45 protein-coding genes (2 of these 45 cut by a window edge) are annotated in these 57,671 nt (G+C 41.6%); 14 read left to right on the top strand and 31 right to left on the bottom strand.

Features of this window, described 5'->3' with window-relative positions; all coding sequences use genetic code 11:
- The 15 genes from AAGA18_04620 to rpmH all read right to left on the bottom strand — a co-directional run.
- Positions 1–2,396, bottom strand: partial view of a hypothetical protein gene (locus AAGA18_04620; protein ID MEM9444618.1) — the 5' portion only. The gene continues 184 nt to the left of window position 1, outside the view; only the first 2,396 of its 2,580 coding nucleotides appear in the window; the start codon lies at positions 2,394–2,396; its stop codon lies off the left edge, out of view.
- A gap of 6 nt (positions 2,397–2,402) precedes the next feature.
- Positions 2,403–4,583 carry a VWA domain-containing protein gene (locus tag AAGA18_04615; GenBank protein ID MEM9444617.1) on the bottom strand — a complete coding sequence of 727 codons (2,181 nt, stop codon included), beginning with the start codon at positions 4,581–4,583 and terminating at the stop codon, positions 2,403–2,405.
- Positions 4,580–5,617, bottom strand: a complete 1,038-nt coding sequence (locus tag AAGA18_04610; protein MEM9444616.1) for a VWA domain-containing protein — start codon at positions 5,615–5,617, stop codon at positions 4,580–4,582. The genes AAGA18_04615 and AAGA18_04610 overlap by 4 nt, the downstream gene beginning before the upstream one ends.
- Positions 5,614–6,417 (bottom strand): hypothetical protein, encoded by an 804-nt coding sequence (locus AAGA18_04605; protein MEM9444615.1) that lies wholly within the window; start codon positions 6,415–6,417, stop codon positions 5,614–5,616. Before AAGA18_04605 ends, AAGA18_04610 begins: the two co-directional genes overlap by 4 nt.
- Positions 6,418–6,420: 3 nt before the next feature.
- Positions 6,421–7,323, bottom strand: a complete 903-nt coding sequence (locus AAGA18_04600) for a DUF58 domain-containing protein (protein MEM9444614.1) — start codon at positions 7,321–7,323, stop codon at positions 6,421–6,423.
- Positions 7,323–8,297 carry a MoxR family ATPase gene (locus AAGA18_04595; protein MEM9444613.1) on the bottom strand — a complete coding sequence of 325 codons (975 nt, stop codon included), beginning with the start codon at positions 8,295–8,297 and terminating at the stop codon, positions 7,323–7,325. The genes AAGA18_04600 and AAGA18_04595 overlap by 1 nt, the downstream gene beginning before the upstream one ends.
- 113 nt (positions 8,298–8,410) lie before the next feature.
- Positions 8,411–9,505: a galactokinase gene (gene galK / locus AAGA18_04590; protein ID MEM9444612.1), complete on the bottom strand. Its 1,095-nt coding sequence runs from the start codon at positions 9,503–9,505 to the stop codon at positions 8,411–8,413.
- A 39-nt stretch (positions 9,506–9,544) separates the two neighbouring features.
- Entirely contained in the window at positions 9,545–10,678 is a 1,134-nt protein-coding gene (locus AAGA18_04585) for a serine hydrolase domain-containing protein (GenBank protein MEM9444611.1), read from the bottom strand.
- A 17-nt stretch (positions 10,679–10,695) separates the two neighbouring features.
- Positions 10,696–11,496 (bottom strand): L,D-transpeptidase family protein, encoded by an 801-nt coding sequence (locus AAGA18_04580; protein ID MEM9444610.1) that lies wholly within the window; start codon positions 11,494–11,496, stop codon positions 10,696–10,698.
- A complete protein-coding gene (locus tag AAGA18_04575) occupies positions 11,489–12,175 on the bottom strand; it encodes a hypothetical protein (protein ID MEM9444609.1) in 687 nt (228 codons plus the stop codon). Before AAGA18_04575 ends, AAGA18_04580 begins: the two co-directional genes overlap by 8 nt.
- Positions 12,176–12,215: 40 nt before the next feature.
- Positions 12,216–12,620 carry a hypothetical protein gene (locus AAGA18_04570; protein MEM9444608.1) on the bottom strand — a complete coding sequence of 135 codons (405 nt, stop codon included), beginning with the start codon at positions 12,618–12,620 and terminating at the stop codon, positions 12,216–12,218.
- A gap of 488 nt (positions 12,621–13,108) precedes the next feature.
- Positions 13,109–13,564 (bottom strand): R3H domain-containing nucleic acid-binding protein, encoded by a 456-nt coding sequence (locus AAGA18_04565; protein ID MEM9444607.1) that lies wholly within the window; start codon positions 13,562–13,564, stop codon positions 13,109–13,111.
- Between the two features lie 50 nt (positions 13,565–13,614).
- Entirely contained in the window at positions 13,615–15,483 is a 1,869-nt protein-coding gene (locus AAGA18_04560) for a YidC/Oxa1 family insertase periplasmic-domain containing protein (protein MEM9444606.1), read from the bottom strand.
- Between the two features lie 162 nt (positions 15,484–15,645).
- A complete protein-coding gene (rnpA, locus tag AAGA18_04555) occupies positions 15,646–15,999 on the bottom strand; it encodes a ribonuclease P protein component (GenBank protein ID MEM9444605.1) in 354 nt (117 codons plus the stop codon).
- A gap of 3 nt (positions 16,000–16,002) precedes the next feature.
- The gene (gene rpmH / locus AAGA18_04550; protein ID MEM9444604.1) at positions 16,003–16,182 is read right to left on the bottom strand and encodes a 50S ribosomal protein L34; all 180 of its coding nucleotides are present in this window, start codon (positions 16,180–16,182) and stop codon (positions 16,003–16,005) included.
- A 245-nt stretch (positions 16,183–16,427) separates the two neighbouring features.
- On the opposite strand from rpmH, the gene AAGA18_04545 reads away from it, so the two are divergent.
- Both AAGA18_04545 and AAGA18_04540 read left to right on the top strand, forming a co-directional pair.
- Positions 16,428–17,849: a Gfo/Idh/MocA family oxidoreductase gene (locus AAGA18_04545; protein ID MEM9444603.1), complete on the top strand. Its 1,422-nt coding sequence runs from the start codon at positions 16,428–16,430 to the stop codon at positions 17,847–17,849.
- 43 nt (positions 17,850–17,892) lie between these two features.
- Positions 17,893–19,266 (top strand): Gfo/Idh/MocA family oxidoreductase, encoded by a 1,374-nt coding sequence (locus AAGA18_04540; protein ID MEM9444602.1) that lies wholly within the window; start codon positions 17,893–17,895, stop codon positions 19,264–19,266.
- Positions 19,267–19,291: 25 nt separating this feature from the next.
- On the opposite strand, the gene AAGA18_04535 is transcribed toward AAGA18_04540, so the two are convergent.
- Complete coding sequence (locus AAGA18_04535) at positions 19,292–20,533, bottom strand: hypothetical protein (protein MEM9444601.1); 1,242 nt, start codon at positions 20,531–20,533, stop codon at positions 19,292–19,294.
- Between the two features lie 487 nt (positions 20,534–21,020).
- Here AAGA18_04535 and AAGA18_04530 point away from each other — a divergent pair, with 487 nt between their 5' ends.
- Both AAGA18_04530 and AAGA18_04525 read left to right on the top strand, forming a co-directional pair.
- Positions 21,021–22,160: a ribonucleotide-diphosphate reductase subunit beta gene (locus tag AAGA18_04530; protein ID MEM9444600.1), complete on the top strand. Its 1,140-nt coding sequence runs from the start codon at positions 21,021–21,023 to the stop codon at positions 22,158–22,160.
- Between the two features lie 67 nt (positions 22,161–22,227).
- Positions 22,228–25,080, top strand: a complete 2,853-nt coding sequence (locus AAGA18_04525; protein MEM9444599.1) for a ribonucleoside-diphosphate reductase subunit alpha — start codon at positions 22,228–22,230, stop codon at positions 25,078–25,080.
- A 71-nt stretch (positions 25,081–25,151) separates the two neighbouring features.
- On the opposite strand, the gene AAGA18_04520 is transcribed toward AAGA18_04525, so the two are convergent.
- From AAGA18_04520 to AAGA18_04510, 3 genes are all read right to left on the bottom strand, one after another.
- Positions 25,152–26,882, bottom strand: a complete 1,731-nt coding sequence (locus AAGA18_04520; GenBank protein MEM9444598.1) for a sodium:solute symporter family protein — start codon at positions 26,880–26,882, stop codon at positions 25,152–25,154.
- Positions 26,883–26,934: 52 nt separating this feature from the next.
- On the bottom strand, positions 26,935–27,216 hold the full coding sequence (locus AAGA18_04515; protein MEM9444597.1) for a DUF4212 domain-containing protein: 282 nt from the start codon (positions 27,214–27,216) through the stop codon (positions 26,935–26,937).
- Between the two features lie 109 nt (positions 27,217–27,325).
- Entirely contained in the window at positions 27,326–27,487 is a 162-nt protein-coding gene (locus AAGA18_04510) for a hypothetical protein (GenBank protein MEM9444596.1), read from the bottom strand.
- Between the two features lie 629 nt (positions 27,488–28,116).
- Between AAGA18_04510 and AAGA18_04505 the strand changes: the two genes are divergently transcribed.
- Complete coding sequence (locus AAGA18_04505; GenBank protein MEM9444595.1) at positions 28,117–28,899, top strand: DNRLRE domain-containing protein; 783 nt, start codon at positions 28,117–28,119, stop codon at positions 28,897–28,899.
- 285 nt (positions 28,900–29,184) lie between these two features.
- Here AAGA18_04505 and AAGA18_04500 read toward each other — a convergent pair whose 3' ends face one another.
- The 3 genes from AAGA18_04500 to AAGA18_04490 all read right to left on the bottom strand — a co-directional run bounded on the left by AAGA18_04500 (position 29,185) and on the right by AAGA18_04490 (position 34,044).
- Entirely contained in the window at positions 29,185–30,657 is a 1,473-nt protein-coding gene (locus tag AAGA18_04500) for a sulfatase (protein MEM9444594.1), read from the bottom strand.
- A gap of 284 nt (positions 30,658–30,941) precedes the next feature.
- A complete protein-coding gene (locus AAGA18_04495) occupies positions 30,942–32,117 on the bottom strand; it encodes a P-II family nitrogen regulator (protein ID MEM9444593.1) in 1,176 nt (391 codons plus the stop codon).
- Positions 32,101–34,044 carry a DUF1538 family protein gene (locus AAGA18_04490; protein MEM9444592.1) on the bottom strand — a complete coding sequence of 648 codons (1,944 nt, stop codon included), beginning with the start codon at positions 34,042–34,044 and terminating at the stop codon, positions 32,101–32,103. Before AAGA18_04490 ends, AAGA18_04495 begins: the two co-directional genes overlap by 17 nt.
- Before the next feature lie 291 nt (positions 34,045–34,335).
- Here AAGA18_04490 and AAGA18_04485 point away from each other — a divergent pair, with 291 nt between their 5' ends.
- Both AAGA18_04485 and AAGA18_04480 read left to right on the top strand, forming a co-directional pair.
- The gene (locus tag AAGA18_04485; protein MEM9444591.1) at positions 34,336–35,055 is read left to right on the top strand and encodes a hypothetical protein; all 720 of its coding nucleotides are present in this window, start codon (positions 34,336–34,338) and stop codon (positions 35,053–35,055) included.
- 94 nt (positions 35,056–35,149) lie between these two features.
- Complete coding sequence (locus AAGA18_04480) at positions 35,150–36,142, top strand: acetylxylan esterase (protein MEM9444590.1); 993 nt, start codon at positions 35,150–35,152, stop codon at positions 36,140–36,142.
- A 198-nt stretch (positions 36,143–36,340) separates the two neighbouring features.
- Here the strand turns inward: AAGA18_04480 and alaS are convergent, their stop codons facing one another.
- From alaS to AAGA18_04465, 3 genes are all read right to left on the bottom strand, one after another.
- Positions 36,341–39,115 (bottom strand): alanine--tRNA ligase, encoded by a 2,775-nt coding sequence (gene alaS / locus AAGA18_04475; GenBank protein MEM9444589.1) that lies wholly within the window; start codon positions 39,113–39,115, stop codon positions 36,341–36,343.
- 220 nt (positions 39,116–39,335) lie between these two features.
- The gene (locus AAGA18_04470) at positions 39,336–39,578 is read right to left on the bottom strand and encodes a hypothetical protein (protein MEM9444588.1); all 243 of its coding nucleotides are present in this window, start codon (positions 39,576–39,578) and stop codon (positions 39,336–39,338) included.
- Between the two features lie 147 nt (positions 39,579–39,725).
- Positions 39,726–41,501 carry an ABC transporter ATP-binding protein gene (locus AAGA18_04465; protein MEM9444587.1) on the bottom strand — a complete coding sequence of 592 codons (1,776 nt, stop codon included), beginning with the start codon at positions 41,499–41,501 and terminating at the stop codon, positions 39,726–39,728.
- Positions 41,502–41,581: 80 nt separating this feature from the next.
- Between AAGA18_04465 and AAGA18_04460 the strand changes: the two genes are divergently transcribed.
- From AAGA18_04460 to AAGA18_04450, 3 genes are read left to right on the top strand one after another with little or no spacing between them, the layout of a single operon-like run.
- The gene (locus AAGA18_04460) at positions 41,582–44,215 is read left to right on the top strand and encodes a glucosidase (protein ID MEM9444586.1); all 2,634 of its coding nucleotides are present in this window, start codon (positions 41,582–41,584) and stop codon (positions 44,213–44,215) included.
- A gap of 57 nt (positions 44,216–44,272) precedes the next feature.
- Entirely contained in the window at positions 44,273–44,947 is a 675-nt protein-coding gene (locus AAGA18_04455) for an ABC transporter ATP-binding protein (GenBank protein MEM9444585.1), read from the top strand.
- Positions 44,948–44,975: 28 nt separating this feature from the next.
- Positions 44,976–47,585 (top strand): FtsX-like permease family protein, encoded by a 2,610-nt coding sequence (locus AAGA18_04450; protein ID MEM9444584.1) that lies wholly within the window; start codon positions 44,976–44,978, stop codon positions 47,583–47,585.
- Between the two features lie 27 nt (positions 47,586–47,612).
- Here AAGA18_04450 and AAGA18_04445 read toward each other — a convergent pair whose 3' ends face one another.
- Together AAGA18_04445 and AAGA18_04440 are read right to left on the bottom strand one after the other, a co-directional pair.
- A complete protein-coding gene (locus tag AAGA18_04445) occupies positions 47,613–47,954 on the bottom strand; it encodes a hypothetical protein (protein ID MEM9444583.1) in 342 nt (113 codons plus the stop codon).
- A 364-nt stretch (positions 47,955–48,318) separates the two neighbouring features.
- A complete protein-coding gene (locus AAGA18_04440; protein MEM9444582.1) occupies positions 48,319–48,897 on the bottom strand; it encodes a hypothetical protein in 579 nt (192 codons plus the stop codon).
- 203 nt (positions 48,898–49,100) lie between these two features.
- Here AAGA18_04440 and AAGA18_04435 point away from each other — a divergent pair, with 203 nt between their 5' ends.
- From AAGA18_04435 to AAGA18_04420, 4 genes are all read left to right on the top strand, one after another.
- The gene (locus tag AAGA18_04435) at positions 49,101–50,081 is read left to right on the top strand and encodes a GDP-mannose 4,6-dehydratase (protein MEM9444581.1); all 981 of its coding nucleotides are present in this window, start codon (positions 49,101–49,103) and stop codon (positions 50,079–50,081) included.
- A 27-nt stretch (positions 50,082–50,108) separates the two neighbouring features.
- On the top strand, positions 50,109–51,104 hold the full coding sequence (gene gmd, locus AAGA18_04430; GenBank protein ID MEM9444580.1) for a GDP-mannose 4,6-dehydratase: 996 nt from the start codon (positions 50,109–50,111) through the stop codon (positions 51,102–51,104).
- Positions 51,105–51,304: 200 nt separating this feature from the next.
- The gene (locus tag AAGA18_04425; GenBank protein MEM9444579.1) at positions 51,305–51,979 is read left to right on the top strand and encodes a hypothetical protein; all 675 of its coding nucleotides are present in this window, start codon (positions 51,305–51,307) and stop codon (positions 51,977–51,979) included.
- Positions 51,976–52,683: an SDR family oxidoreductase gene (locus AAGA18_04420; protein MEM9444578.1), complete on the top strand. Its 708-nt coding sequence runs from the start codon at positions 51,976–51,978 to the stop codon at positions 52,681–52,683. Before AAGA18_04425 ends, AAGA18_04420 begins: the two co-directional genes overlap by 4 nt.
- Before the next feature lie 13 nt (positions 52,684–52,696).
- Here AAGA18_04420 and AAGA18_04415 read toward each other — a convergent pair whose 3' ends face one another.
- The 4 genes from AAGA18_04415 to AAGA18_04400 all read right to left on the bottom strand — a co-directional run.
- Positions 52,697–53,773: a hypothetical protein gene (locus tag AAGA18_04415; protein ID MEM9444577.1), complete on the bottom strand. Its 1,077-nt coding sequence runs from the start codon at positions 53,771–53,773 to the stop codon at positions 52,697–52,699.
- Positions 53,774–54,279: 506 nt separating this feature from the next.
- Positions 54,280–55,047: an OmpA family protein gene (locus tag AAGA18_04410; protein MEM9444576.1), complete on the bottom strand. Its 768-nt coding sequence runs from the start codon at positions 55,045–55,047 to the stop codon at positions 54,280–54,282.
- A 451-nt stretch (positions 55,048–55,498) separates the two neighbouring features.
- Complete coding sequence (gene ccsA / locus AAGA18_04405; protein MEM9444575.1) at positions 55,499–57,154, bottom strand: cytochrome c biogenesis protein CcsA; 1,656 nt, start codon at positions 57,152–57,154, stop codon at positions 55,499–55,501.
- Between the two features lie 5 nt (positions 57,155–57,159).
- Positions 57,160–57,671, bottom strand: partial view of a cytochrome c biogenesis protein ResB gene (locus tag AAGA18_04400; protein MEM9444574.1) — the 3' portion only. Its footprint extends 1,333 nt past the window's final position; only the last 512 of its 1,845 coding nucleotides appear in the window; its start codon lies off the right edge, out of view; its stop codon occupies positions 57,160–57,162.

Raw genomic sequence — 57,671 nt, 5'->3', positions numbered from 1 at the left:
ACTCCACTTTGTTCATGATTCCACGATGTCCAAAGGAGAGAGGCACCTAGCGTAATGGAAACTAAAACCAAACAAATAAGACTGGCCTGAAAAATTCTTGAACGGTAGCGCAACCATATAAGTGCTAAGAGCCATAAACAAGTCCAGCATAATAACAAAACGACTTTCCTCCACTCTTGAGGACTCCTATGCCAACCCATTAGCCATTTACCAAAAATCTCTTTAGAAGAGGCTTGGAAACTGTCTTCATTTAGAGACCTTATCATCTGGATATTATCCTTAAGCTTTTGGTCAAATGGCCTGTAGCGCTGAGCCCGCAAATAAGAAGCTAAAGCACGTCCTGGTTCTTTTGCTTTAAACCAAGCATTGCCCGCATTATACCAGGCCTTAGAAGAGATATAACTGGCTTGAGCAAACTCCTCATAAGCCAGAGCAGCCGTTGCAAAATACTCTTCTGCTCTGAATGAGGATTTCTCCATTTCTTCTAAGCCTAGGGCAAAGTATCGCTCAGCCTTTTGCCAGGATTCATCAGTAGATTGAGCTTCAGCTCGCGACTGCAATAATCCCATTCCAAGCAAACAGATTAATAACACTTGTATTCCTTCATACAAAGCAGAGGCTAGACCTTTTATCTTTCCAATCTCTCGAGTATTGCTCGGCCTGACAACCGCTTCTTTAGCATAGACCTCTCTATCAGCATCAGAGAGAATAGATCCAACTTCACGACAAATATCATCATCGAACCCTTTGTCTCTAAGCAACCTATGGGCGTCGCCTACAGTAAAGCCATTTGCATTTCTGGCAAATAAGCCTGAGAGATATTTTCGAAGCCCTTGGCCTAAAACCCTGTGAGATAAGTCGTCCCTTCTTACTAAATCTAGAAACGACTCATATGCCAATCTTCTCCTAGCGTATATAGGATCTTTGGCTCGTAGGTAGCTCTCTCTCACAAATGGATAACAAGCAAGAAAACAGAGCGGACCCCAAAGTGCCAGAATCCAAAACCATCTATTTAACATTTCCACCATAAAACTGAATATCTGATCCCAAGTGTTGATTGCATAGTTGAACCAAATACCTTTGTCGTTTGACTCAACTGTTGATTTTAATGCATCTAATGATTTGATGTCAAAGTAACGCTCTCCATCATTAGGTAGTACTTCCATATCGATTGGGTTCGATTGAATCATCTTAAAAGCACCAGATACTGAATCTAAGACCTGAAACTCTAAAGAAGGGAACTGTTGAATATCAGCCCTCAAGGGTCGAAGCGTGTATTTAAACTCACGTCCGTTGATCATCCATTTCTCTGAAAACTCTTCGGCGATATGAAATGCATATTTTAAACCTCTCTGCTTCTTGAGGTCGGGCAGTCGGATGAGCTCTGAGCAGGTATCTGCTTTTACTCGAATAAATAGATTCATCAGGCCACCAACTTCTACACTCTGTGGCAGCACCTTTAAGTCGAAATCAACCGGTGCGACTAAGCCCGAGTAACTCTCTCTTTTACCATCTTCAGGCAAGGCCAAAACCTCAATATCAAAGGAGTTGGATCTAGTGTATACTTTTTCGTAGTAATCATCTCTTTCCGGCTGCGTAAAAAGACTATTATTAAAATAGGCGGCGTAATTACCTATTTGGTGCTTTGTTTCGAATAAATGAACACAAGATAAGACAGACTCCTCTATCTTATGGATCCCTTCCCTCTCAAATTGTAAGTACAATGAAAAACTGGCCTGACCTACTATAGAGTTTTGTGTGGGCATCGCTTCGCCGATTTCAGTTCTCCGTTGGGCTATGATACGTTGTCCCCCTATTGGCAAGCCTATAGACAGTTCGTTATCAAGCTCTACTACCCGTGGAACCACTATCTTCACATGATCCTGATGGAAAAAAGAAGGATTCCAATCAAATCCGCGAAGTGCATTTACTTCATACAAGCACTCCCATATTACCTCAACATGTACAGGTTCTCCAACATACACTCGGTTTTTATCGGGATTGATCCTCACAGCCATCTTATCCGTGCGGTAGGGCTGGGAGACTCGCACCTGCTTACCGGGAACTGTTACCATATTACCATCCACATTGAACTTTAAAGCAGCAGTCTTGAGCAACCCCGCCCTCTTGGGAACTACGCTGATATAGGCTGCATATGAGCCCCGCTTGTCTTCATTTAGAGGAAAAAACATGCGATCGATTATGGTAAAATCGCTCATTGATTCAGGGGAAACTAAGATAGGCTCTTTCTCAGCTTCTAGATAAACAACCAGCTCTGCCACTTTACCCTTGAATAGCGATCGATCTACAAGCTGCATTTCAAGGCTGAACAATGACGCCGTGAAGAACATAAATACTGAAAGAAATGAAATGTGAAGGCTGACCGCTTTACTCATAAAGACTTACCAATCTTTTTCAACCTTACCCAGACTTGATTTGGTACGTTCCTCTTCTCTAAACTGTTGATTCTCGAGTTCTTGAGCCATGATTTCCTCCGCTGAAAAATTTGGCGCAGGCATAGTTTGAAGTTCAGTAAAACTTTGCATCGGACCTTCGCTCCTAGAGGACAAACTAGATGCATCACCACTTTCAGACTCATCCCACTCTTCAAAGTCCTCGGCCTCTTCCCAATCATCACTATATTGATCTGAAAATCCCCCATCCTGTTGAGGGAAAAGCGTAAGAATTTTATTCATAAGCCTTACCGCATCTTCCTGACGCTGGGTTGCAGGCCACCATGTGTTAAATTCATTAAGAAATTGAACTGCCCTTTTTTGACTTTCTAGTGCTTTGTTCATTAATGCGATAGGCTCATTCAGAATACTTTCAAAAGACTCAGATGGTAGTGCATAGGTGATAGCTTTCATTTTTTTATCTAATTCCAGAAATCGAATGTGCATATCTACCCCTCTTTCGTGCAAAGCTTCTTGCTTTAGAACATAGGCCTCAACTTGGCCTGTTGTAGGGACTGATTCAATGAGTCTTTGTTTCATTTCTTTAGGAATTTTGCGTTGTCTGCGCTGCTTCAATTTACCTTTCTCAATCACTTCCGTTTGAAAATTCTTTTGGTCGTCTTTCAGTTGTCTGAGAAGTTCAATTATCTGCTGTAACTCCTGGTCAGCCTCCTCCTCTTCAGATTTTTTTTCTTCAATTTTATTATAAATGTTTTGTCTAAGTCGGTCTAACTCTTGCAATTGCATACCGGGCCGGGCGTAATCAGGCCTTAAACGAGCAGCCTGTAAAAGATATTGTTCTGCCTTATTACATTTAATCAGTGCCGTTTCTAGAAGTTCCTCTTTTGATTGATCAACAATTTCTTTGATTTCCCTCTTAGTCGTAAGCGCTAAGTTCAGAGCGATTACAGCTTGCGGCTTTGAAGAGGTCATCTCAGAATGGTTCGCTAGTTCATTCCACAGCATTTGAGCCTCCTCATACTTGCCTTCTGCCGTCAACTTCATTGCCCGTTCAAACAGTAGCGAAGGAGAATTATTATCATCTGCGAAACAACTCTGACTTACAACTAAGAGCGCAACAAGAAGCGTTCTTCTTTTCACGAGCTTCTGCTTTAGCAACAGCCATTTTTGATCACCTTGTCCCACAAAAAAGAGAAACTCAACCCATAGCAGTAAGATCAAAGAAACGATGATAAAGAAAAATGCTGCTTCTTGATAAACAATATCAAAATTACTTCCTATCCCGCCATCACGCTTCTTGTCTTTCGCAAAATCAAGATACATATCACCCAAATGGAATGGGGAGGTCTTTACTGAAACATACTTACTTCCCTTGGATAGCCTTTCCAACTCCAGTAAACCCCTTTCTTGCAATTGAGTGAGAACAGGTCTTCCCTGATGTTCTAAGAAGCTTTCATTACCTTCATCATCGATAATGGGGATTTTAGATCCAACTGATGGATCACCTAAACCTACTATGAGCAGTGAGTCATTTGTTTGATTAAATACCTCGGCAACCTTTTTCATTTCAGGACCATGGTCTTCGCCATCTGTTAAAAGAATTAAATCTTGATAACTGGCACGACTTACATCAAAAACCTGGCTTACTACTTTTTCCACAGCAGATAAGAGGAGTGTTCCACCAAAATCTACTGATCTAGGCTGCGCTTGTTCCAACATGTATTTCAAAAACTCATAGTCACTTGTTAGAGGGCACAATATAGAACTACTCCCTGCATAAATCACTAATCCTACACGATCATTGGAAAAAGAACCTAAACAATCTCGCACCGCCTGCTTAGCAACTTCTAACCTTGAAGGGTAGCAGTCTTCTGCCAGCATACTTCGAGAAACATCTAATAAAAACACAACATCCCTACCAGATTTTTGAATAGACTTTTTCTCGGGGGCATATCCAGGTCTAGCGAGGGCTATAATCATGAAAACCAAAGCCCAAAGCAATATTCTATGACGATGCCTTCGCCGACGCTGATCGATACTTATCGAGCTCTCCAGGGCCCTTATTGTCTTAAGATTCAAAGCTTCTGCTCGTTTCATTTGCATACGAATAAAAGGCAGAAGACCTAATAGCAGAAGCATCCAAGGCCATTGAAAAGCAATCCAACTCATGGCGCCACCCTTAACCAAGTCGATTCCAGCAGCAACATACTAAGTAAAGATATGACCCCTAGCGATAGAGGAATCCAAAACAAATCTGAAGGCGCTATATATTCTTGGATGCGAATCTTTGTTCGCTCTAACTCATCGATTTCTTCATAGACGGATAAAAGAGATTCATAGTCAGAAGCTTTCCTGAAAACTCCACCAGTAGAACTGGCAATATGTTCTAACACCTGGTCAGCCGCTGATGGTGGAATTTTCTTTCCATTCTCATCCGTTAACAATTGGTCTCCTAAGCTAATCACGTAAACCCGACAATTCCATTTTTGAGCAAAAGCTGACGCTTCCTGAGGTAAATACTTGCCAGAATTATTTTCCCCATCTGTCAAAAGAACAACTACTCTACTTTCAATATCAGGAGCTGATTTTGATCCATCCCCTTGCTCTACTTGCAGTTCCGAAAGCTTTTCTAACCTGGCACATGCTAATGTTAAAGCATCTCCATATGCGGTTCCGTCCTCATTAGGACGATTTTGCACTTCCAAGCGTTGTACGATGTCTACCAAGGCTTGATGCCCAAGGGTAAGAGGACTACGTGTATCGGCATAGCGAGCAAAGGTTATCAAACCAATAAGATCTTGCTGCCTACCTGATAAGTTCTGACCGTCCCCCATAATAAAACGCTCTACCATTTCTTTAGCTACTTCCATACGGCTCTCTCGTGTCCCATTCGGTAGATCAATAGCCATATCCATACTACTTGAAATATCTACAAGAATTTTTATCGCGATACCCTTAGTGTTCTTTTTTGACTGAGTAAATAGAGCTTGCGGTCTAGATAGAGCAAAAACCAAAAAAACCAAAGTTGTCCACCAAAGAACTTTTAACACCCATAAATAATTAGCTCGACCTTTTGAGAGTTTCTGCCAGGCGCTAATCGCTGGCACAGAAAGAGCATCGGTATGAACAATACGCTTATCAAACGCTTTCCAGGCAAAATATCCTATAAGCACTAGTAAGACTAGGGGATACAACAAAATCATGAAACTGTCTTTCCTGAATTTTTCAGCAAATGACTTAATTGTTTACCATCAAGTGAACTCACTTCATGATTAGAATATAGTATTTTTTGAAATAAGCTTCTACCCTGTTGATCATATTTTTCCCCGTAAAGCAGGAAGAATTTCTCTATTTCCTTAACGGGCCATTCACCCATGTGCATGGCCTCTAGGATTTTATTTTGAAGTGACATGCGCGAATCGGAGAACGACTCAGGTAGCACTTGCTTATTCAACTGCTTACATTGATAGAAGATCCATAGGAAACCTGCTATTATCAAAAAGGCACAACTCATAATAAACCAATAGGAAATGTCCGTATTTTGACTTTCCATGAAACTCGGGTCCCATGCTTCTAGTCGATCATTAGATTCAGATAGTTGAAAAGATCCAATCTCTAGTCCCGGAAATTTGAGCCTATTTTCATAAGTCCTACCTTGTAGAGTAAGCTTGGACTGAATGCTGGAAAAATCAATGAAGCCGGGTTTTATTGCTTGAAGTATCCACGTATGCCCTGCCTTATATCCAATATTTATAGAGTAATCCACAGGATGTTGTTCTTCACCTAGTAGCAAAATCCCATCTACATCCTCCCATGCAAATTCTAGCTGAGGGTATGTCTCAGCTACTATCTTCACTTCAAGATGAAAGACCTTGCCTGGCAGAATTTTATCTGGAGTCACCTTAAACTCAATTTGCGAAACATCAGCCATGAGCCCTTCTGAAAGAACTTTTGCTGAGGTAGAATTTAAGAGCAATAAAATGAGAAAAGACAAACGAAACATTGACTAACCTCCTGTCTCATCAGCTAATCTTCTTAATCTTGATTTAAAGAAGTCACTTAACACACTAACACAATCAGCACCTGCCAAACATTCAAAAAAATCTGCACGACATTCCAGCATCAAATCTCTTAGATCACTTAGTCTCCTCTTTGCTAATTCTTGAACACCTGACTGATCTGTTGCACCAAAATCTACCACTCTCATCTTTCTGCTTTCAGAATCAATCATTCTGACTAAGCCAGACGTTGAGCTAGTCACTTCATTCGGCCTTGAAATACAGCCTGCTATAACATCGTGACGATAAGCCAACGCTTTGAGTTCTTCTTCATAATTCATCACAAAAAAATCTGACAAAACAACTGCTAACGATCTCTTATTTGCCAAATGGGCAAAGGATCTTAAAGCTGCGTTAAAATTTGTTTGCTCACCACCTTCTTGTGCTTCACCCTCCTTAATTAAGACGTCCATCAGTGACATGACATGCTGCCTCCCTTTACTAGGAGGAATAATGCGCTTCACTTCATTAGAAAATAGTATCAACCCGATTCGATCATTATTTTTCACTGCAGCCATTGCTAATAAAAAACTCAACTCTACCAATGTCCACCACCTACTGATTTCACCAGGACGATAACCACACTTCATGGAAGACGAAGCATCCACTAATAAATAAAAAATCTGTTCACGTTCTTCGATGTAACGCTTGATATGAGGTACGCCTGTGCGTGCTGTAACTTTCCAATCAATACTGCGAACATCATCTCCAGGGATATACTCCCGAACATCTTCAAACTCAATTCCCCGCCCTTTAAAAACACTTCGATATTCTCCAGCTAGGAAATGTTCAACTGCATAGCGACACCTAGTATCTAAATCACATAATTGGCTATCTATGCTGGGCAACATCAATTTTGAACTGGAACTTTTGCCAGTATCTCATCAATTAGATCATCTGAATTTAGTCCTTCAGCCTCTGCTCGGTACGAGATTGCTAAGCGGTGTCTCAAGATATCATGAGCGACATCCTTCACATCTTGAGGTACAACATAATCACGCTTTTCAAGTAATGCTGTTCCTCTAGCTGCTAATGAAAAATAGATAGTCGCTCTGGGTGACGCACCAAATCGAATATACGAATTAATATCTTCTAATCCATATTTCTGAGGTTCGCGAGTTGCATCGACTAGGCGTAGGATATATCTTTCCACTTTTTCATCAATATAGAGCTGGTCGATTAAAGCTCGAATCTCAAGTATTTCTTCTAATGTTATGACCGATTCTGAGCTAAGATTTGGGGCAGACTTGGCCATACGCCTCATAATCTCATGCTCATCTTCCATTGTGGGGTATCCAACCTTAAGCTTAAATAAGAAGCGGTCCACTTGTGCTTCAGGAAGAGAATAAGTACCTTCTTGCTCGATTGGGTTTTGTGTAGCCAGAACAAGAAATGGGTGTGGCAGAGCAAAGCTCTCTTTGCCAAGGGTAACCTGTTTCTCCTGCATAGCTTCCAGTAATGCACTCTGAACCTTCGCAGGGGCTCGGTTAATCTCATCAGCTAAGACTATATTTGCAAAAACAGGGCCTTTCTCAGGACTAAACGTATGGTTGGAGGGATCATAAAGTAGCGTTCCCGTTAGGTCACTAGGCAACAGATCAGGAGTAAATTGAATACGGCTGAATGAAGCCGTTAAAGTATGCGCCATGGTATTCACGGTAAGCGTCTTGGCAACCCCTGGCACTCCTTCTATCAGCACATGCCCATTGCATAGTAGACTGAGCAAGAGACGCTCGATCAATTCTTGTTGGCCGACAACAATTTTCCCTATTTCAGATCGAACTTTCTCTAAACTGCCACACGCTTTCTCAATATCAGTCTGCACTCAAAACCCTCTATCACTCACACTATGTCATGTCTCCAACTATGAAAATTAGAGACTAAGGTCTTATTTATGACGATGCAAAATAAAACCTTTGTCATTCCTTTTTGGAGCATCTAGATATTTAAAGCGCCAGCAACTGGATTCACTTCGATGATTTTTGGTGGCCTACCGAATTTTTTAGAGAAGAAGCTAGTGAGGTCATTTTGGTAAAAATCTTTTTTACTTCTCTCGAGCAAATGAACCACCGCACCACCAAAACCTCCACCGGTTAATCGAGCACCCAGGCACGCTTTATGTCTGCTTGCAAAATCAACAAGTTCATCGAGTTCACGACAACTGTTTTCAAAATTATTCTTTGAGCTTTCATGAGACTCGAACATTAGCTGACCGAGTCGCTCCATAGCACCTTCTTGTAGCGCCTGACATGCTTTTTGCACACGTTCATTTTCAGTTACAACATGGAGAGCTCTCTTATGCTCTTCTAGACTCAAGTCAAATTTTCGATCATCTAGATGATCAACCTGAACTTCTCTTAAATAGGCAACGTCCAGTTTCTTAGCAGCACTTTCACATACTTCTCTTCTATTAGAGTACTCTCCGTCCACCAATTGATGTCTCGTTTCAGAATCAACAACAAGAAAACAGAAAGCCTTGCTAAATGGAAGATTTTCATAGCCTAAAGATTGCAAGTCAATTTTGTTAACACTTCCTCTCTGGCTTATAAGAACAGAAATTTGATCCATCAACCCACAAGATACTCCCGCAAATTGATTTTCCGCCCATTGACACATTTTAGCCATCTCAAGTGGTTCTTGGTCAAGGCTATGATATTGCTTACAGGTTAAGAGTGATGCCACCTCTAGTGCCGCACTGCTACTCAAGCCAAATCCTAGGGGAATGGAACTTTCGATTTCCATATCCATACCCAAAATCTCGACCTCCCTTTCCTTCAACGCCGCTAGCACTCCCACCACATAATTGACCCAGTGCTGTTCCTTCTGTGGGACGAGGTTATTAAGGCTACCCTGCCAAGTTTCTTCTAAGTTTAGCGAGCGCAGGCGTAGGATATGATCTTCTCTCAAACGACTGCGCATTATCGTATACCGATCAACTGCCATAGAGATAACTAATCCCTGATTGTAATCGGTATGATTACCTAATAACTCAACTCGGCCTGGAACTTTCACCTCTAGCCAAGTTGTGCTCATTTCCATCTCTTGATTAGAACAAGATCGTATCGCAACATACTAAATGGAGTAGGCTGCTAAGCCATCTTCTTGAACCAGCTCTAAATCCTTATAAATAGCTTCTATGAGTGTTCTTGCCCTTTTTTGATGAACTGCATCACCAGCCATACCATTAAACAGAAATACACCTGTCAGATCAAAATCCGGATCCGCAAAGCCCAAAGAAGATTCAGCACCTCCATGTCCAAAAGTTCTCCCCGAAGCATAAGCACCAAACCCGTAGGCCACATCGAGCTCGCCATAATGAATGGATTGCCTTATAAAACCTAAACCCATATCAATCTTATAACGAAAAGTATGATCTATCATACCTATACGATGAGCTGCTGTAATAGCCTCAACTGTTGTTGGCTCTAATATTCTTGCATCTCCTAATCTACCTCCCTGTATCAACATATCATAAAACAATCTTAATTCACGGGCAGGTCCCCTTCCATGACTGCCGGGCTTGGGCAACGAAATTTCCCAGCTCCTTTCTAGCTTATCATGTGGTTCACACTTGCCATTGGCAGTTACATGCATCACAGCCATCTGATCACCGTATCTATTAATCTGTTCTTCTGGCACCCCGATCCAGCAATTTTTCATTCCCAAAGGTTTAAAGATTTCCTCTCGAACGTATTGTTGGTAGGGGCGTCCATCTAGACGATGAACAATCTCTCCAAGAGCCATCCAACTGCCCGAGGTATGATAACCTGCTTTTCTGCCTGATTGCCAGCGAGGCTCTTTAGGTGCAGCAGCCACTTGCTCCAACGCTTCCTTCATATTTGGGCAATGGATCGCTTGATCTGCTAGACGAAACCCCCCGGTATGCGTGAGCAACTGCCGTATGGTAATGGATTCTTTTCCATTCTGTCCGAATTCTGGCCAATATTTTGCTACTTCATCATCCAAAGAAAACAAATCCCTTTCCCAAAGTTGTGCCATAGCGACGGCTCCTATAGGCTTACTGCTAGACATCCATAAACAAAGGCTATCATGAACCATCGGGACTCCCTTATTGGCCTCACCGAAGCTGAAATTTGCCTCGATCCTTTCGCTACTCTTACCGACGGCCACACTGAGCTGTGCACCAATGTGATGGCCTTCTTCAATGCCTTGCCTAATCAGTTCTTGAGATATTTTCAGTTCCATGATTTTTGAAATAGCCTTTAAGGAAGCTTCCACTTATTCTGATACTTTCTATAAGCCTCTCTAGGCAACAAGACATAAAGAGGATTTTTAGTCGGATCAACCCATGCAATCAATTTTTTCAAGTTCTTTTCTGACATAGTAGTGCACCCGTACGTATTCTTTCCACCTTCATCCCTCCATATATGAAAAAAGATAGCACTGCCCGCTCCCGGGATAGCATAAGGAGCTGGGTTATGTTTGATAAAAAGTTTTAAACTGTGCACCGAATCATTCATACGCATCTGCTGCTTTCGTTCCCATTCGGTTTCAGGGCCACGCCCCTCTAAAGTTAAGTGCTGGTTATAATAAGGTGATTCGGAATCCTCTACCCATAGATCGCTTTCCGTTACTTGATGATATTTGAGACTATCATTTTTCTGAATTTCCTTGGCATAGCCATAGGCATCACCAATTTCAAACACCCCAGCAGGCGCCTTAACATCCCCTTCCTTTTTTCTCCCTTCCTCAGATGGCAAAGGATTTAGGCCGATACCCCAAGCCAACCCTCTATTGGCCAGCCTCACCATGAACCTCTTATCTTGATTATCCAGAGTAATTTGTTTCCACACTCCATCATCCTTTCTCTCCCAACGTTGAAGGAACCCGTAAGTGGACTTCCAATGATCTGGAATCACTACAATGAGCTGCTTACTCGTCTCTGGGATCGTAAAAGAATCTGTTTGTCTAGCCTCACAAGGATCGCTCAGGTTTAGCAAAAAAAAATAAAAGAACCCTTGTGATAAATATCGCAAATACCCTAAGGCGGTTTTGTCAATCATCCTCGCCTCGAAAGCGTTTCATTCGTTCTTGAGACCCTTTACGCAGCTTATAGTCCTTCCAAAAAGCAGGACCAATCACCACAAAGTAACCAAGCATTGCTCCCAAAATAAATGGTGTCTTGGCAGGAATCTGGACACACTCCATAAATAAAAATCCAGCTGTTAAGATTGAGATCCATTTCGCGTAAATTGGAAACGGTATAAATAACAGTCGAAGCTCATACCTAGGATATAAAGTTCCGAAGGCGATCAATAGGGAATTGAATATCCACTGAGAATCAATAAGAAATGGAATTGCTGGACCTAACGCAAATATAGCGATGATAACCCCTAAGACAGAGAGAATTATATAGACATTCAATTTAAAGGCGCCCCATGTTTCTTCCAAGGCGCCCCCTATGAACCAAAAAAACATCATCATAACAAAGAAGAAAAAAGTACCTACTCCCAAGCTCGCATTTGGGCTCACTACGAATAGAAATGTGATTGCTCGCCAAAATTGCCCCGCTAAGAAAAACTCTGGAAGCAAGAGCAGGTCCCCTACAAAACTCTGCGTTGAATCACTCCCGATCAAAAAAAAAGTTAGAATATTGAATAGAATTAGAACCTTGGTGAGATGGGGGACAGCCCAGCCGCCAAAACGTCTTTCTAAAGCATCCAACCATCTAGGAGGTTCCATAGGAAAATCTATCTAACTTTCAAAGATTCGCTAAAAAATCTTATGGCTCGTCAGTGATCTTAGACCAATCATGGTCTGTTGTCACTGCATAGACTTGAAACTCAGATTGATACCGTATCAAGACGGAACGAACCACAGCAGAATCATCTGCATAACCATACTCAGCTGTTGTATCTGGTATCAAATCCATCATACGGTGCGCATAGATCATAGCAAAAGCAGCCTCAGCAATGGCAAAATAAGGCAAATCCTTCACCTGACCCTCTGCAAAATCCTCTACGGCATCAGCCAAAAACTCTAATTGATCCACCAAATGTGGAAATTTTGGAGCATTGATCTGCGTAAATTCTGCCTTGAGCAAAGGCAACTCTCTCATGATGTTATCTAATATCTTCGGGGTGATCTTCATCGCGTTGCGATGGACAAAATTTGCTATCTCAGCCATTCATTAAACCTGTCCCGAATTTGATAATCTGACAAGCCGATTATTCACATCATGTTGTGAATCATATCATTGGGTCGGTTCACCATTTGCTTGCAAGAATCTCAAGCAGTTAGACTCGGTTGATGAGAATTTTTCAAATCATTCGGGTTAAAAAAGCCTATAAATCAAGATCAGCTAGCCGTAACCTCAGCGGATCATGAGGACACCTCGGATATTAGGTAAAGTCGCACTTCCACTAAAAGTTGCTACTTTCCTCAACAAAAACTTTGAAAGGATTAAAGCTTCGAGTCTTCCTGGAATAGATACTCTCCTTTGCTGTTTCGATTCTGAATCCTTAGCCCAATCATTAGGTATAGAGTGTTTCGAAAGATAAAAAATGAAGAGCATTAGAAATATGAATCGCATCGTCTGAGCGAAGGTCCTACATGCTAACAAAGGCGAAGCTATCAAGCATGCGAAGCACCAATCCAAATAGAGTGGGAAGATGGCTAACTGGCTTTCTTAATAACCACCTTCTTGAGGCGAGATTTTTCGTCCACACTCTGAGTCTTGATTTCAGGATCATCTATGAAAAAGTTATGAACAATGCGGCGATCAAAGGAATTCATCGGGTCTAATTCATAAGGATCACCTGTTTCTTTGACCTGATTAGCTGCAGCACGTAATTTAACAAACAACGGCTCATACTGATGTGCTTTATAATTCTCGACATCAATGGTGACTTTCGGAGCTTCATCTTCACTAGTTGTGAGTAATCGGTTCAACAAAAACTGTAAGTCATCCAATGTCTTACCATTGCGTCCAATCAGACGGCCCGGGTCGCGTGTAAGAATATGCAAAGTAGGTCCTTGGAGACGATCTTCCTCCCGCACCTCAAATACGAAACCAAGGTGTCCGAGCATCATCTCTAATGCCTCTTTAGGGCTATATTCAAAGGACTTCATTTTTTCTTAATTTAACCCGAATCATGCAGCAATCTACTGTATAAACGGATTTAACGCTTTTTGCGTTTCTGCGTCCTAGGTCCACGAGCTTTTTTTGCAGGCGCCCCCATACCAGGACCCGCTTTAGCTTGCAAAGCCTCACGCACTTTCTTTTTCTCTTCCGCTTTCGCCTTTAGCTCCTCAGGAGTAGGCATTGGTATCTTTAAGTTAAAATACATCTGAACTATTCCAAGCAAGTTTTGGACCGTCCAATATAAAGAAAGTGCCGAAGCAAAATTATAACAGAAAATCAGAAAAATAATGGGCATGAATTTGAAAATATGTTGTGCCGGGTTGTCGACTCCTTGTGGTTTGGGAGTCATTTGAAAACTCAAAAACATGCTAGCTGCCATCAAAATAGGCAATGGATTAATGGGAAAGTCTCCTAAAATAGGGAGAGGCAAATAGGCGATTGTATCAGGCTTCGATAGGTCGCTAACCCACCAGATCCATCCCTCATGCCGCAACTCAATCGCTCTCAAGAGCATCCAATAAAAGCCTATGAATATAGGCATTTGCAAAAGTATAGGCAGACAACCACCCACAGGATTGACGCCATAATCCTTGTACAACTTCATCATCTCCTGTTGTAGTTTGTCGGGCTTGTCTTTGAATTTTTCTTGCATCTCCTTCATGATTGGAGCAACCACTTGCATTTTTTTCATGCTCAAGTTGGCTTTGGTCTGCGGATACCAGAGAACCAGCTTGATAATGATCGTCATAATCACAATAGCCCACCCATAGTTACCTACAACTTTGTAGATGGCATTCATGAATAACAAAAGAGGACGGCTCACAAAACCGAAGTAACCATGCTCCATCACTTCTTTTTTATTCAAGTCCGTCATCACCTCATCATAAGTCGGGCCAGCAAAGAGAACCATACGTTGCTCAAGAGACTCCGAAGGCTTTACCTTTAGGCCACCAAATTGCACTGTCGCACGGATGCCATCGGGAATTTTTTCATTCTTAGAACGCAGATGAGGAAGCTCTACTTGAGTTCCTCTTAGATTCGTAACCTGACCTCCTTCAGAAAAATCCACGACCAAAGAAAAAAACTGGCTTTTTGTGACAGACCAAAGAAGCGGCCTATCCGCTGGGCTGGTAATTACCGTTTTACCATGAGAGATCGTAATACCTAATGGCTTGAACCCATCAAAGGCAGTTATTTTATCTATGTTAAATTCTTCAGAGGAATCCTTCCACCCCACACTCAGATGTGTCCTCTCGTCAGCACGACCATAAATAGGCTCCGCGACTCCAGTATCCATCCGTCCTGGGCCAAGCACCAAAAGTTCCCCACTATCGTTGACAATTTTCTGGTCTACATTAACCAAATACTCATTTTCGGGATCTAAAGTGAATGTGCGAACTATGTATCCACCTTTGTGGAGCTTGCGTTTGAAGACAACTTCAGAAGAGTTAGCCTTAATTACTTCGTAGGGAACGACCGTATATCCGTCTGTCCAGTCAATGCCTTGTAGATTTAAAACCGGCACCTTATTAATTCCGTGAAGAATGATTGGGTCCCCTTCCTCATCTTCTACGTAATGCTCTTTTAACTCTATCTTGTCTATGCCTCCGCCCAAAGTCGTCAGAACGACCCGGAGCTGAGTATTCTCTAAGACAAACTCTCTCGCACTGCTCAGATCACCTTGGATCAGCATTTCACTGGAAGCAGTTAAAGTAGGAACTTCACCCTCTGAGATTGTGTCATCAGCTACGACACCCTCTGATTCCGCCTTACTAACTTCTTTAGTCTCGACTTCCTCTCTGACGGGTCGAGGCTCTGGTGTAGGATAAAGCCTATCCATCAGCGGCTGCCAAGCCAACAAAAGCACGACGCATATCGTCACTACTATCCAAGCTGTTCTATCCATTCACTTACTTTCTTAATCAATCCATTCTCCTGCCGCTTCCTTAAAGCGGGATTAACAAAAGGTAGAATTGTAGCTAAGCCAACTACTTTGAAAACAATAAAGAATGAATTAAGCCTATTTAGCTTTTACAGCGGCTCTGAACTCAACAATACTTGCCTAAAATTAGAAAAAGTTGGCTTTGCGATAAACCCCTTCCACCTCATCTTTGAGCTGCCAGTAACTGGCTTCTGCAGACTCCTTCCGAGCAATCCAGACCGACCATAACCCCTCAGGCAAAAACTGCTGTAGATTTCTGTAGATCTCTTTTAATCTTCGGCGGATTCTATTGCGGACCACCGCCGCACCGCATGACTTAGGAACGATAAAAGCCACCATTCGAGAAATATCTGTCTGGTCTTGATGCTCCAGGTAGTTGCATGCGACCAGACGACTATTAATTCTCTTACCATTCCGACGCACTCGATCGAAATCTCGACGTTTTCTCAAGATCTGACGACGCCTTAAGGATCTCTTCAAGAATCAGGCGTGTTGTTGAACGTGACGCTTAAATTTCAAATCCGTGCGTTTAGGCGTCAAACGGACACGCCCTTTAGCACGACGACGCTTTAGAATAGCTCGCCCACTCTTTGTGCGAGTTCTCGCTAAAAAGCCAAATTGTTTTTTACGTGTTCTTTTAGACGGGCGATACGTCGGTTTCATACCAAAATTCCTTGTTAAATCTTCCCTTCGTTAATCCTGAAGGGCTTACAAGCTATCAACCTCTTTTTTTTAGTCAACCCCTTAATGATTGGGTTTCTATTAATCTTACATCACAGATATGCAGAAGGCGTGGAGCATTTTTAGAAGCCCTGCCAAAGTAATCCAATCCCGTTTAGCCAAAATCTAAAATCACCTAACTGCGTCTTATAAGGTATTGTTAACCCACACTACGCAGGAGATCTATTATGAATAACACCCCTCAATCAGACCCTAAAAAGCCCATAACCAGACGCACATTCGTATCTACCGCCTCTGCACTAGGCACTGGAATAGTTCTTTCATCCACTCCCGCTAAATCTTTAACCAGGCCGATCAAAAAGGATGAGTTAAATATTGCGATCGTCGGTTTCGGCTCCCAAGGGAAGGTGCTTGTTGATTCAATTTACAAGATAGGACCAAGCGTCCGAATTAAAGCCGTCTGCGACATCTGGCCATACAAAATAAAAAAATGGTTGAGTAAGATGCGAGGAAAGAAGGTTCAAATTGGGGAATTTAACACTTACCAAGATTTTCATAAGATGCTTGATCACGAAAGAGATCTAGACTGTGTGATTATCGCTAGCCCTGACTTTGTTCATGCCGAACATACTAATGCAGCACTAAGGGCAGGTTGTCATGTTTACTGTGAAAAACTCATGTCCAATACTGTGGAAGGTGCACGCAGTATGGTTCAAACTCAGCGGGAGACAGGTAAACTCTTACAAATTGGGCATCAGAGAAGAAGTAACCCGAGATATCAATTCATTAAGGATACACTTATTGATCAGGTATCCCTGTGTGGACAGATTACCGCCGTGAATGGCCAATGGAATAGAGCTGTTACTGCTGATATCAAGTCTAGCCCTGGAATTGCTTTAGATGAGACAACTCTCAATCGATACGGCTACAGGAATATGCATGAGTTCGAGAATTGGCGTTGGTATAAACGTTATGGTGGCGGCCCTCTCTCGGACTTAGGAGCTCACCAGATTGATATCTACAATTGGTTTCTTGGTAATAATCCAAAGTCAGTAATAGCCGAGGGAGGCGTAGATTTTTATCCAGGTCACGAATGGTATGACAACGTCATGGTGGTTTACCGTTTTGACACAAACCAAGGGACAACTCGCGCCTTTTACCAGGTCCAAACCACCACCAGTGCTGGCGGAGGATACTACGAATATTTTATGGGAACAGAAGGAGCTATTCGCGTCTCCGAAAATCACAAATATTCCAGAATTTTTCAAGAAGCCCTGGCTAGCACAGAAGAGGGTGCAAACCAAAACCCCTGGATCAAATGGCAAAAACAAGGGCTTATTGTTAGGAATGATGGAACAAAATCTTGGGAAAAACCTAAAAGCCTCCAACAACTAACAAGCTCCTCCACTGCAAAAGTTGATTCTCGAGAAACAGCACCTCTTGTGGAATGGAACATACCCATCACCCTAGGAAATAAGAGCATCCACCAGTGCCATTTGGAAAATTTCTTTGATGCTGTTCGGGGTGAAGCCACGCTCAATTGCCCGGCAGATGTTGCTTTTGCCTCTACCGTTACGGTTCTAGCTGCTAATGAAGCGGTGGCCGCTGAGAAGAAACTTTATTTTAGCCCACAAGACTTCATTGCATAGTCTTATGAGTCTGTCAGGATAGTTTCTCAGGTTATTATTTTAAATGGATAAAGGGCAACAGAAGAAACCAGAGCACCCATTGACAAGGCGCCGCTTTATCTACTCATCAGCCGCAGCAGGAACAGGACTAGCCATTTCTTCCACTCCACTCAACAGCTTGGCCTCATCCACTAAGCTAGATGACTTGAACATCGCCCTTATAGGCTTTGGGGCTCAAGGTAGAATGCTCTTTGAAGCGATTCGAAAAATGCCTGCTGGCGTTCGATTTAAAGCTATCTGTGACATTTGGCCCTATAAAAGAAAGTCTGCTAGACAGCAGCTCAAGTGGTATGGCTTTGATTCCAATATTTACGTAGATTATCAAGAGATGCTGGCAAATGAGAAGGATCTCGATTGCGTCATTGTCGCCACTCCAGATTTTGCTCATGCCGAACAAAGCAATGCTGCCATGCAGGCGGGTTGTCACGTCTATTGTGAAAAGACAATGGCAAATACAATCGAGCAAGCCCGAAGTATGATCAAGACTCAGCGTGAAACAGGAAGGCTTCTCCAGATTGGTCTTCAAAGACGTAGTAACCCAAGATATATCTACACCAAAAGCAAGTTAATTGATGAGCTTGCTATTTGTGGAAAAATTACCGCCATCAATGGACAATGGAACCGATCCATGAGTCACGACATTGGGGCTTCACCTAAAATTTCCATCAGCAAAAAAACCCTTAACCAATTCGGCTACGAAAATATGTATGAATTTCTTAACTGGCGGTGGTTCAAGCGTTACAGTGGTGGACTCATTTCTGATTTAGGCGCGCACCAAATAGATATCTTCAATTGGTTCCTCAATGCTAAGCCGAAATCGATTCAAGCAAGCGGCCTATCCAATAACCCTTCTCATGAATGGCCTGATAGCGTCACGGCCATTCTTCAGTATGAAACCCCTTACTCAAAGCTCCAAGCTATTTACCAAGCGCATTCAACTACTAATAATGGCGGAGGGTACTTCGAACACTTTATGGGAACTAAGGGGAGCATCAAAATATCTGAAAACCCACGCTACTCTGAACTCACTCCCAACATCATGCCTCAGCCTAAAAAGAAAGAGGGCTACATTGAAATTAAGCATCTACCTTTCTGGCAAAACCAGCCAGGTTTGCAAGCCACCCTTAGAGAACTAAATCCACCTTTAGAATATGCTTTGCCAACAAACCAAAACTTATCCAGCCCTTTTGAAATGCCTCATCCCAATACTCTTTACCAAAAGCATCTTGAAAATTTTTTTAATGCTGTCAGAGGTAAGACCCCACTTCATTGCCCTGCTGAAGTGGCTTTCCCGACTACTGTGATTATTTCGAAAGTCCATGAAGCCATCGCCTCAAAAAAGGAGATGCTTCTTCGATCTAGTGATTTTAAGATCTAACTTGAAGCTAAAGACAAGCGATTCGTTAGTAAGTATACTTGATTCCCATAGTGACGATGTGCCTTTGATATTCTCTGGCGGGGGTATTGCTGACTTCACTCTCAGACCATTGATACTCGTATCCTAGGAATAGCTTCCAATGCGCATCGAAGCTATAGTTGAACTCTAGACTAGGTCTGTATACCCTGTCCCATCGTTTACCTGGATTGAAATCGTTTTCGTAGATTGTAAAATAAAACCCTGCGCTAAGTGCTTCTAATGGTAAACCACATACATTCTCACCAAAATCATGTTCCCAGCCCAAAGTATACTTTACATCTTCAAATATACCCCTGCCAGCCGATCCTGGCATAATAAACCGGCGCCATTGCACGGAAAACCTATCAAACCTACTTGGCATGAGGACCAATGAACCTTTCATAAAAGTATGGACGCCGAAACCATCCGAGGTTTGGAAAATACCCTCTTCATAATCTCTCAAATCAGGGCCTATTTCTAACTTGAGTTTGAGCCACGAGTAAGGGTGACCTTCGAAACCCATGAGTACACGATGATATTGGTTAGAGTAGTTGATCGTCTCTCCAAAGTTTTCACGGTTCTCCTGATCTTGCGATCCATAACGATAACCAAGATATGCCTCAAGGTTTACCTGGTCCCATTGGTAACCTAGATCCAAGCCACCATTCAGATCATTTCGATCATAAAAATTCTGATAACCCGGCTCATTACTTCGCCTATGCATAAAGTCATATATTTTCCCTTCGTAAACCGCTCTCATAAAAAACGCATCCACGTTATACCTCGCTTGAAACAAATGCTGAGTGAAAAGATTTTGACGCCGATTGCGAATCTCATAGCCCCCTACCGCAGGAGGCCCTCCTTGGCCATTCCAAGTCTGAGAGCTACGCGAACCATCTGTGTAAAAAAGTTTAAAATCTCCATTCAACTGCCACTGGCCCAACTCTTGGTGAAAATGAAGGAACCCCTTATGTCTTTGATAATTCTCGCGCGGGATATCCGAATAAAAAGTGATATCTGGTGCATATTTGAGCTCCCAGTGATTGACCTCCTTCTCATGCCGCAAGCCTACGACTGGCAAAAGACTTGTAACCCAAGATTGTCGATTAGCCAGTCTGGTCTCTGGATACCAGTAAACATTGCTATCAAACCGCTGTTGCACTCCTAAACCCAAAATAGGCTCTAATGAATGGTTTGCTTTCTCTTCAGACTGACAGCTATCTCCCCCACTTGTGAAAAAAATCAGCACTATGTTACAGACAGGAAACGAAATTATCCTCATCACATTCACCACACCAATCTATCTTAAGCTAATTTCAAATCAATTTATTAATTAGATTATCTAATATCTAATGAGGTATTTTCATCACTTTTATAGTTTCCATAGTGGAATAGGAAGTAATCCAAAGATCACATAAAAATTTTACAAAAAAAAAGAGTTCTGATTGACACACAATTGCCAAGTGCGCTATATCTTGTGGAGTTCTTTGAAAGGGTATACTATATATAGTGCTGTTAAAAAAAAGGATTCTCCTAAAAAACTTTTCTAACTTCCTGATAATCAATGGGGTAGGCAAGAGTCCCGAGACTACCGTTTTTTTTAGCACCAGGCCTCAAACACTAGATGTAGTATCTCTTAGCAAAGAAAGCCTACCATATGAAGTGAATTGTATTAGCAATTTGTATGATTCGGGTTAGGGTCAAATAGAAAATTGAAGGGAGTACAAAAAGGATATATGAGTTACACAGCAGTTTTAGACCAAGAAGAGATCCTAGAGAAGGAAGACAACCGTTATATTTATTATCAATTTCGCGGCAAAAGTTTCAAGTTAGACAAAGAGAAGGCACGTGAACGCAAAGAAGCTAAAAAAGTTATCAACGGACTGAGAACTGCAGAGTTAAACATCATGCCTCTCAAGTACCAGGAGGCTTACCGCATCTATAAACAAATGAAAGCTAACCACTGGGAACCTGATGTCATCGATATGACAAAAGATTGTAACCTCTGGAACTCCGACGAACTTTCCGATAAGGAACGCTGGATCATCGAAATGGGGGTTGGTTATTTTTCCGCTGCTGAGGGCATTGTTGGCGATTCTGTTCTTCATGTTATTGAAGACAATCTAACCGCAGCCGAGCTAAAACATGCCTCCATGCGCTGGATCGCCGAAGAATCTATCCACATGGATTCATTGCTTCATATTATCGGTTCTTTAAACATTGACCAAGACGAAGTCACGGCAAAATTTAATGACATCCCCTCTATCCGTAAAAAGAATGACTTCATCACTCGTCACATGCCTGAATTGAAGATGGGAGTTGATTTAACCTCAGTTGAAGGAAAGCAAAAATTTGCTAAAGCCCTGTTTGGAATCTCTCAGGTAATGGAAGGCACTCAATTTTACGCCTTATTTGCCATGATTCTGTCACTGCATCGTCAAAATAAGATGACCGGCATAGGCCAAATGTTTCAATACACACTAAGAGATGAATCCAATCATATAGCGCTAGGTCGTTATATTTTAGAACAACTCATCCAAGAAAACCAGGACATGTGGACCGAAGAATTCCAGCAGGAACTTATTGACTTCATGCGTGAAGGTGTACATCTAGAGAAGGAGTTTGTAACGGATTGTCTTCCTGAAAACTGCGTAGGCATGACTCAAAAAGAGTTTCTTGATTATGTAGACTTTAATGCTGACCGGCGTTTAGCAAGCCTAGGGCTCTCAACACTTTCTAATGTTAAAGAGAACCCTTTTCAATGGCTGGATGAAGTTATTTTCCTCAAGAAAGAAAAGAACTTTTTTGAGACCCGTGTAACTGAGTATCAAACTTCTGGTTCTGTGAAAAATGCCAAAGAAGATGATCTCATTTAACCCTTGAAGTCAACCAACTATCACAAAAGACTGCTAAGAGCCAAACTAAGAAAGCAAAACCAACCATATGCCTACAGAAGTCCTCGAACAAGCTACTGAGACACAAACACAGGCCCATCCTACAGGTCTACCTAAAGTCATCCGTCGTGATGATCCTCACTCAACGAACGAGAAACCTAGAGTGGTACCGTGGTTGGGACATAAGATTGCCAACGCCGTTCAAGCTGCTTGTAAAGAAATGGGTGTTGACCCCTCTGTAGGCGAAAAAACTCGCATCGCCATCGAGAGCCGCATGCTCGATGAGTGCCCCTTATTTATTCATATCGAGCAGCTTCAAGATATTGTAGAAGAGACTCTACTCGATATGGGTGAGGGTAAAGTTGCTATTTGCTACGCGAAATACAGAGCACGCCGCGCAGCATTAAGAGAACAACGCTTCACTGAACCTGAGTTAGATGCAGATCAACTTGAGCTAACATCAGCGGACATACTTAAAGACATCCGCCTTAGAGTTTCTTTTGCCGTTATCAATTTAGACTTGGGAGATGCCACAGAAAATTCTCTTATTGCCAGATTACTCCGCAGTGTTACGCCAGACCTTAACGCAGAAGAAAGACGCAACACCGTAATCTTAAATGCTAAAGGTCTACTCGAATTAGATGCAGACTACCGCTACTTTGCAGCCCGTATCTTACTAACCTTTATCTATGAAGAGACTCTACCATGGACTATTAAAGATGGCATTGACAAACTAAAGCCAGCTCATCAAGAAGCCTTTAAAGCCTACATACCAAAAGGTATTGAGCTCAAACGACTAGATCCTAGGCTTTCCGAGTTTAATCTCGACCCGCTAGCAGAAGCACTTGATCCATACTCTGACCTCCAATTTGACTTTTTGGGTATCCAGACGCTATATGATCGTTATCTGATTCACCATAAACCTAACAACTCCTCTAGCCAAAAAGTGCGACTTGAAGCACCTCAAATTTTCTGGATGAGAGTAGCAATGGGCTTAGCACTTCTAGAAGAGAGCAGAGAGAACCAAGCTAAGGAGTTCTACAACGTCTATAAATCTCGGCGTGCCTGTTCCTCAACACCAACCTTATTTAACTCTGGATCTCTTCGCCCCCAATTAAGCTCTTGCTATCTACTATACTCAGGAGATTCCATTGAAGAAATCACCGAGACCTGGGTTCGCTTCTCTCTACTTTCAAAATGGGCCGGTGGCTTAGGATGCTCCTGGTCTGCAGTTCGAGGCACAGGTTCTCACATTGCGGGAACAAATGGTGAGTCCTCCGGAGTCATTCCTTTCCTCAAAGTATCTAACGATATTGCTCTAGCTGTTAACCAAGGAGGCAAACGTCCAGGTGCACTTTGTTCTTACTTAGAAACTTGGCATAATGACATAGATGATTTCCTTGACCTAAGAAAAGAAACTGGAGACGACCGTCGTCGTACTCACAACATGAATACTGCAAACTGGATTCCAGACTTATTCATGAAGAGACTCAAGGATATTGCCGACGGCAAACTCCCTAAGGATACTGAGTGGACGCTTTTCCGTGCTTCCGAAACGACTGACCTTCATGAGCTTTCTGGCATTGCCTTCGAAAAGCGCTATGAAGAATATGAAGCCATGGGTGATAGAGGAGAAATTTTCTCAAAGAAAGTTCGCGTCTTAGCTCTTTGGAAGAAAATGATCGAGGCACTCTTCGAAACTGGCCATCCCTGGATGACTTTCAAAGACCCTTGTAACCTGCGTTCACCTCAAGACCATGCAGGCGTTATCCATAGTTCAAACCTCTGCACTGAAATTACTCTGAACACTTCTAGGGATGAAGTTGCTGTTTGTAATTTGGCATCTGTCAATATAGCAGATCATCTAAAGCAAGATGGTTCCATCGATGATAAAAAACTGAAAGAAACTGTTACCGTTCTGATGCGGATGCTAGATAATGTCATCGACATCAACTACTACCCCACGGAAGCTGCAGCTAATGCGAACCTACGTCACAGGCCTGTTGGCATGGGAGTGATGGGACTTCAAGAAGCTTTCTACATAAAAGGTATACCATTTGATTCTCCCGAAGCTGTCTTATTCAATGATGAAATAATGGAGAAAATTGCCTATCATGCCTATTGGGCTTCTTCAGATTTAGCGGAAGAACGGGGCTGTTACTCTTCATTCAAAGGCTCCAAATGGGATCGTGGCATATTACCTCTTGATTCATTAGATATCTTAGAAAAAGAACGCGGTGTCGATATCATGGTGGATCGTAAGCAGCGTTTAGACTGGGATGCTCTACGCGACAAGATTGCTAATCAGGGCATGCGCAATTCCAACTGCTTAGCCATTGCTCCTACAGCAACCATTGCCAACATCCTTGGCACAACACCTTGTATTGAACCTGTCTTCAAACATCTTTTCACAAAGTCCAACCTATCTGGAGACTTTGTCTATACCAATGGTTATCTTGTAAAGGAACTTCGCAAGCGAGGTTTATGGGACCAAGAGATGCGTGAAGATCTTAAGTACTTTGATGGCTCTGTCTCTTCTATCGAACGAGTCCCAGAGGAAGTTAAAAAACTCTTTCCTACTGCTTTCGAAATTGAACCTACCTGGGTGTTACAAGCAGCAGCTGTTCGCCAAAAATGGATTGACCAATCACAGTCAGTCAATCTCTTTTTAGGTGATAATGATGCTCGTAAAGCCTCCTTCATGTACCGTGAAGCATGGGAGCGTGGACTCAAAACTACCTATTACCTCCGCACCTTCAACCAAAGTGGCTATGATAACGCAACACGCGATCGCAAGAAAAAGGAGTTAGAAGAAGCTGAAAAGAAGGTTGCTGCAGGTGAGATGCAAGCATGCTCACTTGAAGCCATGCGCAATGGCGAGAGTTGCGAGTCCTGCCAATAGCACCTTCAATATTTCAAGGGTTTTGTATAAGGGGTCAGCAGAGGCTTGGTCTTAGACCAGGCCTCTGTTTTTTATGATACACGTGTCGTTGGAATGCGTATCGATTCAACTAAATTCTGCACTTGCTCAGGAGGTGCAGGTGTTAAGTGACAGACCACAATTGATACAACAAAATTCAACAACATCCCCAAAGTTCCAATCCCCTCTGGAGAAACACCAAACCACCAGTTCTCCGCCGTATTAGCCTCAGGGTTAATAAATTTAAAATAGATGATGTAGCCTGCCGTGAAAAAAATACCTAAGACCATTCCGAAAATAGCACCCTCTCGATTCATTCTTTTATAAAAAATCCCCAGAACAATGACTGGAAAGAACGAAGCTGCCGCTAACCCAAAGGCAAAAGCAACTACTTCGGCCACAAAACCTGGAGGATTCAACCCACAATATCCTGCTACACATACAGCAAACCCAGCACCAAACCTGGCGGTGAGTAGTTCTCCTTTCTCAGAAATATTCGGCACCAACGTTTTTTTAACTAAGTCACGAGCTATGGAAGTAGCAATGACCAACAATAAGCCAGCAGCCGTAGACAATGCGGCAGCCAAGCCACCCGCTGCCACAAGGCCAACTACCCAAGGAGGCAATTGGGCGATTTCAGGATTAGCTAACACCATGATATCCTTATGAATCGTTAATTCGTTTCCCTGCCAACCTTTTGCTTCTGCATTAGCCAGGAATTCCATATCTTTACTCTTATCGTTGTAATACTGTATACGTCCATCTCCATTTTTATCTTCGAATTTAATAAGCTCGGTATTCTCCCAAGATTTGAACCAGCTGGGCACTTGGCTATACTCAAGTTGATTGATACTAGTTAATAGGTTTGTCCTAGCAAAAGCTGCTACAGCTGGAGCTGTTGTATATAAAACAGCTATAAAGAGCAAAGCCCACCCTGCGGATATACGGGCCTTACTGACACTCGGCACCGTGTAGAAACGTATGATAATGTGTGGTAATCCTGCAGTGCCTACCATCAAAGCCATCGTAATAAAAAAGGTATCTATAGTAGATTTAACTCCACCCGTATAAGCTTCAAAGCCTAATTCCTTGTTTAGGATATCTAGCTTATCTAGAAGATAAACTCCAGGGTCAGCTTTTATTTCGGAACCAAAACCAAGTTGCGGAATAACATGCCCCGTCATTAAGATAGAAATAAAAATCGCCGGAACCAAATAGGCAAAGATAAGAACACAATACTGCGCTACTTGTGTATAAGTAATACCTTTCATCCCTCCAAGAACTGCATAGATAAATACAATTAACATCCCCACAATCAGCCCGGTTTCAAAATTGATATTCAAAAAGCGCGCAAAAACAATCCCCACCCCCTGCATTTGTCCGGCTACATAAGTAAATGAAATAAAAATAGCACATAGGACTGCAACCAACCTAGCAGATTTAGAATAATATCTGTCCCCCACAAAATCTGGCACGGTAAACTTACCAAACTTCCTCAAATAAGGTGCTAACAATAATGCCAAAAGCACATAGCCACCCGTCCAACCCAGCAAATAAACGGTCCCATCTCTGCCCATAAAGGAAATGATCCCAGCCATGGATATAAAGGACGCCGCTGACATCCAATCAGCAGCTGTTGCCATTCCATTCTGAACCGGAGTGATTCCTCCACCAGCCACATAAAAATCGCCTGTAGACCCAGCACGTGACCAAATTGCAATGCCTATATACAACATGAACGACAACGTCACTATGACGGTTGTCCAAACCATAATTGCATCCATATGTCCTTTTTCCTAAGAAAGTTTTTTAATCGTAGGGAGTATTTCTATACGATTAAATATCGTATTCTTGATCCTCTGTGTCATGAACTTTGTGTGCTTTATCCAACTTGGCCATACAATACACATAGATAAAAATAAGGGATACAAAAACATAGATAGCACCCTGTTGTGCCATCCAAAACCCAAATTTAAAACCAGCTACTCGCACCTGATCCAACTGGTCTACGAACAATACAGAAGCTCCAAAGGAAACTAAAAACCAAACGCCCAACAGAATAGATACAATCTGGAGATTTCTCTTCCAGTAATCAGAATGTAATTGTTTAGATGACATACTAGAAAATAGAACTAAAGCATTACACCCAACTTTCAAGATCAAACAAAGAAGCAGGCTGTAAAGTTTGAATACAGCCTGCTGGTGATAAATATTGCTCTGTAAAAAACTACGATAAAGTAACCAGATCTGAGCGCTTAAGCTTGCGCAAGCCCCAGTTCAGGGCTTGATCACTTTGAATAAGACGTATGCTGCGTTTATCAGTTACCTCCAAAGTATCTAGCACCTTTTGCTTAATGCTTTCTCTTTGTTCTCTTACCCTTTTATCCATATACAAATCCTTTCTTCTCTAGTAGTTGACCAATTAATATTTAATCAGAGAATTCTAGTACCTATAAAATTTCTATTCAAGGCAATTTGTCCAAATCACCATATTTGCTTCTTCTGACGCATTTGAAACAGAAAAATCAAATAAGTGATTTTCATACCTCTTTGGACTTTCTCGTAATAAATATGGTCATTGTCGTTGCTTACTGAATTACCAAAAGTCTCAAAATTAGCACTTATTTTAAATGTGATTACAATTTAATATTCTCTAGAGTAGGATTTTTGACAATTTTATCTTTTTATCTAAATTTCTTTATACCTCGATAAATTTGGAGACCCGTTTAACTGGAATTTTTCTATGTTTGTTCAATATATTTACTTAAAATGACTGGAAATATTACAGTTATGTTAATATATAAAGATAGGCCTCAACCGGCTCTGAACAGTCTTAAGATAAACGAAGCCAAGCTAAATCATGAGAGAAAAGATTTAAATGTAAACGACCCATACTTAATCAGGCTGCCTCAACATTAATTTAAATTATGAAGGTAAAATGTCCTAAAAAGAAATTATGTTCGCAATTTTTAACTATTTACTTTGACTGGATGTAAAATTTATGGTGTAATTTAACCCATGATTTACCATTTAGTACCTAAACCACATGTGATGTTCTACAAATTACTACGCAAGCATATATGGATGAATCTTTCGGTAGTTGCTCTAGTCATCCTACTTACAAGCACTTCTGCTGAAGCGCAAATCGCGATAGAAGCTTCAGACAACGCTTTTTTTAGAAATAGATTTGCATCAGCACGAAATGCCAGTGAGACTCTGGAGATAAGAGATGATGGTACAGGCCAAAATGGACGTATTTCTTATTTACGTTTCGATGTGAGCAGTTTGAACCCACCTGACATTGCCTCAGTGACCTTAGATCTCTATTTCAGCAACTTCAATGGTAGCGTCGACGACCCAGAGACACTTTTTTTATACGCTTTGAATGACGGTGCAGATGCTAATTTTGGAAATAGTGAGACTTCATGGAGTAGCACAGGCGCTAACGCGCTCACGCCTAATAATCGCCCGGATGCAGGATTTGCAGAACTCATTCCCAATGCTAATACCACCGGATCACTGGCATCACTGTCCCTTGCAGGTCTGGCAGATGAGACGGTCTTAAGTTTCGACATAGACCTAGCCTCTTTTCAGACACTTTTAACAAATGATACGAATAATGAAATTACCTTAATGTTAGCAGGTTTCAATGGGACTGTATCAAGTTTCGCATCTGTGACTAACACCAGCGGTTTCGCTGTTCCGACGCTTAGTGTTACGGCTATTCCTGAGCCTTCTAGCCTAGCTCTTCTAATCGTAGGTGCAACAGGCCTCTACTTTATCAGGCGCAAACGGTCCTAATTATCTTCGAAATAGCATTACCTCTAAAGGCTATGACTAATGACGATATGTAATGCTTCCGGGTCCTGTTTTAGAGACATTGAGTTTTTGAATGTTATTGGCTCAGGTAATGATTAACAACGTAGGATACATTTTGCACATTTTTTGGCTGCATGAGCAGGGCAGGAAAGTAAAAAATGAGTGGCAGATAAGACCTACGAATAGATGGAGCGAGATAGAAACAAATAATCAACAAATATGTTTTCTTGGGAACAAAATCTTGCACAGATTGCTTAAGTCTCAACTCTATTTCTTCTCTTTCTTACCACTATTTGTATTACCCACATAAGGAAGCATTTCAAATTGAGGAAGAGAGGCTGCTAATTTATTTTTTATAGTATCGAACTCTGGGTTATTAGCCTGATTAGTCCATTCATTTGGATCTTTCTCGCAATCATAAAATTCGATACCTCCATCTTGATACCGAATTAATCGATGTTTAGCTGTTCTCACAGTAATATGATTTTGGTACGCCGTATAAACGGGATAATTATGTGGTGTGTTCACATCCTTAAGCAAAGGAATAAGTGATCTTCCAGCCACATAATCTGGCTTGGCCAATCCAGCTATGCCCGTTATCGTTGGATATAAATCCAACAAGGAAACGGGACTACTACATATTTGTTTAGCTTTTGTCATACCTGGAACGCGAAACATCAATAAAACATTTGTTCCGTCCTCCCATAACGAGCCTTTCTGCCAGTGCCTTTTCTCCCCAACATGAAAGCCGTGATCTGAAAATAACACTACCATTGTATTATCCATGTAGGGACTTTTTGCTAACGTATCTAGAACTCTTCCCATTTGAGCATCTGCATAGGTAGTAGTCGCTAGATAACCCTGAACACCTTTTTTATATTCATTATGCTTCAAAGCACTTTTGTAAGTCCTACTTATTATGAGTTTTTGACCGCAAGCAGGAATATCATCCAAGTCATCCTCTTTAAAGGGTGGAACTGTTATTTCATCCAAGGGATACATATCGAAATATTTTTGAGGCACATACCAAGGCATGTGCGGATGAAACAAGCCACAGGCTATAAAAAACGGTTTTGTATGTTCCATTTTCAAAGTCTCTATGGCGCAATCCGCTATTTTCGTGTCACTCATTTCCGTTTCTTTAAGATGAGTTGGACCCCAGTCGCGTTCTGTTACTTTTCCAGTAGCATTTTTAGCAAAACCGTTTAAGGGAGCACCAGGAGGATGGGGATCTCGGGTGTGTTTCTGGTATTTATCTGGCTTCACACCAGTGCCATAATATCCATGACTTACCTTCCCTGATATCGTCATGTGGTAGCCATTCTCTTGAAACAGCTTTAAAAATGATGTCGCTTTACCTAGCAGTTCACTATTCTTGATATCGTGAGAATTGTCAGTATGGCCCGATTTCCATGGTTCAACTCCCATAAGAAAAGCTGTCCGCGAGGGTGAACACTTGGGACTCGCAGTATAAGCTTTTGTAAAGTTAACACCACTATCTGCCAAGCGTTTAATGTTAGGTGCAATAACTTTACCACTATAGCGTTCAGGCTTATTTAGAAGCCAGGTATTCAGATCATCTATTATTAGCATGAGAACATTCATCCGCTTATCAGCACCTGGACTAGCCAATGAATCAGGTACATACACGACTCCTACAATCAGACTAATCAAGATTAATTGCACAGCGGAGATGCCAAAGATATACGTTTTGCCGTAGCTTCTAAATTTTCTTGTCATATCACTTATTTTTTTATCCTGTCAATATTCTCATCCTTATGCCTACTCAAGATTGATTCGGTCATTGGTGTCTTTTTGCTTTAGGCGAGGGACTAAGGAGTATTGCACGAACCTTGAAGTAACTCGCCAATTGAACTGATCAGACATCTCACAGTATAATCAACTGATAATCATAGCGAGAAGTAAAATTAATAGGCTAGAGGAAATAGCTTCGACACTCTGCACACCGATGTATGGTTGCCACACCATCAAAAAACGCCGCGGACGTCAAACGGTTATAAACCTCATTTCTTCGCCCGCTCACTAGAAGGCGAAACAAAGGTCTTAGCAATAGGTGCAGGAATGGTAAAGAAACAAGTTTCTTTCATCCCACTATCAGAGATGACTTCCTGCAAAACATCTCGAAGCGGATCGATAACCTCTGCATCCAGTATCATCATAATACAACTAAATTCTCGATTCATACGCAATCCCCCCTCTGTGCATTTGGCTTTAGCTTCTGCTAGTCGCCAATTGCCTACACTTGCACCAGGAACTCCAAACTCTAAAGCCTTATCCAATAACATTTCTGTATCTTTACGATGACATACAGCGCCTAAAGCTACCGCCTTTTTAATAGTGTGTCTGTTATCGTCTTTAAATTCGCTAGCTTTGGGATCATGAATCAATAGTTGATTAGCTCGCCAATGCGTATTCCCTTGAATTTCATCAATAGCTCGGACGATCTGTTGGATACTTGCGGAGTGCTTTTCCGGATGAAACACACTGGAAAGGTTAGTGAGCCCTTTACAAATAGGCATTTGATAAACAAACCCTCTACCCGCTTGATCAACATGACCGGCCTGCGCCATTGCTTGGAAAATAGCATCGACATCATACTCATCCACCACAACTGTGATGAGCTCCTTTTCATGGTTCTTGGTTACACGCAGAAGTCCCAAGCGATCTCGAATACCAATCCCTCTCATAAAGGAAATGGTCAATCCCTGAGCACCGGCATGAATGGCTGCTCTGGTAATTGCATCTGTATCTTCCTTTTGAGCTATATGATGAATAGCAACTAAGTTTTTCTTGAAACGAATATCATAAGAGGTCGACTCGTAGGTATACTTACCTGCTTCCCACAAAGGATAATCCTCAGCGCAGATGAGTTCATTAAATTGCACCGCAAAAATAGACCCCGCTCCATAGTTTCTAAGGTTACCCGCCATGACAATTTGTTCCATTAGATGATCCGCATCACTAAGCGGCAGCATGAAGTTCAGGATTTCTTGCTCAGGTGAAAGAGTTGGAAAAAAAGATTGGTACCACCGGTTTTTGATCAAACTACCTCTAGCATTAATAGTAAACGCATAGGCCGCTCCAGATTCTAGCACCTCTTCTAGTACACGGTGGGTACTATGCCGAGGCAAGATAGCTGTTACTAAGCAGTAACCGTGGCGATTATGAAACACTTTCATTTTCGAGACTATCGATTTCTTGATCACGCGTGCGGCTAACAATTAAGCCTACTGTTAATACAGTAATGATTGGACCAACAGAGGCTAATGCTAGAATCCCAAATCCATCAATGACGCCAGGAATATTTGCTCCAATTCCTAAGCCCATTGCTAGCACGAGAGGTACCGTAATCGGGCCAGTCGTCACGCCTGCACTATCCCAAGCAAAATTAACAAACTCATCAGATGAAATAAGGGTTAGGCATATCAATAGTAAGTACGGGGGAATCAATAACATGGTAAGTTCCAGCTGAATAAACATCATCTGGGCAACGCCAGCAGCTATCCCCATACCAACTCCAACTGCTACAGTTTGCATCAATAAACTCTTCTTAAAAACACCAACTGTTGTTGTCTCAACAGTAGCCCCTAATGCATTCAATGCCGGTTCGGCCAAGGTTGCTCCATAACCCAAGAAAAACGCAAAGAAGATCGCAATGGTCTTGCCCAGGAAGGGATTTGAGAACAATGGATCAACCGTGGTAGACAATCCCCAAGGACTAATCGAAGCAAAAGCACGCGGAATATTACCACCTAGTTGAGAACCCAAGGGTGTCAGACCCAATGAAAGTCCTAAACCAAAAAGCGCCATGCCAAACACAGCAAAGATTACACCCAAGGCAATCTCATCACCATGTCGCAACTTTTCTCTCAAAACCACTAGCAAGGTAAGAAATAGAAAGGCACAAAGTGGAATAATAGCTTGAATGGCCATTAAAATCGCATTTATGAATTCCTCTAAAAACTTAAAATTAGGATCCCATGGATGCTTGGTTTGTTTATCTATTAGCGACTGGAACCTATTTCTTATTTCTATTTTTTCTAGAACAATTTCAGTATCTCGGTGAACAATCTTCCCATCCTCAAGGACAATGTCACCTCCTTGGTAAACGGTTCGATAATTCTTAAATGTTTTGGGAAATGCTCCAGTTTTTAAATATGCTTGAAATTCCTCCTCAGAAAAATTTAAGGATGGAACCTCATCTGCTTCAGACCGTGAAAGCTTTTTGGGAGTTTCTTTCTCCATCTGAGAAACTTTAGACTTATTCATATAGTTTTCCTGCCCGTAATAGTCCTGCACAAAAAAATGATAAAAGGATAAGAGTAGAACAGCCAATATAGGAAACAAAGATGCCAAGGTAACAATCCCGTAACCCGAACCTCCATCATCCTCCTCTCCAATAATCCGGCAAACTCCAATACCTAAAGCTAGAACAAGTGGCACTGTAACAGGCCCTGTCGTAACAGCTCCACAGTCCCAAGCCAAGCCAATTACTGGATTTAAAGTCGGATCAAAATAGGCATAAAGCGTCAACCCTGATAAAATGACAACCATAGGAATAATTAGAACTTTGAGTGACCACCCATAGAAAAAACGAAGAATACCAAGCATCACGGCAACACCAACACCCACCCCAACACAAGCGACTAACTGTCCCGAAAAATCATTTAATAAACTATATAAAAGTGGAGCCTTGTCAGGGGCTACGCCACTACCTGCTTTTTTAAGAACAGAAATAGCAGGCTCCGCAAAAGTAGCACCTATTCCCAAAATAAAGGCAAAAGCCATGATAAGCGGCAACTTAGAATTTCGCGGAAGAATAGCTCCTATGGTTTCTCCAAAAGGCATGAGGCCCAAACGCAGACCTTCCATAAAAAATGTCAATCCAATGACTACCACAAAAATTCCTACACCAATTGTTGCTCCATATACAATGGGCAAGTCTAGAAAGAGCGTTTGAAATACCACAAGATAAGCAATGATAAACCATATGCTTTTGAGTTGATCTATCGCTTTCTCTCTAAAATAACGCCAAATAATGCTCAAAATTCCACTCAACCCTAATTGGCTAAATGCAGAGGCTTGTTTATTAGGGAGATCAGACACAACAACGATTCAATCTTATCAATTAGAGATCACACTAAAAGCAGTATTTAGGCCATTTTGCGGACCAAACAATATATTTTGGCACAGTTATAGCTTCAGCTCAGAGAAACAATGAGTAATTGGAGCCTAACATCATTTTTATCGGGTAGTTCATGGGGATCTTCTCTCTCTCCCTCTAGAGATAAAGTGTTGAATACGGAGAGTCGACTATCCAATGCACGCCAACTTGACAGGCGGTTTACTAGTCTGCATTACGCGCCTAAGACCCAGAAGCAGATAAATAGCTTTTATATGGTTCGTGAAATCCCATTATCTAAGGAGCTCTTTATCTCCGTGAAATTTAGAGAGAAAGAAGATGAACTTCGTGAGGACAAAAGCTTTGCCTATTGGGGAATCGCCAAACATTTGCCGATTAACGCCATCTTTTTGCGTGATCCTCACCAAACACATTATCACCGTGGAATTCCTGGTGTAGGAAATGACCTTTACGAAATAAGCAATCAAATAGCAGAGTTCATCCGTTGTCGAAATATTAACAATGTGGTCATTTTAGGTGCCAGTGCAGGTGCTTATGGGGCGTTAGCCTTTGCCAAACTTATTGAAATCCGTTGTCCCAAGATTCGTCTTCGCTGCCACAGTTACGATCCGCAAACCCACCTTCGTTACCTCAAGCACAAAAAAGACGGCAGCTATCGCTGGGGCTATATTAAAAATCCCTCCCCTACTCCCGAACTTATGGACCTAAGGAATCTATTCAACCAAAACGTTTCTCGAGGTAACCAAAGCTATACCATTGTTACAGGAACTGAGAAGGAAGACTACCAATATGGCCAGTACCTCCAGCCACTTCAAGAAGCTTACTCGAAATCTAGAAGCCTTATACCGCGCAGCCGGCTTCGTATCCAAAAAAGTCCAGAGACCTATTCGGAACATGGGAGTGAGATGGTTCGCCAGTATCAGGATGGAAGACTACTCTCATTGATGCTCAAAGAGTTTAAATTTTGGTCTTAAGAGCTTTACCTGGTCATCTAGCTTGGATCATCACTAGGAACTGGTGATCCTTTTCTGGATTAAGCCTAAAATGTTGCTATATTAGTAAAAGGGAATGATGACACTTGCAGAGACTATTGATTCTGAAGAGGTAATGCGCTTCAAGCACAAGCTTCCTTTTGATCCGGCACACGGCTACACACTGAATGAACTTCTTAACATCCAAGCTCCGGAAGAAGCTTTTGACTACCTCAATTTTTGGCAAGATGCCTACGAGCAAGCAATGGAGGTGTCAACGCGCCCACGGGTCCAAGAAAGCCAACAAAAACTCCCTGGCTATCATCTTTACGATTTTGAATACACCTCTCTCAATCAACTGCGCCTTGGAGGATGGATCGCCCTCCCTGACGATGAGCCCATTACTCGCGGCTTAATAGTAGGGCACGGATACGGAGGACGCTCCGAACCGGACCTGGACTTCCACATTCCCAACGCCGCTATTCTCTTTCTCTGCGTCCGAGGAATTTCCAGAAGCCAAATTAAAGGAATTCCATCACAGCCCCTCAAACATGTCTTGCATGGCATCCATAGTCGCGACAGCTACATTATAAAAGGTTGCGTTGCAGACATATGGTGTGGAACGAATGCACTCATTCAACTCATACCTGAGGCAACTCTTAGACTTGATTATGTTGGGTGCAGTCTAGGAGGAGGACTTGGCATTATGGCCATGGCCCATGATCACCGCTTTGATAAAGCCCATGTATCTGTTCCGACATTTGGCCATCAACCCCTTCGCCTATCCCTACCTTGCACAGGCAGTGGCTTAGCCCTTACGCGATATGCTGAGAAAAATCCCGAAATTATTCACACGCTTTCCTACTTTGATGCAGCTGTGGCAGCTCGCCATATCAAAATACCCATACACTTTGCCAACGCCTTGTTTGATCCTTGTGTTCCACCACCTGGTCAGTTTGCTATCTACAATGCAGTTAGCTCACCAAAGGAACTACACGTTTTAAAAAGCGGTCATTTTGGTCATGGTACTTGGCAAAAAGAAAATCATGCGATGAATCGAGAAATCGAGAGCTTCTTCACCGAAGAATAATTTTTTCGATTAGGTGCAAAACCGCAGAGAATGTAGCGTACTACATAGACTATTTTTACCAAAGCTTATCCATCAATCCTTTCAGCTATCACAGCTCTGGTTTCAAGGACTTTGTGCCTTGGCGACTCGAGTCAGATGGTGCATCAAGCAGATAGGAATCGCATCGAGACTTCGCTGCTATAGAGCCAAGAAAATACTTCAACCAAGTTTCTTTTTTCCTGCTTCAAGAGCATTCTCGATCTTTGAAGGATCCGTTCCACCACCTTGAGCCATTTCTGGTCGACCACCACCTTTACCTCCAACAATCGGAGCCATTTCTTTCATAAGATCTCCAGCAAGGATCTTTTTATTAAGCGAAGCACTCACAGCAGCAAGAAGTCCAACCTTCGACTCACCTGTTTGCCCTCCAAGAATAACCACACCTTCCCATTGCTTCGTAATCTCATTTGCTAAAGTCTGCAAATAACCACCTGGCACTTCGCCCAAGTGAACCGCAATACATGATATCTCACCGATTTGCTCAGCCGATTGAATCAACTCCTTGGCCTTACCTGAAGCATTCTTTTGCAACTCAACTTGAACTTTCTTGGCTTCTTCCTTATCTAGCCTCTTTATCTCAGCTCGAAGTGCCTCCAGTGACTTACGATTTTGATCAAAAATGCTCCATAGTTCCTCAACGGAAGCTTCCGGAAGATCTGCAAAAGTAACCCTAGTATTTCTTCCTTTGGAAACTTGTTTGACTGTTTCTTTTAATTTCAAATCCTCAGCTAAAACATAAGGACGCAAAGATTCGCCCGCAATCGCTTCAACGCGGCGCACCCCTGCTGCAATCCCACTTTCAGAGATAATTCGCAATGAACCAATCAAGGCTGTTCCTGTGACATGCGTTCCACCACAAAGCTCTTTAGAATAGCCCCCAATATCAACAACTCGAACAACTTCCCCATACTTTTCTCCAAACGCTTGCATAATAGAAGGGTCCCCTTTTACCTCGGCGTAAGGGCGCTCATTCCAGCTGACTTTAGCATTTTCTTGGATTCGTTCATTGATAAGGCTCTCAACCTTATCAATTTCTTCTTTCTTCATTGCTTCCAAATGAGAAAAATCAAAGCGCAAGCGATCTGGCCCCACATAAGAACCCTTCTGTCCCACCCTATCACCCAATACTTCACGCAAAGCCCAATGCAGGATATGGGTCACTGAATGATGGGACTCAATCAACGCACGTCTCGCTACATTTACGCTCGCCTTCAATGGGAAAGACAGGGCATCAAGATCCTCTAAGTCCTCCGTGAGATGCACCACATTACCGGCAGGAGTTTTCTTCGTATCAATAATTTCGATCCGCTTGCTATCAAACTCCAGCCAACCAGCATCACCAACTTGACCTCCCATCTCTCCATAAAAAGGTGTAGGTGTAAAAAACAACTTCGCACGGATCACTTCATCCTCTGTTTTTCCAAATTGGAGCTGATGCGTACAGACCTGAACTGCTACTCCTTCCTTCTCCTCAAAGCCAACAAACTGAGTTTCCAGAGCTGGCTCCTCAGTTTCAGACACTTCTATCACCTCGGATTTTCTAGCAGCTTTAGACCGCTCCCGCTGCTCACTCATGAATTTCTCAAAGCCAATCTCATCTACTTTCAAACCTCGCTCACGAGCCATGAGTTGCGTTAAGTCGACAGGAAAGCCATAAGTGTCATACAATTTAAAAGCATCTTCTCCAGATATTTCTTTGCCCTTATCAACAATTTTCTCAAAAAGCTCGATCCCGCGATCCAATGTTTTAGAAAAACTTTCCTCCTCAGCTTGAATGACTTTTTCTACATCTGATTGTCTTTTTCTCAACTCCGGGAAAACATCTCCAAAGGTGGTAGCTACTACCTGAACGATTTGATGGAAGAAGAGATGATTTAATCCTACCTCCCGACCATAACGCACGGCTCTCCTTAGAATCCGGCGAAGCACATAGCCTCTCCCTTCATTGCTTGGCAAGATTCCATCTGCTATAGAGAACGTTAATGCTCGTATGTGATCACTAATGACACGAAAAGCCACATCCAACTTTTCTTGACCGGAGAGATCTGTCTGCCCAGGTTTCGGCAAAGTCCCCCCATAGGGTTTACCGGTTAGTTCCTCTAACTTATCAAAAAGCGGGCGAAAGACATCCGTTTCATAGTTGGAAATTTGGGCATGCTTAAAATCCGTAAAATTCCTCGTCCCCTGGAGGATGGAACAAACTCGCTCGAACCCCATTCCTGTATCTACGTGCTGTGAAGGTAAAGGCACCATCGATCCATCAGGCTGTGCATTAAACTGAATAAAGACTAAGTTCCATATTTCTATGCAACGAGCATCATCCATATTTACCAGGGAACCTTTGCTATCACCTTCAGGAGTAAGATCCACATGTAACTCCGAGCAAGGACCACAAGGCCCTGTCTCCCCCATCATCCAGAAATTGTCTTTTTTATTACCATTTACGATATGGATGTCGGGGTCCAAGCCAACCTTTTCAAAAAGCATTTTCCAGAAGTCATATGCTTCCTGATCAAATGATGCAGGATCTCCCTCACCAGGTTTATAGACCGTCGCATAAAGTCGGCTGGCCGGAAATTTCCAACGCTCGACTACTAATTCCCATGCCCACTCAATCGCATCTTTCTTAAAATAATCTCCGAATGACCAGTTCCCCAGCATTTCGAAAAAAGTATGGTGATAAGTATCAAATCCTACATCCTCCAAATCGTTATGCTTGCCTCCAGCGCGTATGCATTTTTGCGTGTCAGCCGCTCTCGCAGGTGTATAAGGACATGGCATCTCCTCTAAAAAAATGGGAACAAACTGATTCATGCCAGCATTGGTAAATAAAAGATTGGGGGCATCAGGCATTAAGCTCGAAGAAGAAACAATCGTATGCCGCTTCTCTCTAAAAAAATCTAGAAAACTCTCTCTAATTTCTCCCGATGTCATAAGCTCATGAGGTTAGCGATCTTTCAAAAGTTTCAAATCACAAAAATACCTCCCCAGGCCACGAATAAATTGGGATGATTTTCAGACCAGTTCACTTCGCCCACTCGAGAGACAACAGAATCATTATGTAGATAAGAAATGAATGCTATCGATGAGGGAATGATGAACTCTTAGTCTTTAGGATCAAGTTCAATGCGCTCGCCCGTCGATGGATTAATTCCTATCCGTCCGATATTTTCTGTATCCTCTTCATAATCTGGGTCCTGTTTTGGAAACGTTCCATTTTCCTATCATAGGGACTCTTCAGGCTACTGTGAAAACCAAAGGCATGATCCAAATCAAAATCAATGGCCCATAGCAAAGCATCTGCCAAACCGTATAGGGTTGTTTCTTCGATTACCCGAATCTTAGCCACTGAATCAATAAAGTCTTGAGCGCGAGTTAGGTAGCATATTAAACCCAAGTGATGCAGTAGAAGCGTCTCACGATAATATAAGATTTTTTCTTATTTGAATAGACAAAGCTTAAATAATGGATAAATGGTCAGCTCAGAACAAATTACGCTTGCAGACAGCTCGCGAGTGCTTGAGACTCCTGTTTTTTTTTACTCCTAGTCGTATTGACTTCCTTGAGAATGCACATTCCATAAATCCCAATACCTGCCTTTTAATTTCATCAACTCGGGACCTGTTCCAGACTCAACTACTTTGCCATTCTCCATGAAATAGATATGATCCGCATGATGCACCGTAGTCAGCCGATGTGTCACAATAACTGTTGTCTTCTTTTCCATCAATTTACCCAAAGACTCCATCATATCTGCCTCGGTTTTTAAATCCAATGCGCTTGTTGGTTCATCCAGCAATAAAATAGGGCTCTGTCTGAGGAAAGCTCGAGCCAGGCCTATTCTTTGCCTTTGTCCACCACTTAATCTAACCCCACGCTCACCCACTTCCGTCTCGTAACCTTTTGCTAGCTTTTGAATAAAATCATCGGCTTGTGCAGCCTGTGCAGCGAAAACAATATCCTGATGAGAAGCATCTGGACGACCATAGGAAATATTGTCCAAAACCGTTCCGTTTACTAGAAGCGTATCTTGCCAAACTATCGAAATCGCTGACCGCAGGCTGGCCTTTTTCATATCCTTTATCTCTCTTCCATCGATAAGAACATCACCAGAAGAACTATCATAAAAGCGGGGAATTAAGGAAAGAATAGTGGTCTTACCTGCACCAGTTCCACCAACTAGGGCAACAGTCTGTCCTGGCTCAACTGTCAATGAAACATCTAACAGAACTGGCTTTTCTGGCGTGTAGCTAAAACATACATCTTGTAACTCAATTTTTCCTTTCACAGACTCTAACTCTTTGGCTTTTGGCGAATCTTGAATTTCATTATCTACATCCAGGATTTCAAAAACTCGCTTTGCTCCGGATGTCGCACCATCCAAGGCCCAAACGGTATAGCTCAGCTGTTCTAGCGGAGTATAGAGCATCGCCAGATAAGCCAAGAGAACTAGAAGCTCTCCCAACTCAATTTTTCCTTGGCTAATTTCTAAAGAGCCATAATAAATCATCAAAGCCATACCTGTAGCAGTAATCAACCCAACGACTAAAGTGCTAGTTAAATTTGTACCTTGCAGTTTTAAATTAGTAATGATCGATCTTTTACAGTGCTTACCAAACTCTTTTGTTTCTTCATTTTCTCTACCAAATGCCTGAATAATTCTTATACCACCCAGCCCTTCAGAGACTTTAGAAAGCACGTCACTTTCTTTTTCTCGGAAAACCTCAGACTCCCTACGAATTCTCCCTCCAAAGTACTGAATAGCTATAAATAAGAGAGGAACTACCGACAATGAAATCAGTGTTAAAAAAAAATTCATCTGAAACATAATGACAAAGACTGCTATCAACATCACACCTGAACGAATTACCGTAGCAATGCCACTATTGAAGAATGTTTGAATTGCCTGAGCATCATAAGCAACTCGATAGACCGAATCGCCACTTCGTCGATTATCATGAAAAACTAGTGGCAAGGTTTGAAGATATGCATACAGCTCAGTTCGCATGCGAAGCAGTGCCCTCAAACCTATTTTAATCAACCAATAGTTACTAACAAAATTTAACGCCCCACTTATTGCATGAATAAGAAAATAGCTAACACTTACAATAGATAGAGCTGTCACAAAAGAGAAAGACATTGATAGATAGGGCAACTCATAACGAGCATCCTCTACTTTCAAAAGATCATCCACTACGACCTTGAGCGGCCATGGCTTAAGTAAGCCAAAAGCAATTTCAAATAAGAGAATGCATAACGCACAAAATGTTTCCCAAATGTAGGGACGATAATAAGAAACGATTCTGGGATAGATATTCATAGTATTGGCTCAAACAATCGAATAGCCTTAACATTCCTTGAAGATCCTTACAAGTGTTCTAGTTTAATGAAGTCTTAAAAATGAAAGCAAGCAATCCAGAAAAGAGTCGTTTAAAAGAAAGCTCTAAAAATTTAAAGGCCTGGAAAAAGTGGGGACCCTATCTAAGTGAAAGGCAGTGGGGGACTGTTCGTGAGGACTACAGTCCGGATGGAGAGGCCTGGGACTACTTCCCCCATGAACATGCAAGAAGTCGAGCTTACCGATGGGGAGAAGACGGCATTGCAGGCATTAGTGATGATTGGCAATACCTTTGCCTATCTTTAGCTGTATGGAATAGCAAAGACCCTTTTCTTAAAGAAAGATTATTTGGGCTTTCTAACGGTGAAGGTAACCATGGAGAGGATGTTAAAGAGTATTATTATTACCTTGATGCAACCCCAACGCATTCCTACCTCAAAATGCTCTACAAATACCCTCAGGGTACTTTCCCTTATGATAAATTAGTCCAACAGAATAGGAAACGAGGCTTTGAAGAAAAAGAATATGAACTTATTGACACAGGAGTTTTAAAAGAGAATCGCTATTTTGATATAGAGGTAGAATATGCCAAAGCTGATGCAGAAGATATTCTTATGCGGGTAACCGCTATCAACAGAGGGCCGGAAGCTGCTGAAATTTATCTTATACCACAATTATGGTTTCGTAACATTTGGTCATGGAACGATAAATTTAAAAAACCTTCTATGAGAAAAATCTCAGGTCATCATGCTGAAGTGGAACATTCTGAACTCGGTATCTATTATTTTTATGCTCCTGATGACCTAGCATTCATATTTACTGAAAATGAAACCAACTCAAGCAAACTATTTGATCAAAATACTGAGGGCCCTTTCAAAGATGCTTTCCATGAATATCTAGCAAATCGGAATCATCAGGCAATCTCTCCTGAAAAAAAGGGGACCAAGCTTGCTGCCTTCAAACAAATACTAGTTGAGGCAGGTAAAAAAGCCATCACTTGCGTTCGCTTATCTAAAAAAAATTTAGCTAGCCCATTCCAGGACTTTGAGCATATTTTTCTTACTAGGATTAATGAGTCCAATCAATTCTATCAAGAGCTTCAAAATGGTATCACAGATCAAGATGCACGCCATGTGCAACGACAAGCCTATGCCGGCATGATTTGGACTAAGCAATTCTACCATTATGACATTAGAGAATGGTTAAAAGGAGATACCAACTTCCCACCACCTCCTGAACAACGAAAAGACAGCAGAAACAACGAATGGTTTCACCTAAACAATGCGGACATCATTTCTATGCCTGATAAATGGGAGTACCCCTGGTACGCTGCATGGGATCTCGCATTTCACTGCCTTCCTCTTGCTTATCTAGATGCTGATTTCGCGAAGCAACAACTCGTTCTAATGACTCGTGAATGGTACATGCACCCCAATGGACAACTTCCCGCTTATGAATGGAACTTCAGTGATGTTAATCCCCCGGTTCATGCGTGGGCGACTTGGAGGGTCTACCAAATTGATCGCAAATTAAACGGTAAAGCGGATCATGCTTTCTTAGAAAGTGTTTTCCATAAACTGATGTTGAATTTTACCTGGTGGGTCAACCGAAAGGACGCAGAGGGAAGAAACGTTTTTCAAGGTGGCTTCCTAGGACTAGATAACATAGGCGTTTTTGACAGAAGCAAAGCTCTGCCAACGGGAGGCTATTTAGACCAAGCCGATGGCACCAGTTGGATGGCCATGTTCTCCCTGAACATGATGAAAATCGCACTTGAATTAGCACGCACAAATGAAGTCTATGAAGATATTGCGACAAAATTCTTTGAACATTACTTATACATTGCAGAGGCTATGACAAAAATTGGCGAAGAAGGTGTAGGTTTATGGGATGAGGAGGATAGCTTTTACTATGATGTTCTCAACCTTCCAGGAGGACAACCAGTCCCTCTAAAGGTACGATCCATGGTAGGACTCATTCCACTTTTTGCCGTAGAGACATTGGAGCCTGAACTCCTCAAGGAAACTCCTCATTTTGCCAAGCGTATGGAATGGTTCCTTAATTACAGGAAGGACCTTGCTCAACTAGTATCTCATTGGGAAGTTGAAGGGGCTGGACAACGCAGACTACTCTCCCTTCTCAGAGGCCACAGAATGAAATGTTTATTGAGACGCATGTTGGATGAGAGTGAATTTCTTTCTCCATATGGTATCAGAGGTCTATCTCGCTACTATAAAAATAATCCCTACTGCTTTTCCCTTCACGGCAACTGTCTAGATGTCACTTATTCGCCAGCAGAGTCTACGAATGGAATGTTTGGTGGCAATTCCAATTGGAGAGGACCTGTATGGTTTCCAGTCAATTACTTGATTATTGAATCTTTACAGAAATTTCATCATTACTATGGGAATGATTTCAAAATTGAGTACCCAACAGGCTCAGGTAATTTTGTCACTATTCTTCAAGTTGCTAATGAATTATCGAGTCGTCTCATAAACCTATTTTTAAAAGATGAGCGAGGAAATAGGCCGATCTACGGTCATCACAAAGGCATCCAGAGTGACCCTCACTTTAAAGATCATATTCTCTTCTATGAGTACTTTCATGGAGATAACGGTCGGGGCATTGGCGCTTCCCACCAAACAGGATGGACGGGACTAGTTGCCAAGCTCATTCAGCAAATGGAAAATAATTAACATTCTAAGCAGCCATCCAACTTTGACAAATGCATTCACCATGCCAGATTAAGACAAATGGTTAGGGTCGAAAAGGCGTGTAAAAAGTATTCCGCCACAGTAGCAACGAGTGAACCTATCACCGCACTCGATCATATCTCTCTTAATATTCCAACCGGTGAATTTCTTGCTATCATGGGGCCAAGTGGCTGTGGCAAAAGCACCTTGCTACATTGCCTAGGTGGACTAGACCGTCTAGATGAAGGATCTATTTTTATCGAGGACAAAGACATCACCAACTTGACGGACTCTCAAATTACTGAGCTACGCAGAAAAAGCATCGGCTTCGTATTCCAGTTTTTTAATCTTCTACCAACTCTAACTGTAGAAGAGAATATTTTTTTACCTCTACAACTTTCGTCCAACTTTGATCACAAAAAACGAAATTTCGCTCTTTCTCTTATAGAACAAGTTAAACTCTCCGATCGACGTCATCACCAACTCCATCAATTATCAGGGGGTCAAATGCAGCGTGCGGCACTCATTCGTGCTTTAGTTCATAGTCCCAAATTATTACTTGCTGACGAACCAACAGGCAATCTGGACTCACACTCTAGCCATCAAATCGTATCTCTCTTCAAAAAACTTGGAAAAAAATTTAATACAACAATCATCATGGTCACTCATAGCAAGGAAATTGCCGACACTGCACATCGTACTGTTCACATGCAAGATGGAAGGATTGTGGATTAGAAAAAGTAGCTAATTGTCTATACCATCAGTGAAAATTTTTCTACTTATCCTCAAGCATAGCCTTCGTCATTTTTCCCGACACAAAACTTTAACGCTACTAAATATTCTAGGAGTGGCGCTTGGAATATCTGTATTTGTTAGCATCAAGATTACCAATTCCAGCGCTAATAGCTCATTTCGCTCATCCATAGACCTAGTTTCTGGGAAAGCAAATTTTACTATTGATGGTCATGGTACCCCATTTTCAGATTCTCTTTATCCGACTATACTTGAACAACCTCAAATCCTTGCGGCTACTCCTATCATTGAAAAAATTATCACTTTACCCAACCACCCCGGTGAACACCTAAGGTTCCTTGGAATAGACCCCATTAGTAACAAGCCCTTCAATACTTTTTTGATTCAACCAACTGATAATTCCTCTGAGGCTCAGCCTTTCTTCACTCAGCCAAATGCTATCATCCTTTCCAAAACTCTTGCAAAACGCCTTAACCTGAAGATTGGACAAACTCTTGAAACAAAATTTGGCGGCAGAAGACACGCCTTCATGCTGCATAAGACAATAGATTTTTCACAAGATAGTGTTAGCAGTAACGAGAATATTGCGCTTATTGATATAGCACATGCTCAATCATTATTTGGCCTCACAAAACCAGAAGGAAAACTCCATAGGATTGACTGCCTCGTCAAAGGCAAAGGAAAGGATTTGATATCAAATATCCAACTTTTAAAAGAGCAACTGTCTGATCACTTACCTCCTCATGTCACTGCCAATTCGCCAAAAATGCGTTCTGAGCAAGCTGAAAAGATGATTGGTGCTTTTCAACTAAACCTTCTGGCCCTTTCTATGATTGCACTAATGGTAGGGATGTTTTTAATTTATAATACTGTTGCGGTATCAGTCATACAGCGTCGCACTGAAATTGGTATCCTTAGAGCATTAGGCTTACAACGGTACGAAATCCAATCTTTATTCATCCTTGAAGCTGTTATAGCGGGAATACCTGGAATCCTAATTGGCATTATAGGAGGCTACTGGCTATCACAATATCTTGTCACAGGAGTGTCAAAAAGCATTACTTCACTCTATATGATTTTGCAGATGGAATCTGCACAAATCGACAGCAACAACATTCTTATTACGATCTTAACTGGTCTCTTAGCTATTATTCTAGCTGCATGGCTTCCAGCACGCGAAGCTTCTAGAGTTGAACCAGTCCAAGCTATTAATTTTGGACACCTACGACAAAAGACCAAGCTTGCTATACTGCGGTTTACGAATATAGGTATTGGCCTCTTGATTCTCGCTACTTTAACAGGCTGGGTTAGTGTGAACTCTCGCCTGCCATGGCTAAGCTTTGTTTGCTCTTTCTGTGCCTTATTAGGATTGGCTTTCTTAGTCCCTATTTGTTGCAACAGTATACACCATATTTACTCAGCACTTTCAAAAAAACTTACCTCTCATCACCCCATTTTAAATCTCGGGCACCAATTTTTCATAAGTTCGCTTCATCGCCATGCCATTAGCATATCCGCATTAGTTAGTGCCCTTTCAATGATGATAGGCATGTCTATTATGATTTATAGTTTTCGAGAAACCGTAACAAGCTGGATTGATCGAACCATTCAAGCAGATATCTATGTTACATCCATCGCAAACATTGAACTCAATACACCAAACCCGTTACCGGATAACACCATTCAGGCCGTTAGGAAAAACTCAAATATCAAAGAGCTCAATACTTACAGGGAGATCAAAATTCCTTACCCCCCCAACTCAGACGAGAATATGATGACTCAAGTATCAGCAACAAATCTAGAGATTATGAATGAGTATCACCCCCCTCGCATACTTAGTAGTATCTCTGACAACCCTCTAAAAAGAGCTGTTGAAGGAAATTCTGTCTTCATTTCGGATACTTTTGCAAAACGCTTTAGTCACCAGCCAGGTGATACTTTAACATTACACACTCCATCTGGAATCAAATCACCCAAAGTCATTGCCATATACAATGACTATGACACGGAACAGGGCGTCATTTTAATGGATATCCAACTTTTTCACAACTGGTGGCAAACTGACGATGTCAACAGCCTAGCCATCTATCTTCACGACACCTCAGAATCCCAAAAAACTCAAATCAAACTACGAGAGAGATTATCCTCTCAAGGAAATTTCGTTACTTTCTCTAATCACCAACTTCGCACCAAAGCCATGCATATTTTTGATCAAACTTTTTCCGTGACTTACATTTTACGATTTATTGCCTTACTGGTTGCGGGATTGGGTATCTTTCTTACTCTATATTTACTGGCAAGTGAGCGCTCGAGAGAAATCGGTATTATCCGATCCACCGGAGGGGCAAGAATGCAAGTTATCCATATCATCTTGATAGAGGCTTCACATATTGCAATAGTAGGAAGCTTTTTAGGTCTAATAGGAGGTTTCCTACTAGCCTATATACTTGATAACGTTGTCAATGTTGCCTTTTTTAGGTGGACTATAGAATGGCACACACCGTGGTCTGTGATTATGCAGACACCATTCTGGGTACTTGTTATCGCTTTAGTAGCGGCTCTTTATCCGGCATATAAAGCAGCTCATCTTGATATTGCCACCGCACTTCGTTCAGAATAATTCTTTTATAGATTAAAGCCAATCACTCTAGGCAGCCATCCAAGCTCTATTTTGAGAGTAGTTTCGATGATGATACTTTATTACTTTACTTCTTCTAAGCGCTGGTTGAGGGGAAAAAGATGGTGGGCCAAGATAAAGGGAAAGATGTCCCTCCAAAATACCTAATAACCGACCATCCAGGTAAGGATAACGGTCAGGAATATAAAGACATATAATTTCCCTGTACACTTCCTCACCAAATAAATGATGTAACTCCCGACGGACCAGGGCCTTATGATGTGGCTCCATCACAAAAATTCGGTCTGCCCATTTAAAAACTCTTCGCCAAAAAAGTGACTTTTTGCTACTCCTGATTCCTAGGGATTTCACCTCTAGGTCCTCATTATGAGAATATAGCCGCTTTGCAGTTGGACTACGAAACTTATTATGATCACACACAAAAAGCACGTTCGTCTTGTTTTTAAGGTTTACCATATCTTTAGTTCGCTATTTAAATTAAACCACCTTCAGGACGATAATTTATTAGATGACCACCAATCTCCTATTTACCATTGTATAGTAATTCTATTACAGAATTACTACGTTTGTAACAATTGGGTAAAATTTAAGCAAGAGATTAAAGCTCTACCATCGATTAAGACTTTAAACCCGAATTGTGCTAGAGAGCCTTGTAGGCCTGAACAGAATCTTGTGCGTTTCCTACAAGTTCAATTCTATCATGCTGGCTAAATGCTTAGCCCCTAAGCAACTTATTTATAGAAGCAATCATCTGACCAGCTGCAAATTTTGTTTGGTCAGGGCTTCTGTAAGATAGTGCTCTTAGTTTATTGCGCATGGCCTGGAGCTTAGCCCTTGGAGGAGCGACATAAAACGCCGACTTCTTATCATAATGTGCTAATGCAATTTTAGGAAGAGTATTTAGCAATTGCTCAACATTAACTTGGTATTGTGCCTTTTGCTCTTTTGTCACCCTCTTCGTTTTCATTTGCCTTACTTGACTTCTTAGTACACGGACTGCCGAAAAAAGTTCTTCCATGGCAATAAGCGCTTTCTCATCATGTTCTTTGCTAGAGAATTTACCCGATCCAAAGGAAAACATGCCTGACTTGTAGATTTTCGCAATATTGTCTAATTCCTCTATGGCTCCATCATAATTCCTTTTAGCAACATTTCTCTCCATCTTACTTGCATATTCAAATGCTTTTAATGCATTGTCTAATTCTACATGAGGGTCTTTCTTGACCTCTTCCGTACACCCTATCAATAAACCTCCCAATATAGCTGTGCTTACAATTAATTTTAGTCTTTTCATAGAGTTTCCTTTATCCAATTCAATACTTGCATTTTATGTTATAAATATCGGCACAACTCGTTGATTACGTGAGAAATAAATTGATTTTTATCACTACAGCAACTGTGCAACAACTCTATACTTACACGTATCAAAGCGATCCTTAATCGTGCTAAAAGCGCTTTTAAAGATACATAAAACATGCATGATTCCAGCATCACTGTATGGAAAATGTTGCTTTTATCACTGGCATTACGGGACAAGATGGCTCATACCTAACCGAGTTACTCTTAGACAAAGAGTATGCTGTTCATGGACTCGTTCATAGACCAGACCGTTTGGCTACTGGAAATATAGGCCACCTTATATCTGATGATTCCATTTATAATAAAAAACTTTTTATTCATCATGGGTCATTTGAAGATACGACTCATTTACGCAGGCTTATTGCTAAAGTTAGACCTACAGAATTTTATCACTTAGCGGGTCAATCTAGCCCCAGAATTAGCTTAGAGCTTCCTGAAGCCACAGTAGAAAGCATTGGCATGGCTACTCTCAAACTTCTTGAAATCATTCGCGATTTACCTGAACCACCCAAATTTCTTTACCCATCGAGTAGCGAGATATTTGGATCACCAACCCATACCCCTCAGGATGAGCTCACCCCTCTCCGACCAACCACGCCTTACGGTGCAGCCAAAGAATTTTCGCACCAAATGTGCAGTATATACCGGATCGCCTACGGTTTAAAAACTTGCTCCGCAATCCTCTACAATCATGAATCCCCTAGAAGAGGGCCTCAATTTGTCACTCAAAAAATTGCTCGTGGAGTTGCTCAAATCAAAAAGGGAAAACAAAGAAAACTGACATTAGGTGCGCTAACAGGACGTCGTGATTGGGGTTGGGCACCAGACTATGTAAAGGGAATGTGGCTGATGCTTCAGGCTGAAACTGTTGATGACTTTATCTTAGCCACTGGTGTCACTCATACCGTCAAAGATCTTGTTGAGACCGCCTTCAAAGTCTTGGACTTGAACTGGAAGGACTATGTTGAACATGACCCCTCTCTCATAAAAGTTGTAGAACCAAATCATCCCTGTGGTAACCCCGGCAAGGCAAAAAGGATTCTGGGCTGGGAAAATAGTGTCCCATTCCCGTTAATTATCGAAAAAATGGTAAAAGCTGAGCTAGACAAGCTGGGCTAAGTCCCTTAAAGAATGAGGTCACAACCAATGAAAAAGGCTTTAATTACTGGCATTACAGGGCAAGACGGCTCATATCTTGCAGAACTCCTATTAGAAAAAGACTATGAAGTGCATGGCATCGTGCGTCGATCCAGTTCTATTAACCGTTCACGTATTGACCATCTCAAGGGGTATGAGCATAAAGAAAATCAAAGGCTATTCTTACATTACGGAGACCTTGCCGATAGTGTAGCATTAGTCAAATTACTTTATAAATTGCAACCAGATGAGATTTATAATCTTGCTGCTCAAAGTCATGTGAGAGTGAGCTTTGATGTTCCTGAATATACTTGCGACATTACCGGTGTAGGCGCGGCGAGAATCCTAGAGGCCATTATTGAATCTGGGATTGGCAAGAAAGTTCACTACTACCAAGCATCCTCCTCAGAAATGTTTGGGAAAGTGCAAGCTGTTCCCCAAACTGAAACAACACCTTTTTATCCGCGTTCACCTTATGCCTGTGCGAAAGTCTTTGCTCACTGGCTCACCGTTAATTACCGGGAAGCATATAATATGTATGCCTGTTCTGGAATACTTTTCAATCATGAGTCTCCCAGAAGAGGTGAAAGCTTCGTGACTCGTAAGATCTCTATCGCAGCAGCCCGCATTAAGGAAGGCAAACAAAACAAACTTTATCTAGGTAATCTAGATGCCAAACGTGATTGGGGGTATGCCAAGGAATACGTTGAAGCCATGTGGCTTATGCTTCAGCAAGACAAACCTCAAGATTATGTCATAGCTACAAATAAGACACACACTATTCGGGACTTTCTAGGTGCAGCTTTCAGCACGCTTGATCTAGACTGGAAAGATTATGTCGAATTTGACGAACGTTTCCTTCGCCCAACTGAAGTTGATTTGCTAATTGGCGACCCTTCTAAGGCTAAAGAGAAGCTAGGTTGGGAACCTAAAACTGACATGAAACGCCTTGCTGAACTAATGGTTGAGGCCGACATTGAATTAGTCAGGACAGGTAAATTATAATGACCTTGATTTTCTTCCAATTAATTTGAAAAAAAATTTTGCCATCTTCGTATTCAAAGACCTACTCAGGAGGATGTTTACATCCACGACCGCTACTAGTTATCATAACAAGCTTATTTGTTAGTTTGACCGGTTGCTCTAAATTAGAAAATATAGACAAAACCCAAGTCACAAAACCTCATCTCAATGAAGCGAAGGTTATGAAAAGTTCATCCCTAGAACAAAACCCAAAAAGTTATAATCCTAAGAGAAGTATCGAGATTGCTGAAATTAGGAGACAAATAAAGGAAGGCTACTACTTTTTAGCGCAACAAGAACTTCAAGAATTTATCAAGAACAACTATCATGCGAATGAAATAGAGGAAGCTAAAAAGCTACTTGCTCACGTAAGTGATAATCTCGACAAAAGCTTTGCATTACCTGCATTTGAATCCGAAATCAAACAAGCCTATGAGAAAGAACAACAAGCACTAAAGCAAACAAATTTAACTGAGGAAGAGTTATTTGAACTCATCAAAATTTCTATTATCAAACAACGTCACCAAATGGCTCTCAAGCAAATCAAAGAATTTATTACTCGCTATCCCAATACAGCTAGACGCCATGAAATTGAAGAATTAAAACTGAAGCTAAGCCGGATACTAACTAGTTTGGGGAGCCCAAAACTACCTGAAAGTTTACTTAAAAAAACAGCTCAGATGGATGATAAAGAGCTTTGGGAATTATCCCAACAGTATATTCAATCCAATAATCTCGAAACAGCCATTTTAATTTTAGAAAACCTTATCAATAAATTTCCCCAGTCAAAATATGCCAAAGAAGCTAACTCAAAACTACCTACATTGATCATTCAGCTTGAGCTCAATGGAGTATGACACCACTTACCATTTTTATTACAGGAGCAAATAGGGGTATAGGGCTTGGTCTTTCCCAAAGGTTCTTAGAAGAAGGTCACCATGTTATTAGCACTTATAGAGCAAAATCAGATACAACTGAACTCTTCAATCTGGCTAAAAAATACCATACCCTGAAGACAGTGCTGCTTGATATTACCAACCAAGAATCAATAGAAAACGTCTTACCGAACATTCGTTCGGTAGATATTCTCATTAACAACGCTGCCATTTTTTCTAGGTCAGATCGAGCCAATACGCCGTTCCAAAAATTGTCTATCGATACTTTTTCTGATGTCTTTAAGACAAATCTAGAAGGCACTGCTAGAGTAACTCAAGCGTTACTTCCCAACTTAAGGCTTAGCCACAGACCCGTTATTATTAATATCTCATCCGGAGCTGGCTCTATCAGTGTCAAAGATAATAATTTTTATTACTGTTATTCGGTTTCCAAAGCGGGACTCAATATGCTTACTCGCGCCCTTTCATCAGAACTGATTAAAATGAATATTACCACAGTTGCTTTTAGCCCAGGCTGGGTGCAAACAGAGATGGGCGGCGATGATGCTGAAATAAGTGTCGAGGAATGTTCTAGAACCCTAGCCAAAAGCATCTTGTCCATCACCTCAGAGGATAATGGAAGATTCTATGGTCGGCTTGGTAGATCTGACCCGTACCCCTGGTAAAGGTCGTTAAGATCTAGCTAGCTATAGCTAGTGCAGTACTTGGAGTGGCATCCTTTTGCTGCTCAAAAGCTTCCTTAATTTTTTCGATCTTCTTCTCTGCCTGAGAAACCATCACCATATTGTTTTGAAGCGCTGCTTGCTCTTTTAACTTCTCCCATGCTGTTATCCCTATTTCAGACTTAGGATCAATGTTCATGGCTTCCTCTAATCTAGTGTAAGCACTTATTAGATTGCCCTTTGCAACTGAAATCAGTCCCAAATGGTAAGCAATCATGCCATCAAGTATTTGAAGTCCCCTAGCTTTATTTAAAGCATTCTCAGATAAATCGTAACTTCTTTGCTCAAAATAGATTAAACCTACTTTAAGCCACGCCTGTTTGAATTGGTCATCTATATCAATGACATCAAAGCAAACATCTAAAGCATCTAAAAATAACCCTTTGATAGCAAGCAGGCTAGCTAGATTGTCCATAGCAAATATGGATTTCGAATTTATCTTAAGAGCCTTACGAGTAGCTTTCTCAGACTCATCAATCTCATCTCTATAAAAATGCACCACTCCCATATTTGACCAAGCTTCCTCGCATGCTTCATTTATCTCTAGGACTGACTCATAATGCTGCTCAGCTTTGCTTAATTCACCGTTTACTTGATAAGCCACTCCAAGATTGAATATGGTTGGAACAATAGCATCATTCAATTCATGAGCTTTTTTAAATGCCTCGATTGCTCCTTCCTTCTCAGCAGCATCATACATAGCATTGCCAATGTCCGTCCAAAGTATACAAGCTACATGGAGGTCAACATCTTCCTGCTTCATGCCCTTATTAGCGGCCTTAGCAGCGCACTTTGGGCGGTTCATCCCCAATTGCTCTCTTGCGATATCAAAAAAGCGCTTTGAACCTAGTGCCTCAGGTAACTCCAGTTCATCTGGTCTATCATCTGATTGGTTTTTCAGGCCCTCCAGTAACTCCCTAAACGGGATTGACATAGTCACCTTCGCTGTATCTCTTATCTTCTGGCGCAGGGATTTGATCCCTTTGTTTTGACCTTCTTGTAAGTTTATTTTCTTTATGCCTGGGAATTTCATAATCAATAGCAGTTGTTTAATTAATTGTAATGACTATTAGCTAGACAAAATCACAATGTAGTTAATAATTAAACATTGTCAAATAGTAAGTTTCATGAGCTTTTATAGAACTTAGTTATACAATATGTCTATTTTATTAAATTTCTATGACGCTTACTCTCCTCTATTCTAAACATGCTGAGAGACACGGTGCTCGTAATTGCCTGACTCGCATTCTACCAATTAATGAGTTAATAACAAATTAATTTAACTACCGCACTCTTGTTTGCAAATACAAAAATCTTTTCAATAAATATAAAGAAATGACACTTTCAGCGTTTCTTGGAGACGTAATGGCAAGATAAGCTTGCTTTCTCAGTAACTTTTAGCAGCTGGCCAGTTGAGCTCTTTGAATAGCGCGAATTAAAACCTGACGATGGAATTGAGGTTGAACGAAATAAGTAAAAGCCTGCGCTACTGTTCTTTAAGTCTATATGGTTTCATTCGGGTCAGAAGCGAATATAAGTTTAGCCTTGCTCACTAACCGCAATTTCAGGTGTTTTAATAATCTTTTTGACTACCCGTCTTGGAGCAAAAACTAATTCGATCCGCCTATTTTTGGCTTCAGGCGTTTCGCTTTTGTAATCGATTACAGGCATATACTCCCCCCAAGAGGCCAGCATCATATCTCTTGGCTTAGCCTGGAAGCTTTCTAATGCCCTCATCACCTGAAAAGCTCGAAGTGCTCCCAATTGGCGATTAGAACTAATGGATGAACCTGGCTTAAATCCAACATTATCTGTATGCCCCTCTACGATTAAAAAGTACTTTTCATTATGCTTCTGCAAGATTTCGCTCACCGTCTTTAGCGACTTTACTGCTTCGTCGGACAAAATAGAGGAAGAAAGAGCAAAAGCAGTATGAGGCATTCTCACCGCCAAGTAGGGGCCTTGACTGTAAACTTCAAATTTAGTGTCATTAAAGAAGTCTTCCAAGATAGCTTGTAGTTTTTTGTGCCCCGGAGATTCCTCCAATTTGAGCTTTTGAGCTATAAAATGCTGTTCTTGCTGACTAACTTGTCTCCTTAAATCTTTTAATTGTCTGTCTTTTTTTTCTAATTCATTTTTGAGTTGTTGCATGGCAAAGAATTTCTCACTCGATATTCCTTTTTCATCGCTCTGCTCAATAGCTATCTCATTTTGCCCCTGGCTTATATAGTACCCTCCAGCCCCACCTAAGACCAAAACTAGACCTATAAACAAACCCATTACTGTTAAATACGTTTTCGTGCTCATCTATATCCTCATTTTCCACCAACTTGGTGACTTCCTTCTTATGCAGGGTTCAAAGTCACTTCTGCTGTCGCAATCAACAATTACATCGTCATTTTATCTAAAAAAGTAAATACCTTTTCAAACAGGGGGTATCTCATAGAAGTTGAACGAGATGCGTAAAAGCTTGAGCCACAAGGAAAAGAGAGTGGACGAACATATCTCAATCGCATCGTCTGAGTATAGCTCTTGTGAGCAAGCGAAAACCAAGCGATCAAGCGCATGAAGCACTCATCCGGACAGCGTAGGCCAATGAGTCTCAAAAGGTGATATCTCTAGAGGACTCCATGTTTCTTGGGAATAAAGACCTTGCGCAGATCCTTAAGTCTCTACTGCATAAACCAGATTTGACTAGAGAACTGATAGTTTTAAATAATTTCCTATGCGTCAGAGATAGAGGGGTGGGGAGTTATTCTTAAATTACGCTTTTTAAAGGCTTATTGGATATTCTCACATGTCGTAACCAGGCAATACAGATAAATGCTACTTCCGCTATCACAAAAGCCAAAACATACTGGAAACCACCTGTTCCAAAACCATAACTATGAAGCCCTACACCTAGCACAAAATTAACACCGTACCAGGCCATCAAAACACTTAAAAAGCAAAGAATAGAACCCACCGCTAAGCCAAATCCTTTTACCCATCCGGCAACTCGTCCATGTAAAACAATTAGGTAAGACAATAGCGCTATTAGAGCCCAAGTCTCTTTAGGATCCCAATCCCAAAAACGCCCCCAAGAATAGTTAGCCCACACACCTCCCAATATGGTTCCAGATGCCAGAAGTAGAACTCCTACCTGTAAAGTTCGGTATAAATAGAGATGCAAGTCACCGCTTATCTTCTTACCAAGCATCACTCCTATTAAAATAATATGACCTACTCCCAGTGCTAAAGCAAAAGCGGCATAACTAGATGTAATCGTAATGACATGCACAGTTAACCAGAAATTACTTCTCAATACAGGCACTAAAGGATTAATCGAACTATTTAATATCTCTGGCTGAGTATCTGCCAATAGCAATGAAATAATGGCTACTGGAGTAGCACCCAATAGAAAGTAACGACATCTGTAGATAGCCTCAAAAACAAGGGCCATGATAATTACTCCAAAAGCCACCCAGATCACTGTCTCATACATGTTAGTAACTGGTGGTCTGCCCGCAATAAAAGAACGGCAGATAAGCCCATAAATCTGGAGCAAAAAACCTACCCCTACAAACCCCCAAGAAAGAAAATAACCCGCCTTCTTTTGCCATAAAAGAGTGACTACCGAGGCCACCAAAGCTAAAGCAAACATAATGGCAGCCCATCGAAATGGATGTAATACTAGGTATCTTTGCTCAAGCTCTAGCAGATCTTTATTTACAAACCCATGACCTTTTAGCTCAAATAGCTTAGCCTGCAACGATTGAATAGCGTTATTAAAAGCCTCTTGGTCCTTTCTTTCATATGACTCACTGACTTGATGGAATTTCTCAAGCACCTTAACGGAAGTTTCTGCTCCATATAAAAAACTCGTGTTAAAGATAGGCACCCAGGCCTCTTCCTGAGATTCTGGGTTTGACACCAGCCTGTAGAGAGATCCATCAATCAATCCTTTTGCCACTTCAAGCCTACCTCCAACATTCTGCACCTCTTTCTCGAGCCGATTTAGCTGTGCTTTTGGATCTATCGCCTTTTTTTTCTGTATATCCTCTATGTATTTAAGAAATACTTCATTCCCAATTATCCATTTCCAAGAAGCGTGCTTATCATTTTTATCCATCCCCAGCTCCTCTCGAAGAGGTGTGTAGTTGATATAAACAATTTTTCGTTCCGCCCAATCACCTGGACTCAACCAAATATCAGTAATCGTTGCTACCGCTGAGAGCTTACCCCCCTTCTGCCTCTTCCATTCACTTTTGCCATAAACTGATTGCCAAGATTGCAGTGCAAAAGAATAAAAAGGCTTCACGCGCCCCATATGCTGAACAGGCACTTGCTCTAGCGGCGTTAGATCTAATTCAGCAGCTAGCAAATAACTGCTCCACTCGAAACATAGGCATAAACATAATATTGCTTTTCTCATACCCATTAACTCACACTCCGTTTTTTTGCTGACCTCATATAAAATAACATATAAATGCCCACGCAAATCATTAGAGAACCAGTCCATTTAAAAAACCACCCAGGGTCATATAAAACCTGGAGTGTTGTTTCGTCTAGATTTTCTTGATTCCAACCCGCTTGAGAAAATTTATAGTTAACCCCTGTTAGCAATCTGATCCATCCTCCTGGATAGCTTGCGGGGTGATTCATTTCAATCCTAGCTTGTTTAGTTTTATTTTTCTTCTCATCTACAAAACGCACATTACTGATAAAATTAGCTGGAGTATCAGTTCCTGGGTCCCTAGGAACCTCAAAGTCAACAAGTTCTATACCAAATGGAATAGGTTTTGTTCTCATGCTCAACCCAACCAAAGCATTTTGCTTGCTTAAAAAAAAGCGTTTAGGCCGCCCCATAACAACCCATTCCTTAGAACTTTTCTCACCATTGCTATTCTCCAACCATCCTCGCACTCCCGGAATACCCTCGGCTGTATCTT

It is taken from the genome of Verrucomicrobiota bacterium, assembly GCA_039192515.1.
Lineage (GTDB): Bacteria > Verrucomicrobiota > Verrucomicrobiia > Methylacidiphilales > JBCCWR01 > JBCCWR01.
Note: the sequence above shows the minus strand (reverse complement) of the source record. Positions and strands in the feature narration are given on the sequence as shown.

Coding starts and splice junctions, on each gene's coding strand:
- AAGA18_04440 (MEM9444582.1), bottom strand. CDS start 48,897: ATGAAAAGACTAAAATTAATTGTAAGCACAGCTATATTGGGAGGTTTA.
- AAGA18_04435 (MEM9444581.1), top strand. CDS start 49,101: ATGGAAAATGTTGCTTTTATCACTGGCATTACGGGACAAGATGGCTCA.
- AAGA18_04515 (MEM9444597.1), bottom strand. CDS start 27,216: ATGTCATCTAAACAATTACATTCTGATTACTGGAAGAGAAATCTCCAG.
- AAGA18_04485 (MEM9444591.1), top strand. CDS start 34,336: ATGGTTCGTGAAATCCCATTATCTAAGGAGCTCTTTATCTCCGTGAAA.
- AAGA18_04495 (MEM9444593.1), bottom strand. CDS start 32,117: ATGAAAGTGTTTCATAATCGCCACGGTTACTGCTTAGTAACAGCTATC.
- AAGA18_04500 (MEM9444594.1), bottom strand. CDS start 30,657: ATGACAAGAAAATTTAGAAGCTACGGCAAAACGTATATCTTTGGCATC.
- AAGA18_04560 (MEM9444606.1), bottom strand. CDS start 15,483: ATGGATAGAACAGCTTGGATAGTAGTGACGATATGCGTCGTGCTTTTG.
- AAGA18_04615 (MEM9444617.1), bottom strand. CDS start 4,583: ATGAGTTGGATTGCTTTTCAATGGCCTTGGATGCTTCTGCTATTAGGT.
- AAGA18_04530 (MEM9444600.1), top strand. CDS start 21,021: ATGAGTTACACAGCAGTTTTAGACCAAGAAGAGATCCTAGAGAAGGAA.
- AAGA18_04465 (MEM9444587.1), bottom strand. CDS start 41,501: ATGAATATCTATCCCAGAATCGTTTCTTATTATCGTCCCTACATTTGG.
- AAGA18_04580 (MEM9444610.1), bottom strand. CDS start 11,496: ATGATTGACAAAACCGCCTTAGGGTATTTGCGATATTTATCACAAGGG.
- AAGA18_04600 (MEM9444614.1), bottom strand. CDS start 7,323: ATGTTGCCCAGCATAGATAGCCAATTATGTGATTTAGATACTAGGTGT.
- AAGA18_04460 (MEM9444586.1), top strand. CDS start 41,582: ATGAAAGCAAGCAATCCAGAAAAGAGTCGTTTAAAAGAAAGCTCTAAA.
- AAGA18_04545 (MEM9444603.1), top strand. CDS start 16,428: ATGAATAACACCCCTCAATCAGACCCTAAAAAGCCCATAACCAGACGC.
- AAGA18_04520 (MEM9444598.1), bottom strand. CDS start 26,882: ATGGATGCAATTATGGTTTGGACAACCGTCATAGTGACGTTGTCGTTC.
- AAGA18_04425 (MEM9444579.1), top strand. CDS start 51,305: ATGAAAAGTTCATCCCTAGAACAAAACCCAAAAAGTTATAATCCTAAG.
- AAGA18_04480 (MEM9444590.1), top strand. CDS start 35,150: ATGATGACACTTGCAGAGACTATTGATTCTGAAGAGGTAATGCGCTTC.
- alaS (MEM9444589.1), bottom strand. CDS start 39,115: ATGACATCGGGAGAAATTAGAGAGAGTTTTCTAGATTTTTTTAGAGAG.
- AAGA18_04410 (MEM9444576.1), bottom strand. CDS start 55,047: ATGAGCACGAAAACGTATTTAACAGTAATGGGTTTGTTTATAGGTCTA.
- AAGA18_04420 (MEM9444578.1), top strand. CDS start 51,976: ATGACACCACTTACCATTTTTATTACAGGAGCAAATAGGGGTATAGGG.
- AAGA18_04505 (MEM9444595.1), top strand. CDS start 28,117: ATGATTTACCATTTAGTACCTAAACCACATGTGATGTTCTACAAATTA.
- AAGA18_04540 (MEM9444602.1), top strand. CDS start 17,893: ATGGATAAAGGGCAACAGAAGAAACCAGAGCACCCATTGACAAGGCGC.
- AAGA18_04415 (MEM9444577.1), bottom strand. CDS start 53,773: ATGAAATTCCCAGGCATAAAGAAAATAAACTTACAAGAAGGTCAAAAC.
- AAGA18_04605 (MEM9444615.1), bottom strand. CDS start 6,417: ATGTTTCGTTTGTCTTTTCTCATTTTATTGCTCTTAAATTCTACCTCA.
- gmd (MEM9444580.1), top strand. CDS start 50,109: ATGAAAAAGGCTTTAATTACTGGCATTACAGGGCAAGACGGCTCATAT.
- AAGA18_04585 (MEM9444611.1), bottom strand. CDS start 10,678: ATGGAACTGAAAATATCTCAAGAACTGATTAGGCAAGGCATTGAAGAA.
- ccsA (MEM9444575.1), bottom strand. CDS start 57,154: ATGAGAAAAGCAATATTATGTTTATGCCTATGTTTCGAGTGGAGCAGT.
- AAGA18_04610 (MEM9444616.1), bottom strand. CDS start 5,617: ATGATTTTGTTGTATCCCCTAGTCTTACTAGTGCTTATAGGATATTTT.
- AAGA18_04525 (MEM9444599.1), top strand. CDS start 22,228: ATGCCTACAGAAGTCCTCGAACAAGCTACTGAGACACAAACACAGGCC.
- AAGA18_04570 (MEM9444608.1), bottom strand. CDS start 12,620: ATGGCTGAGATAGCAAATTTTGTCCATCGCAACGCGATGAAGATCACC.
- AAGA18_04575 (MEM9444609.1), bottom strand. CDS start 12,175: ATGGAACCTCCTAGATGGTTGGATGCTTTAGAAAGACGTTTTGGCGGC.
- AAGA18_04510 (MEM9444596.1), bottom strand. CDS start 27,487: ATGGATAAAAGGGTAAGAGAACAAAGAGAAAGCATTAAGCAAAAGGTG.
- AAGA18_04455 (MEM9444585.1), top strand. CDS start 44,273: ATGGTTAGGGTCGAAAAGGCGTGTAAAAAGTATTCCGCCACAGTAGCA.
- rpmH (MEM9444604.1), bottom strand. CDS start 16,182: ATGAAACCGACGTATCGCCCGTCTAAAAGAACACGTAAAAAACAATTT.
- AAGA18_04565 (MEM9444607.1), bottom strand. CDS start 13,564: ATGAAGTCCTTTGAATATAGCCCTAAAGAGGCATTAGAGATGATGCTC.
- galK (MEM9444612.1), bottom strand. CDS start 9,505: ATGAGCACAACTTGGCTAGAGGTGAAAGTTCCAGGCCGAGTTGAGTTA.